Source organism: Streptomyces sp. NPDC104831, assembly GCF_055583025.1.
In genome coordinates, this window is the sequence record NZ_JBVJOT010000020.1 from 1 (window position 1) to 57,671 (window position 57,671).

The 57,671-nt window shown below is 76.3% G+C and carries 37 protein-coding genes (1 of these 37 running past the window's edge); 23 read left to right on the forward strand and 14 right to left on the reverse strand.

The window, feature by feature from the left end:
• From ACZ63H_RS15995 to ACZ63H_RS16010, 4 genes are all read left to right on the forward strand, one after another.
• A partial coding sequence (locus ACZ63H_RS15995; protein WP_469865331.1) for an NAD-dependent epimerase/dehydratase family protein occupies positions 1–916 on the forward strand: 916 nt, incomplete at its 5' end.
• Complete coding sequence (locus ACZ63H_RS16000; protein WP_469865333.1) at positions 913–1,584, forward strand: spherulation-specific family 4 protein; 672 nt, start codon at positions 913–915, stop codon at positions 1,582–1,584. The genes ACZ63H_RS15995 and ACZ63H_RS16000, both read left to right, overlap by 4 nt.
• 37 nt (positions 1,585–1,621) lie before the next feature.
• Positions 1,622–2,275 (forward strand): maltokinase N-terminal cap-like domain-containing protein, encoded by a 654-nt coding sequence (locus tag ACZ63H_RS16005; protein ID WP_469865479.1) that lies wholly within the window; start codon positions 1,622–1,624, stop codon positions 2,273–2,275.
• A 113-nt stretch (positions 2,276–2,388) separates the two neighbouring features.
• Positions 2,389–3,228 carry a lysozyme gene (locus tag ACZ63H_RS16010; RefSeq protein ID WP_469865335.1) on the forward strand — a complete coding sequence of 280 codons (840 nt, stop codon included), beginning with the start codon at positions 2,389–2,391 and terminating at the stop codon, positions 3,226–3,228.
• Positions 3,229–3,238: 10 nt separating this feature from the next.
• Here ACZ63H_RS16010 and ACZ63H_RS16015 read toward each other — a convergent pair whose 3' ends face one another.
• Positions 3,239–3,721 carry a MarR family winged helix-turn-helix transcriptional regulator gene (locus ACZ63H_RS16015; RefSeq protein ID WP_469865337.1) on the reverse strand — a complete coding sequence of 161 codons (483 nt, stop codon included), beginning with the start codon at positions 3,719–3,721 and terminating at the stop codon, positions 3,239–3,241.
• A 57-nt stretch (positions 3,722–3,778) separates the two neighbouring features.
• Between ACZ63H_RS16015 and ACZ63H_RS16020 the strand changes: the two genes are divergently transcribed.
• The 3 genes from ACZ63H_RS16020 to ACZ63H_RS16030 all read left to right on the forward strand — a co-directional run bounded on the left by ACZ63H_RS16020 (position 3,779) and on the right by ACZ63H_RS16030 (position 6,489).
• On the forward strand, positions 3,779–4,606 hold the full coding sequence (locus tag ACZ63H_RS16020) for an alpha/beta fold hydrolase (RefSeq protein WP_469865339.1): 828 nt from the start codon (positions 3,779–3,781) through the stop codon (positions 4,604–4,606).
• A 170-nt stretch (positions 4,607–4,776) separates the two neighbouring features.
• The gene (locus ACZ63H_RS16025) at positions 4,777–5,979 is read left to right on the forward strand and encodes a PP2C family protein-serine/threonine phosphatase (protein ID WP_469865341.1); all 1,203 of its coding nucleotides are present in this window, start codon (positions 4,777–4,779) and stop codon (positions 5,977–5,979) included.
• A gap of 9 nt (positions 5,980–5,988) precedes the next feature.
• On the forward strand, positions 5,989–6,489 hold the full coding sequence (locus tag ACZ63H_RS16030; RefSeq protein WP_469865343.1) for a molybdenum cofactor biosysynthesis protein: 501 nt from the start codon (positions 5,989–5,991) through the stop codon (positions 6,487–6,489).
• A gap of 10 nt (positions 6,490–6,499) precedes the next feature.
• On the opposite strand, the gene ACZ63H_RS16035 is transcribed toward ACZ63H_RS16030, so the two are convergent.
• The 4 genes from ACZ63H_RS16035 to ACZ63H_RS16050 form a co-directional block, all read right to left on the reverse strand.
• The gene (locus ACZ63H_RS16035) at positions 6,500–7,642 is read right to left on the reverse strand and encodes an FUSC family protein (RefSeq protein ID WP_469865345.1); all 1,143 of its coding nucleotides are present in this window, start codon (positions 7,640–7,642) and stop codon (positions 6,500–6,502) included.
• Positions 7,643–7,988: 346 nt separating this feature from the next.
• Positions 7,989–9,161 (reverse strand): AI-2E family transporter, encoded by a 1,173-nt coding sequence (locus ACZ63H_RS16040; protein WP_469865347.1) that lies wholly within the window; start codon positions 9,159–9,161, stop codon positions 7,989–7,991.
• A 234-nt stretch (positions 9,162–9,395) separates the two neighbouring features.
• The gene (locus ACZ63H_RS16045; protein WP_469865348.1) at positions 9,396–9,938 is read right to left on the reverse strand and encodes an ANTAR domain-containing protein; all 543 of its coding nucleotides are present in this window, start codon (positions 9,936–9,938) and stop codon (positions 9,396–9,398) included.
• Positions 9,939–10,100: 162 nt separating this feature from the next.
• A complete protein-coding gene (locus tag ACZ63H_RS16050) occupies positions 10,101–10,535 on the reverse strand; it encodes a DUF2267 domain-containing protein (RefSeq protein WP_469865350.1) in 435 nt (144 codons plus the stop codon).
• A 192-nt stretch (positions 10,536–10,727) separates the two neighbouring features.
• Between ACZ63H_RS16050 and ACZ63H_RS16055 the strand changes: the two genes are divergently transcribed.
• A complete protein-coding gene (locus tag ACZ63H_RS16055) occupies positions 10,728–11,465 on the forward strand; it encodes an MgtC/SapB family protein (RefSeq protein ID WP_469865352.1) in 738 nt (245 codons plus the stop codon).
• An 83-nt stretch (positions 11,466–11,548) separates the two neighbouring features.
• Here ACZ63H_RS16055 and ACZ63H_RS16060 read toward each other — a convergent pair whose 3' ends face one another.
• Complete coding sequence (locus ACZ63H_RS16060; RefSeq protein WP_469865354.1) at positions 11,549–12,040, reverse strand: DUF1360 domain-containing protein; 492 nt, start codon at positions 12,038–12,040, stop codon at positions 11,549–11,551.
• A 157-nt stretch (positions 12,041–12,197) separates the two neighbouring features.
• On the opposite strand from ACZ63H_RS16060, the gene ACZ63H_RS16065 reads away from it, so the two are divergent.
• The 4 genes from ACZ63H_RS16065 to ACZ63H_RS16080 all read left to right on the forward strand — a co-directional run bounded on the left by ACZ63H_RS16065 (position 12,198) and on the right by ACZ63H_RS16080 (position 18,090).
• On the forward strand, positions 12,198–13,454 hold the full coding sequence (locus ACZ63H_RS16065) for an FAD-dependent oxidoreductase (RefSeq protein WP_469865356.1): 1,257 nt from the start codon (positions 12,198–12,200) through the stop codon (positions 13,452–13,454).
• A gap of 194 nt (positions 13,455–13,648) precedes the next feature.
• The gene (locus ACZ63H_RS16070; RefSeq protein WP_469865358.1) at positions 13,649–15,805 is read left to right on the forward strand and encodes a hypothetical protein; all 2,157 of its coding nucleotides are present in this window, start codon (positions 13,649–13,651) and stop codon (positions 15,803–15,805) included.
• 5 nt (positions 15,806–15,810) lie between these two features.
• Positions 15,811–17,433, forward strand: coding sequence for an amino acid ABC transporter substrate-binding protein (locus ACZ63H_RS16075; RefSeq protein ID WP_469865360.1), 1,623 nt, complete (start codon positions 15,811–15,813; stop codon positions 17,431–17,433).
• A 129-nt stretch (positions 17,434–17,562) separates the two neighbouring features.
• Positions 17,563–18,090 (forward strand): hypothetical protein, encoded by a 528-nt coding sequence (locus ACZ63H_RS16080; protein WP_469865362.1) that lies wholly within the window; start codon positions 17,563–17,565, stop codon positions 18,088–18,090.
• A gap of 85 nt (positions 18,091–18,175) precedes the next feature.
• Here ACZ63H_RS16080 and ACZ63H_RS16085 read toward each other — a convergent pair whose 3' ends face one another.
• Positions 18,176–18,589 carry an SRPBCC family protein gene (locus ACZ63H_RS16085; RefSeq protein WP_469865364.1) on the reverse strand — a complete coding sequence of 138 codons (414 nt, stop codon included), beginning with the start codon at positions 18,587–18,589 and terminating at the stop codon, positions 18,176–18,178.
• A gap of 84 nt (positions 18,590–18,673) precedes the next feature.
• Entirely contained in the window at positions 18,674–19,489 is an 816-nt protein-coding gene (locus tag ACZ63H_RS16090) for a serine hydrolase (RefSeq protein WP_469865366.1), read from the reverse strand.
• 195 nt (positions 19,490–19,684) lie between these two features.
• On the opposite strand from ACZ63H_RS16090, the gene ACZ63H_RS16095 reads away from it, so the two are divergent.
• The 4 genes from ACZ63H_RS16095 (at position 19,685) to ACZ63H_RS16110 (ending at position 23,824) form a co-directional block, all read left to right on the forward strand.
• Positions 19,685–20,716 (forward strand): permease, encoded by a 1,032-nt coding sequence (locus ACZ63H_RS16095; RefSeq protein ID WP_469865481.1) that lies wholly within the window; start codon positions 19,685–19,687, stop codon positions 20,714–20,716.
• On the forward strand, positions 20,713–21,465 hold the full coding sequence (locus ACZ63H_RS16100; RefSeq protein WP_469865368.1) for a TIGR03943 family putative permease subunit: 753 nt from the start codon (positions 20,713–20,715) through the stop codon (positions 21,463–21,465). Before ACZ63H_RS16095 ends, ACZ63H_RS16100 begins: the two co-directional genes overlap by 4 nt.
• Before the next feature lie 141 nt (positions 21,466–21,606).
• Entirely contained in the window at positions 21,607–22,209 is a 603-nt protein-coding gene (locus ACZ63H_RS16105; protein WP_469865370.1) for an Rv1733c family protein, read from the forward strand.
• A gap of 526 nt (positions 22,210–22,735) precedes the next feature.
• Positions 22,736–23,824: a YihY/virulence factor BrkB family protein gene (locus tag ACZ63H_RS16110; RefSeq protein WP_469865483.1), complete on the forward strand. Its 1,089-nt coding sequence runs from the start codon at positions 22,736–22,738 to the stop codon at positions 23,822–23,824.
• Positions 23,825–23,852: 28 nt separating this feature from the next.
• Here ACZ63H_RS16110 and ACZ63H_RS16115 read toward each other — a convergent pair whose 3' ends face one another.
• Together ACZ63H_RS16115 and cpt are read right to left on the reverse strand one after the other, a co-directional pair.
• Positions 23,853–24,602 carry an SDR family oxidoreductase gene (locus ACZ63H_RS16115; RefSeq protein ID WP_469865372.1) on the reverse strand — a complete coding sequence of 250 codons (750 nt, stop codon included), beginning with the start codon at positions 24,600–24,602 and terminating at the stop codon, positions 23,853–23,855.
• Positions 24,603–24,682: 80 nt separating this feature from the next.
• Positions 24,683–25,213, reverse strand: coding sequence for a chloramphenicol phosphotransferase CPT (cpt, locus tag ACZ63H_RS16120; protein ID WP_469865374.1), 531 nt, complete (start codon positions 25,211–25,213; stop codon positions 24,683–24,685).
• Positions 25,214–25,393: 180 nt separating this feature from the next.
• On the opposite strand from cpt, the gene ACZ63H_RS16125 reads away from it, so the two are divergent.
• Positions 25,394–26,290: an NAD(P)-dependent oxidoreductase gene (locus ACZ63H_RS16125; protein ID WP_469865376.1), complete on the forward strand. Its 897-nt coding sequence runs from the start codon at positions 25,394–25,396 to the stop codon at positions 26,288–26,290.
• 29 nt (positions 26,291–26,319) lie between these two features.
• Here ACZ63H_RS16125 and ACZ63H_RS16130 read toward each other — a convergent pair whose 3' ends face one another.
• Positions 26,320–27,042 (reverse strand): hypothetical protein, encoded by a 723-nt coding sequence (locus ACZ63H_RS16130; protein ID WP_469865378.1) that lies wholly within the window; start codon positions 27,040–27,042, stop codon positions 26,320–26,322.
• Positions 27,043–27,339: 297 nt separating this feature from the next.
• Here ACZ63H_RS16130 and ACZ63H_RS16135 point away from each other — a divergent pair, with 297 nt between their 5' ends.
• Positions 27,340–28,083, forward strand: a complete 744-nt coding sequence (locus ACZ63H_RS16135) for an FG-GAP repeat domain-containing protein (RefSeq protein ID WP_469865380.1) — start codon at positions 27,340–27,342, stop codon at positions 28,081–28,083.
• Between the two features lie 34 nt (positions 28,084–28,117).
• Here ACZ63H_RS16135 and ACZ63H_RS16140 read toward each other — a convergent pair whose 3' ends face one another.
• Positions 28,118–28,777: a maleylpyruvate isomerase N-terminal domain-containing protein gene (locus ACZ63H_RS16140; protein WP_469865382.1), complete on the reverse strand. Its 660-nt coding sequence runs from the start codon at positions 28,775–28,777 to the stop codon at positions 28,118–28,120.
• 196 nt (positions 28,778–28,973) lie between these two features.
• On the reverse strand, positions 28,974–29,930 hold the full coding sequence (locus ACZ63H_RS16145; RefSeq protein ID WP_469865384.1) for a DMT family transporter: 957 nt from the start codon (positions 29,928–29,930) through the stop codon (positions 28,974–28,976).
• 71 nt (positions 29,931–30,001) lie between these two features.
• Between ACZ63H_RS16145 and ACZ63H_RS16150 the strand changes: the two genes are divergently transcribed.
• Entirely contained in the window at positions 30,002–30,937 is a 936-nt protein-coding gene (locus ACZ63H_RS16150; RefSeq protein ID WP_469865386.1) for a LysR family transcriptional regulator, read from the forward strand.
• Between the two features lie 61 nt (positions 30,938–30,998).
• On the opposite strand, the gene murJ is transcribed toward ACZ63H_RS16150, so the two are convergent.
• On the reverse strand, positions 30,999–32,720 hold the full coding sequence (gene murJ, locus ACZ63H_RS16155; protein WP_469865388.1) for a murein biosynthesis integral membrane protein MurJ: 1,722 nt from the start codon (positions 32,718–32,720) through the stop codon (positions 30,999–31,001).
• A 111-nt stretch (positions 32,721–32,831) separates the two neighbouring features.
• Between murJ and ACZ63H_RS16160 the strand changes: the two genes are divergently transcribed.
• The 4 genes from ACZ63H_RS16160 to ACZ63H_RS16175 all read left to right on the forward strand — a co-directional run.
• Positions 32,832–33,200: a 5-carboxymethyl-2-hydroxymuconate Delta-isomerase gene (locus ACZ63H_RS16160; RefSeq protein WP_469865390.1), complete on the forward strand. Its 369-nt coding sequence runs from the start codon at positions 32,832–32,834 to the stop codon at positions 33,198–33,200.
• A 201-nt stretch (positions 33,201–33,401) separates the two neighbouring features.
• A complete protein-coding gene (locus ACZ63H_RS16165; protein WP_469865391.1) occupies positions 33,402–38,855 on the forward strand; it encodes a type I polyketide synthase in 5,454 nt (1,817 codons plus the stop codon).
• Complete coding sequence (locus ACZ63H_RS16170) at positions 38,852–43,603, forward strand: type I polyketide synthase (RefSeq protein WP_469865393.1); 4,752 nt, start codon at positions 38,852–38,854, stop codon at positions 43,601–43,603. The genes ACZ63H_RS16165 and ACZ63H_RS16170 overlap by 4 nt, the downstream gene beginning before the upstream one ends.
• Positions 43,604–43,670: 67 nt before the next feature.
• A protein-coding gene (locus tag ACZ63H_RS16175; RefSeq protein ID WP_469865395.1) for an SDR family NAD(P)-dependent oxidoreductase crosses the window boundary here: on the forward strand, positions 43,671–57,671 show its 5' portion. It continues 1,473 nt past the right edge of the window; 14,001 of the gene's 15,474 nt are visible here — the first part of the coding sequence; it begins with the start codon at positions 43,671–43,673; its stop codon lies off the right edge, out of view.

The window sequence follows — 57,671 nt, forward strand, 5'->3', positions numbered from 1 at the left end:
GGGTTGGGGGGACAGCGGGCCGGCCTTTTTTTTTGGGGGACAGGGGGCCGGGGTCGGCAGGGGGAAAAGGGGGTGTGCCTCTGGGGGGGAGCGCCAGGTCCTCGCCGCCGGCCGCTCGGCCGGCGCCGCTCTCGCCGCCGATCTCGCCCGGGACCGGCCGGAACGGCTCGCCGAGACCCTGGCGGCGGCGGCCCCCGACGCCGTGGTCAACTGCGCGGGCGCCACCGGCGGCGATCCCGTGACGCTGGCCGAGGTCAACGCCCGCGGTCCCGCCGTGCTCTGCGCGGCCCTGTGCGCGGCGGCCCCCACGGCCCGGCTGGTGCACCTGGGCTCGGCCGCCGAGTACGGGCCGGGCACCCCGGGCGAGAAGGCCGCCGAGTCGTCCCCCGCCCGCCCGGTCACCCCGTACGGCGCGACCAAGCTGGCGGGCACCCTCGCGGTGACCTCCGCCGCCCTGGACGCGGTGGTGCTGCGGATCGGCAACCCCGTCGGCCCGGGAGCGCCCCCCGCGAGCCTGCCCGGCCGGCTGGCCGACCTGCTCCGCCCGGCCGGCCGGGACCCGCAGGCCGTACTGCGCCTCGGGGACCTCTCCGCCCACCGCGACTTCGTCGACGTACGCGACGTGGCCCGGGCGGTCGAGCGCGCCGTCACGGCCCCCGCCCCGCTGCCCCGGGTGCTCAACATCGGCGGCGGCAGGGCCGTACCGGTACGGGAGCTGGCGCACGGCCTGGCCCGGCACGCGGGGTTCCGGGGCCGGCTGGAGGAGGGCACGGGCGGCTCGGCGCGCTCGGCGCGGGTGTCCTGGCAGTGCTCGGACATCACCGCCGCCGCCCGGGCCCTCGGCTGGCGGCCGGAGCACAGCCTGGACGACGCCCTCGCCGCGCTGTGGGCGGCCACCTGGGAGCCGGTGCCGTGAGCCTGCTGGTGCCGCTGTACGTGCACCCGGCCGACGACCCGGGCGCCTGGCACCGGCTGATCGCGGCGGCGGACCGCACCTACGCGGTCGTCCTCAACCCGGCGAGCGGCCCCGGCACCGCCCCCGACCCCGCGTTCACGGCGGCCGCCCGGGCGCTGCGCGCGGCCGGGGCCCGCCTGCTGGGCTACGTCGACACCGACTACGGCGTCCGGGACCGGGCCGACCTCGCCGAGGAGGCGCGCCGGCACCGGGAGTGGTACGCGGCCGACGGCTGCTTCCTGGACCGGGTGACCGCCGGCCCCGACGGCGTGCCCGCCTGCCGCCGGCTGGTGCGGGAGCTGCGGCGGTCGGGCACCGGGACCGTCGTGCTCAACCCGGGCGTGCATCCGGCCCCCGGCTACGTCCGCCTCGCCGACCTCACCGTCACCTTCGAGGGGCACTGGAGCACCTATGTGTCGTCGTTCACCCGGCCGGCCTGGACCGCCCGGCACCCGTCCGAGCGGCTGTGCCACCTGGTCTACGGCGTGCCCGAGACCCTCGTCCCGCTCGCGGTCCGCACCGCGCACGAGCGGGGCGCGGCGGTGTGCGGCCCGGTGACCGGCGAACCGCCCAACCCCTGGGCCGGGTTGACCCCGGCGCTGACCGGCGGGAACGGTGTGCAAGGCTGAGCAGACCAGCATCCGCGCACGGGAGGCAGCGACCGGCATGGCCGTCATCCACCACACCACCATCAAGCCGTCCAAGACCGAACTGCTCACCGACTGGCTGCCCGGGCGCCCGTGGTACCGCGGCGGTCCCGTCCCGGTGCTGGAGAAGGCGGGCGGTTTCCGCCTGGACGACCCCGAGGGCGAGGTCGGCATCGAGTTCATCGTGGTCACCGACACCGCGAGCCCCGGGCGGACGGCGTACCTGACGCCGCTCACCTACCGGGGGGCGCCGCTGGAGGGCGCCGGGCACGCCCTCGTCGGCACCATGGAGCACGGGGTGCTGGGCACGCGCTGGGTCTACGACGGCTGCCACGACCCGGTGCTGGTGGGCCAGGTGCTGGAGCTGATCGGGGGCCGGGCCCAGGCGATGGCCCAGAGCGTCACCGACACCCCCGACCACGAGGTCGGCCGCTCCTGCGCCGTCGCCCCGCCGAGCCTGGACGGGGCCACGCCCGAGCCGGCCGACGACGCCGACGGCACGCACCTGCCCCTGCCGGGCGGCACGGTCCTCCACGTCCACCGCGTCCTCGAACCCGTCACCGGGGAGCAGCCGCTGCCGCGGCCGGACGTCCTCGGCCACGTCGCCTCCGGCTGGCCGGGCCCGGACGAGGGCCGGCTGCGCGCCGTGTTCATGACGCTCCGCGCGGCCTGACCCCCGCGCCGGGGCGACGACGGCCACCCGCACGGGCTACACACCGGCCGCGGACGGCTTCGTTGGGCCCATCCCGGGGTGCGGCGCGCGCCGGCCCCGGGTCAGATGGACTCGTGCGAAGCCCCATATCCCGTCCTCGCGGGCGGTCCCGCCGGTGCCTCACCGGCGTACTGACCGCCCTTGTCCTGCTCCTTCCCGCCTCCCCGGCCGCGTCGGCGGAGCCCGACCCGACCGGGCAGCCGCTCACCCGCGGCAACGCCTACATGGGCATCGGCGTCCTCGCCCACGACGGCGCCTCCGGCACCCCGCCCCCGGCCTCCCGCGCCACCCAGACCGAGGGCGTGGACGTCTCCAGCCACCAGGGCGACGTCGACTGGCGGTCGCTGTGGGACAGCGGCGTCCGGTGGGCGTACACCAAGGCCACCGAGGGGACGTACTACACCAACCCCTACTTCACGCAGCAGTACGACGGCTCCTTCGACGTCGGCATGGTCCGCGGCGCCTACCACTTCGCCACCCCGGACACGGCCGGCGGCGCCGCCCAGGCCGACTACTTCCTCGCGCACGGCGGCGGCTGGTCGGCCGACGGCAAGACCCTCCCGGGCGTCCTCGACATCGAGTGGAACCCGTACGGCGACGCCTGCTACGGCAAGTCGGCGAGCGCCATGGTCGCCTGGATCCGCGACTTCCTGGACCGCTACAAGTCCCGCACCGGCCGGGCGGCGGTCGTCTACACCGCCACCAGCTGGTGGTCGGAGTGCACCGGCGGCTACGCCGGTTTCGGACCGGTCAACCCGCTGTGGGTCGCGCGCTACGCCGCGACGGTGGGGACGCTGCCGGCCGGCTGGTCGTCGTACACCATGTGGCAGTACACCTCCTCGGGCCCGGCGGTCGGCGACCACGACCGCTTCAACGGCTCCCAGGACAGGCTGCGGGAGTTCGCCACCGGCTGACCGCCCGGGCTCAGTCCACGTCCACGTCGTCGAACAGGGCGTGCACCGCGCCGAGCACCCGCAGGCAGGCGTCGACGTCGGCCATGGTCAGGTCGCCGTCGACGCGGCGCAGCAGCTCGTGCTCGCGGGCCCGTACCGCGCCGATCGCGTCCCGGCCCCGCTCGGTGAGCCGGATCAGCGACGACCGGCGGTGCGCGGGGTTGGGCACGCTCTCCACCAGCTCCTGCCGGGCCGCGTCGTTCACCATGCGCTGCACGAACTGCCGGCTGAGCGCCTGGGCCCGGCCCATCTGCGGCACCGTCATCGGGCCCCGGGCGCGCAGCAGATCGAGCACGGCGCGGACGCCGACCGAGAGGCCCTCGGCCGGCGCCGCCTGTTCCACCTTGCGGTGCACCCGCCGGTAGAGCGGGCCGACCAGGTCGAAGACCTCGGTGAGGCGTTCGGCCAGGGCGTCCGGGGAGGGACGGACGGGAGCGGTGCGGGGGTCGTTCATGCCTCCAGGATGACACCTTGGTTGCCAACTCGCGCGAGGAATGACACCTTGGTTGTCATGACTGTCGATCTGGCATCCCTTCCCGTCCGCTTCCTGCCGACCTCCGACGGCCGTCTCGCCTACCGCGAGGCCGGCTCCGGAACGCCCCTCGTCCTGCTGCACGGCGGCTTCACCGACCACCGCATGTGGGAGGCGCAGATCCGGGCCTTCGCGCCGACCCACCGCGTCATCGCCTGGGACGCCCGCGGCCACGGCGCCTCCGACAACGCCACCCGCCCGTTCCGCCAGGCCGACGACCTCGCCGCGCTGCTCCGGGGGCTCGACGCCGCCCCCGCCGTCCTCGTCGGGCTGTCGATGGGCGGGGGCATCGCCACCGACTGCGCGCTGGAGCACCCCGGACTGGTCCGCGCGGTCGCCGTCAGCGGGGTGGGCACCAGCGAGCCCGTCTTCGAGCACCCGTGGGTGCTCGAGGTCATCGCCGGCCAGGAGGCGAGCCTGGCCGCGGGCGACCTGGAGGGCTGGGCCGACGCGTTCGCGCTGTGGGCGGCGGGCCCGGACCGGGACCTGTCCGAGGTCGACCCCGGCGTGGTGCGCCTGGTGCGGGAGATGGGGCTGGCCACGCTGCGCAAGCACACGCCCGGCGAGCCCGACCACAGGATCCCCGTCACCCGCACCTGGGAGCGCGCCCCGGAGATCGAGGTGCCGGTGATCACCATCAACGGCGCCCTGGACTCGCCGGACCACCGCGCCATGACCGCCCGGCTCGCGGGCCTCGTCCGGGACGGCCGCAGCGTCACCGTCCCGGACGCGGCCCACTACCCGAACATGGAGAACCCGGACGCCTTCAACGCCGAACTGGCCGCCTTCCTGGAGAGCCTGCCCTAACCCGCGCCGGCGGGGGAGCGGACCGGGGGCCGGGCGGGTGTGCCCGGTCTCCCGCGGGGGGTACCCGGTGGCCGGGCGGCCTGACCCGGGCGGGCGTACCGGCACTGCGGGGAGCGTGACCCGAGGCGAGACTGCTGGGAAGACGACCGGTGCCGGGTGGTGATGCAGAGGTGACCGCAGAACCGGGCGGGGCGCCGCTGGAGGGCTTCCTCGCCGACCCCGCCACCTGCACCCTGGACATGGCGACCGCCGTCGCCCGCTGTGCCAGGGCGCTGGGCCTCGGGCACGCCGTGATCTACCTCGCCGACATCCAGCAGCGGTACCTCGTGCCGCTCACCGACGTCACCGCGGCCCTGCCCATCGACGCCTCGCTCGCCGGCTGGTGCTACCGCACCCAGTCGCTGCGCGTCGAGGAGTCCGAACGGGACGGGATCACCGCCTGGTTCCCGCTCCTCGACGGAGCCGAACGGCTCGGCGTCCTCGCCGTCCACACCCGGACGCTCACCGCGACCGTCCTGCGCCAGGGCCGGGCGATGGCCGCGCTGCTCGCGATGATGACCTCCTCGAAACGGGCGTACAAGGAGACCTTCGTACGGCGCACGCGCACCCGGGAGATGCACCTGCCCGCCGAGATGCTGCGGGCCTTCCTGCCGCCGCGCACCATCGGCAACCCCCACGTCGTCTCCACGGCCGTCCTCGAACCCGCCTACGACCTCGGCGGCGACGCCTTCGACCACGCGCTGACCACCGAAACCCTGCACGCCGTCGTCCTGGACGCCATGGGGCACAACCTGCTCTCCGGGCTGACCAGCGCGGTCGCCCTGGCCGCCTGCCGCAACGCCCGGCGCAACGACGCCGACCTGCGCACCCTGGTGGACAGCGTGGACGAGGCGCTCACCCAGTGGCTGCCGGACCAGTTCTGCACCGGGATCCTCGCCCGGCTCGACTTCTGCACCGGCAGGCTGGAGTGGTTCAACTGCGGCCATCCCGCGCCGCTGCTGATCCGCGGCCAGCGGCTGATCGCCGACGCGCTGTCCCGCGAGGCCGACCCGCCCATGGGCCTGCGGTCCCTGCTGTCCACACGGGACCGCCAGGTGCACACGGCCCAGCTCCAGCCCGGGGACCGCGTGCTGCTGTACACCGACGGCGTCACCGAGGCGCGGACGGCCGACGGCCGGCTCCTCGGCCTGGAGCGGTTCGCGGACTACGTCATCCGGGCCAGCGCCACCGGCGAGATCGCGCCCGAGACGCTCAGGCGCCTGATCCACTCGCTGCTGGACTCCCAGGACAGCCGGCTCCGGGACGACGCCACGATCGTGATGGTGGAGTGGGAGCCGGGCTCGCCGTCGCCGGGCTCCGGCCCCACCGGTTAGGCTCGGCGCGTGCCGCACGTCGAGATACTCCAGCTGCTGGTCTCCCCGGTGCACCGGCTCGCCGGCCGGCCGGGCGACGGCCTGCCCGAGCTGCCGCCCGGGGAACGGGTGACCCGGGCCGAGGTGCGCGCCGGCCTCGGCATCGTCGGCGACCGGTACTTCAACCGGCCCGCCCACCGCGACGCCTCCCTCACCCTGATGGCCGCCGAGCGGCTGCCGCCGCGCTACCCGGCCGACCTCCTCCTGACCCGGCGCAACGTGCTGCTCGGCGGGGTCGACATCGACGCCCTCATCGGCGCGACGGTCGTCCTGGACTGCGGGCTCGGCCCGGTGGAACTGGAGGTCCGCCGCGCCGCCCGGCCGTGCGCCTGGATGGACACCACCCTCGGACCCGGCGCCCAGCGCGCCCTGCGCGGCGGCGGGGGAGTGCGCTGCCGGCCGCTGACCGACGGCGTCCTCGCCGTGGGCCCCGCCGAGTTCGGGGTACGCCACCCCGCGGGCGGCGCCTGACGACGGGGCCTCAGGTCCCCGAGGCGAGCAGCTGGTCGGTCAGGCGGTGGGCCTGGGCGAGCAGGGCGCCGTAGGTGGCGACCTCGTCGGGGTCGTCCGTCGTGGCGCGGGCCAGGTCCCGGCGCAGCACGGCGAGCGTGCCGCGCAGGTCCGCCACGGCCTCGCGCAGCTCGTCCTCCCGGCCGTCGCCGAACCGGCTGTGGCCGTAGAGCCGCAGCGCGTGGGCGGTCCGGCACAGGAACTGCGCGTACCGCCGGGCGAGCGCGGGGTGCGGGCGGGGCGCCGAGCGGTCCTCGGCGGCGGCCTCCTGCACCGTGCGGGTCACCTCCGCGGTGTACACGGCCGCGTAGTCCAGGACCATCAGCGCGTCCTCGCACCCTTCGCCGGGCGCCGCGGCACCGGTGCGGCGGCGCGGGTTCGCGCGCAGGCTCTCCCGGCTCCACTCCACCGCCGAGCGGGCCTGCTCCACCAGCCGCGGCAGCCGCAGGGCGCGGTCGTGCCAGGCGCCGGCCTCCGCCGCGTCCCAGCGGTCCGCGGCCAGTCCGTCCGCGACGTCCCGCAGGATGCCGTCCGTCTCCGCCACCGCCTCCCCGAGCGCCGCCTCGGTGTCGCGCAGGTACAACGGCGGCCGGACGAGCGCGTTGACCGCGATCCCGACCACCGCGCCGAACGTGGCCTCGGCGAGCCGCGCCGCGGAGGTGGTGACGGCGACCGGCCCGCCCGTCAGGACGAACAGGGCGCCGGTGGCCGCGCAGACACCCTGGCTGCCCAGCCGCCGCCAGTGGCCCAGCAGCATCGCCAGGGGCAGCACCACCGCCATCGCGGCCACCGGGCTGGGCAGCAGCAGTCCGAGCGCCGTGGCCGCCACCGTGCCGACGGCGATCGCCGCGAGCTGCTGCAGCCCGTGCGCGATCGACCGGTACACGGTCGACTCCACCAGCAGCACCGCGACCCACGGCGCGACGAACGCCACGGGCGCCTTCAGCCACCAGCCCGCCACCGCCCAGGCCACCCAGGCGGCCAGCGCGGCCTTCAGCGCCTGCACCGCCAGGTCCCGCTCCCGGCCTGGCCCCGCCCAGGCCCGCCGTGCCGCGCCCGCGGCGGCCGACACATCGCGCCCCAGGGCCTGCCAGATCACTCGTATCCCACGCACACGGGCCCGGGTGCCACCTTCGGGGCGGCTTCATGCGCCGGCGCGCACGACGGCGGCGCCGCCTCCCTGGGACAGGGGAGACGGCGCCGCCCTCCTCACACGCCTCGCGGCGTCAGATCAGCCACCCGAGGAAGTGGGCGAGGCCGGCGAGGATGTCGGTGAGAACGTTCATGTCGTGCTGCTCCTTGCGGTGTATCCGAGTGGGACATGTGTGTGAACTCCGGTCTGCAGCCCGCCCGTTCACACACCACGAGTGTCGTCCCGGCCCGCCGGTCCCGGTGGTCGCACGAGCGACGATCACCTGTTCCAGGGAACAACTGATCCCTTGTTCGCATCGGGCCGCGGGTCACGGCGGCACCGCCCGCAGCGCTTTCAGCACCGCCCACACCACCGACACCAGCGGCACCGCCACCACCGCGCCGATCACCCCCGCCACGATGCTGCCCGCGATGACCGACACGGCCACGACCAGCGGATGCAGCCGCACCGCCCAGCTCATCACCAGCGGATGCAGCACGTGCCCCTCCAACTGGCCGATCACCACGATCAGCACCAGCACCCCGGCCGCCGTCAGCGGCCCCCGACCGGCCAGCGCGACCACCGTCGCCACCCCGAGCGCCACCGGAGAGCCCACCAGCGGCACGAACGCGGCGAAGAACTCCAGCAGCGTCAGCGGCAGCGCCAACGGGACACGCAGCAGCACCAGCACCACGCCCACCAGCACGGCGTTGGTGGCGGCCACGATGATGATGCCGCGCGTGTACCCGGCGAAGCTCCGCCAGGCCGCCCGGCCCGCCCGGTCCCACCCCGCACGCGCACCGCTCGGCAGCAGCCGGTCCCGCGCCCAGGCCCACAGACGCTCCCCGGAGTGCAGGAAGAACACCGACGCGAACAGCGCCAGCGCGGCCCCGGTGACCAGTTCCACCACCCGCCCCAGCTCGCCCAACGCGCTGCTGAGCAGAGCCGACCGGTGTGTGGCCACATAGCCCGCGACCTGCTGCTGGAGCCGGGACAGCGCGCCGGGCCCGAGCCGGAACGGCGGCCGTCGCAGCCACTCCTCGATGCGGTTCACCCCGCCGCGGAACTCGCCCGCCAGCCGGCCCGACTCCTCCGCCACCGCGCTGCCCACCAGCGCCAGCAGACCCAGCAGCAGCACCAGACTCCCCACCAGCGCCACGGCCACGCACAGCGGCCGGGGCAGGAACCGGGCGAGCAGATCGGTCACCGGGCGCAGCACGGACGTCACGACCAGCGCGACGAAGAGCGCGACGGCGATCAGCTGGAAGCTGCCGAGGACGCTGAACACGCCGTAGACGGCGATCCCGACGAGGATCAGCCGCCACGCGTAGGACGCGGCCACCCGCAGCCAGGGCACCGTCCGCTCCGCCGCCCACCCCGCCCCCGCCCAGGGCTCCCGGCGCGGGGCGGGCGGCCGCACCGCGTACGCCGGCCGGCCGCCCGGCACCGCGCGCCGGGTCCGGCCGGGCCGTCCGCCCTTGTGCCGGTGCGCATCGCCCACCACCGCAGCCGCCTCCTCCCCGCCTGACGGCAGGTCACCTGGACAGCACGGTAAGCACACCGGGCACTCCCGGCTCGCCGGGCGCGCGGGTGGCCGTACCCCCGCGCCCGGGCGAGCGGCCGGCCCGGCCCGGGAGCGCGCGGGCACAGGACCTTCACAGCCGGCGCGGAGGGGCCGGGCGGGGATCAGGGCACCCGACGGGGGACGTCGGCAGGGAGGGAGAACCCCCGGTGATCACCGTGTCGGTTCTGCTGTTCCCCGTTCTGGGCCTGATGCTGTTCGGGCTGGACCGGGTCGAGGACCGGTGGGTGCTGCGGCCCTCGGGGGCGCGGCACTCCCGGCACCGCTGGGGGCCGCGGCGGCACGTCCCGCGTCCCCGCTCGCACCGCCTGCGGCGGCGCCGGCGGGCGCGGGCACGCCGTCACCGGGCGGCGCGGGCCGCTCGCCGCGGCGGTAGCGGACGATCGCCTTCCCCAGTTCGATCCGCTCCGGTTCGGGAAGGGCTCCGCCCTGGGCATAGCCGAGCACGTGCTCGGCGACCGTACGCAGCTTGACGTTCGTGCGCTGGGACACGTCCCGCAGCGCCCGCCAGGCCTCCTCCGGGGCGATCCGGCCGAGGACCACGACCGCGCCGATGGCCTGGTCGATCACCGCGTGGGAGGTCACGGCGCGCCGCAGGTGCTGGTTCTCCTCCAGCAGCCGGTCGTGCTCCGATGCCAGGTCGGTCGCCGAGAGCAGGGCCAGCGGCTGGAAGCGGGAGAGGGCGAAGAAGGCCATGGTGCACCTTTTCGAGTGGGGGGCGTCACGGCCTACGCCTGCCCCCGGCGGGCGCGTGCACACGAATCGAATCGGCCTCGCGGGCCGCCGGCGCGCGGGGCCACCCCCACGGGGTGCGCCCTGGTGGGGTGGGCCGGGGCCGGCCGGACCGTCCTTCGTCCGTCAGGCGAACCGGCCCGGGTCCTGGGTCGCGCGGCCCACCGGCAGCAGTTCCCTGATGTCCGCCGGGAGGGCGTGCGCCATCCGCTCGGTCAGTTCCGGGGCGAGCGCGGCGTCCAGCACCTCCAGCACCGCGGCGGCGTCCCGCAATGCCCGGTCCTCGTCGGTGCCGGCCCGGACCGCGACCCGTCCGGTGAAGGTGGTCAGCCCGAACCGCTCGCCCGCGGTGCCGGAGTCCCGTCCGGCCGAGGCGTCGGCCGCCTCCCGCATCTCGGCCGCCAGGTCCGGCGGCAACTGGGCGGCCACGTGCCGGGCGAGCCCGGACGGCAGCCGTTCCGCCAGCGTGCCGACGACCGCGTGCGCGGCCCGCTCGGCCGTACCCCGGTCCGGCAACTGGGCCAGCGCCTGCACCTTGCCGATCATCTCGTCGTGCCGCATGAGACCGGTCCCTTCCGCCCGACGCGCTCGCCGTGCGCCCGTCCGCGCGGGCGCGGCGCCAGGTGCCGGGTACCCCGCGCCGGGCCCGGATCACCGGCCGCGGGGCCCGGTCCCGGTTGCGCAGCCCCCGTGCCGCGGGGTACGTGTCGGCAGCGGGACGACGGCGGGGCAGGCGTGGACGAGGAGGTGCGTATGTCAGGTGCGGGGCTGGTGGCGCCGTTGTGGGACCTGCGCACCGGACAGGGGCCGCGGCAACTGGCCGAGCTGGGGCTGGCCCTGCTGCTGTCGAGCCTGATCGGCTGGGAGCGCGAGGCCCAGCAGAAGAGCGCGGGGCTGCGCACCCACACCCTGGTCGGCATCGCCAGCGCCCTGATGATGGAGGTCTCCCAGCACGGCTTCACCGCGGTGCTCGGCCTGCAGAGCGTGTCCTTCGACCCCTCGCGGGTCGCGGCCCAGGTGGTCTCCGGGATCGGCTTCATCGGCGGCGGGCTGATCTTCGTACGACGGGACAGCGTACGGGGCCTGACCACGGCCGCCACCATCTGGCTGACCTGCGCGGTCGGCATGGCCTGCGGCGGCGGGCTGCCCGTGCTGGCGCTGGCGGTGACGGCCCTGCACTTCCTGGTGGTCCGGGGCTACCCGCTGCTGGCGTCCCGCCTGGTCCCCGGCACGGCCGCCGCCGCGTTCGAGGCGCGCCTGACCTACCGGACCGGCACGGCGCTGCTGCCCCGCCTGCTGCAGACCTGCACCCGGCGCGGCTTCCGCATCGCGCAGGTCAAGGTGGAACGGCTGCCCGGCCGCGCCGACGACGCCGCGCGGGTGCTGCTGCGGCTGGAGGGCACCGGGGACCCCTCCGGGCTGGCGTCGGAGCTGTTCCTCGACGACGGTGTGCTGGACGTGGAGCTGTCCGCCGCGACACAGGAGGAGTGACCGGCGGACGCCCGGGTGGCCCACCTCGTCGGACGCCGGACCCCGCCCGGGCGGGCGCCGGGACGCGCGGTGGCGCGCGCCGCTCAGCCGTCGACCGTGCGCTGGGTGGCCGTCCAGGCGTACTGGAGCCAGTCCGCCACGGTCAGCGCGGCGAAGCCGGAGCCGACCAGCCGGGTGAGCCGCGGCGAGGCGGCGTAGGCACACACCAGGGCGCCGGTGGCCCAGGCCGCGGTGCAGAACGGGCAGGAGACCAGGTCGCCGACGGCCCGCCGGAGCCCGGTGCCCCTCGCCTCGTCCATGACCTCACTGGCCTCGCCCTGGTCCGCGCGGCGGGTGAACGGCGCCCGGAGGAAGCTCGTGATCTTGTCCTTGGTCACCAGCCGCGACGCCTTGTACGCGGCCGTGCCCATCAGCAGCACGTCCCAGGGCGGCACGTTCTCCGGCAGCCGGACCCCCCGGCGCCGGGCCAGCAGCGCGAAGGCCGTGGTGCCGCCCACGAACACGGAGGCCAGGGCGGCGTATCCGCCCAGCGGCGAGTCGTCCCGGTCGTCGTAGCGTGCGGCGTCCGTCGTCATGAGGCCTCCCAGATCCCGCCGGTGTCGTGCGGCCCGTGCCGGGCGCGGGACGAGTGCCCGCCGGGCCGGTGGCGACACATGGCCTTGTGACCGGGGCCCGGACGGGTATATATTCATCAAGTGATGAATAACTGCTCCTGAGAAGGGCAGGACGGCCATGGACTCCAAGACCACCTGCTGTGTCGTCGGCGGCGGCCCCGCGGGCATGGTGCTCGGGCTGCTGCTGGCCCGCGCCGGCATCGCGGTGACGGTGCTGGAGAAACACAACGACTTCCTGCGCGACTTCCGCGGCGACACGGTCCACCCGTCGACCCTGGCGCTCCTGGACGACCTGGGCCTTTCCGAGCGCTTCGCCCGACTGCCGCAGCGCCGGCTGCGCACCGTCCGGCTGCCCGCGGGGACCGGCCGCCCGCCGGTCACGGTCGCCGACCTCTCGCTCCTGCGCGGGCCCTACGACTACGTGGCCATGGTCCCCCAGTGGGACCTGCTGGACCTGCTCGCCGACGAGGCCCGGCGCGAACCCTCCTTCGAGCTGCGGATGAACACCGAGGCGACCGGCTTCCTCGTCGAGTCCGGACGGGTCACCGGGGTGCGCTACCGCACCGCCGACGGCCGCGCCGGCGCACTGCGCGCCACCCTCACCGTGGCCTGCGACGGCCGCGGATCCCTGGCCCGCTCCCGGCCCGAGCTGCGGCTGCGCCGCTTCGCCTGCCCGATGGACGCCTGGTGGTTCCGGCTGCCCCGGCGGGACGGCGACCCCTGCGGCCTCGTCGGCGGCGCCGGCGACGGCTTCCTGACCGCGATGATCGACCGCGGCGACTACTGGCAGTGCGCGGCGCTCATCCCCAAGGGCACCGACGCCGAACGCCGCGCCGCCGGCCTGGACCGCTTCCGGGCCGACTGCACCGCCGCCGCGCCCTGGCTCGCCGACCGCACCCGGGCCCTCGGGTCCTGGGACGACGTCAAGCTGCTCGACGTCCACCTGGACCGCCTGCGCCGCTGGCACCGCCCCGGCCTGCTGTGCATCGGCGACGCGGCGCACGCCATGTCCCCGGTCTTCGGCATCGGCATCAACCTCGCCGTCCAGGACGCCGTCGCCGCCGCCCGCCACCTGACCGGGCCACTGCGGCGGGGGAGGGTGCGGCTGCGCGACGTACGCGCCGTGCAGCGCCGCCGCCGGCCCACCACGCTCGCCACCCAGGCGCTGCAACGCGCCGCCCACGCCCGCGTCATCGCACCGGTCCTGCGCGGCCGCCCGCCGCTGGGCGGCGCCCGCCGCGCCGCGGCCCTGGTCACCGCCGCGCCCTGGCTGCGCCGCCTGCCCGCGTACTTCATCGCCTACGGCGCGCGGCGCGAACGCCCCCCGGCCGAGGCGGTGCGCCACCACCCGCCGGCCACGTCCCAGCCCAACTAACCATTCCCGCACACAGTCTGACGCTCCATCAAATAACTGCCGCAACCCGCCGCCGCCCGCCGGTCCGGCCCGGAACATCGCCGTGCCTCTTTCGCGCAATCACCGTTGTCCGAGCAGGAGGCCCCGTGTTCCACTAATCTCCTTCCGCCACAACGAGCACCCGCTCCCGGGCGGATGAGCATCTAGAGGGATCCGTGCGTGATGATCTGGGGTTCGAAAGACTCCTCGGCGAGGAAGGCTTCTTCGCGCGCCTGCTCGGGCGGTCGCCGTCGGGCGCCGGCCGGGAACCGCTCTACGGCCCCGATCTCCCGGTCGTGCTCCTCACCGGCGGCCCGGGCATGGGCAAGGGGCGCCTGCTGCGCGCGGTACGGGACCGTTTCGCCACCAAGGTGCCGGTGATCTATCTGGACTGCGGCTCACCGGTCCACGCGGACCGGGCCGAGCCCGAGCCGGGTGCCCGCTCGGCCGCCACCGAGGTCCTGGTCGAGGCCGCCCGGCGCCTGTCCACCTGGCAGGGCACGGGCGGCTCCTTCACCTTCCCCCGCCTCTTCGCGGGCCTCGCGATGATCGCCACCGAGGTCGAGGACGGCACCCCCGACGCGGTCGCGGCGGAGGTCGAACGGTACGCCGAGTTACCCCAGAGGCAGCGCTTCCGGGGCCTCGGCACCGGCGACTTCTGGCGCGGCGCCCTCCTCGGAGCCATCCGGAACCTGCTGACCACCCTGTCCGGGCAGGCGCTCGACCCGTACTCGGCCGCCGTGAGCACCGCGCTCGTGGACGCCCTCGTCTCCGGCCTCGCGCCCCGGGGCCGGGCGGAGATGGCCCGGATCTACGGCGCCTACCCCGGCGCGGCCGGCCAGCCCGAGCACGGACTGCGCGACCTCGCCGCCGACTTCAAGGCCGGCGGCGAGGGACGGGAGGTGGCCGAGCGCTTCCTCTTCCAGGCCCTGCGCGAGGATCTGGAGGCCGCCCACACCGGCGCGGTGGGCTGGCTGCGCCGGGTCGGCCGCCCCGCGGTGCTGCTGGACCGCGCCGAGTCACCGCTCGGCGAACAACTGCTGCGGGCCGTGCTCACCGACCGCCGGGCCGGGCAGCGCGACCGGGTGGTGGTCGTCGGCACGGCCCGCCGCGCGGACGGCGGCGCCTTCCTGTACGAGGGCCTGCCCCCAGGGCAGTTGCCGCCCCCGGCGGAGTTCCGGCCGGCCGACGGCCCCCCGCCCGAGTGGTCCCGGCGCACCGGCGCGGCGGGCCGGGCCCCGCTGGCCGACGGCGTCCTGCTGCTGCGGATGCCCCTGCTCACCGGCGACCAGCTGCGCCGGGAGACCGAGCGCAGACAGCGGCGCACCGAACCGGAGGGCGGCACCAACCGCCGCCGAATCGACGCCGCCGTGGCCCGGCTGAGCGGCGGACGCCCGCACACGGTGATCCGGCTGGCCGAGGCCGCCGCCGCCTTCGGCATGGAACCGGACGCCAACGACCGGGCCATCCTCGACGCCCCGCTGGGCCTCGCCGGCGTCGAGCGGCCCGTGGCCGAGGTGCTGCTGCGCGAACTGGTGCTGGACCAGCTCCCGGTGCGGCTGCCGGCCGAGCAGCACGACCAGTGGCTCGACCTGCTCACCCACCTGTCGGTGGCGCACGACACCGAGTGCGCGGACGTCCTGCTCCGCCACCACCAGCGAGGCCGCGTCCACCGTCTGACGGCCCATCATGTCGCCGAGCTGCTCACCGACACCGGCTGGCCCGCCTGCGAACGCCACTTCATCGGGGACTTCGGCCTGCGCCAGCTGCTCGTGCACCGGCTGTACGCGCTGTCCCCCGACGGCGCCGCCTGGTACGCCGACCACCACCTGCTGCGCGACCACTACACCGGACGCGTGGCGGACGAGACGGCGCCGAGCGGTGCCGCCTTCCACTCGGTCACGGCCCACCGGATGAACCACCACCTGGTCTCCGGCGGCGTCGACGACGTGGTCCGCCACCTCGCCGCCACCTTGCCCGGCCGCCCCCGTCAGTGGTGCGCGGAGCTGCTGGAGATCGCCCAGGCGCCGTACCCCGCGGGCGCGGACACCCGCCGGGAGCGCGCCCAGGGCCTGGTCGCGGTGGACGGACCGGCACTGCGCCGCACGGTCGACCAACTGCTGCACGCGGTGTGGCTGTGCGAGGAGCGGACCCGGCCCACCGGGCGGGAGACCGCCCGCACGCTGGCCAAACTGCTGGACCTCCTCTCGATCATGGAGTTCGAGGGCGCCGGGCAACTCGGCCGGACCGCCACCGAGTGGAGCGGCCTCGCGGAGAACGACCAGCCGTTGCTGCGCTGCACCTGCACCGATCAGCTCGGGCGAAGGAGATGACGCGGATGCCCAGGTGGAAGAAGATCCTGTACGCGCTGCTGGTCACGGCGGCCCTCGTGGCGGGGAGCCTGTTCGGCTGGACCTTCCTCCACCGGCCGGACACCTGCGCCGAGGGCGTCGAACGGATCGGCGGCGAGTGCGTCGGCGTCAACGGCGAGGGCTACGACTTCGGCACGGGCGAGATCGCCGGCCTCGCCCGGGCCATCGCGGGGGAGAACGACAAGATCGACGAGGACCCCCATGTGACGGTGGCGATGATGCTGCCGCTCCAGTCCGACAACCCGGCCCTGCGCCGGCAGATACGCAGCGACGTCCAAGGGGCGTACCTGGGGCAGCTCAAGGCCAACGAGGCGGAGGGCGAACCGCCGAAGATCCGGCTGGTGCTGGCCAACCCCGGCCGGGACTACCGGCACCAGGCCAGGGTCGTGGACACCCTGTTGCGCATGGCCGACTCGCCCGGGGACCGGCTGCGCGCCGTCACGGGCATCAACCTCAGCCTGGACGAGACGGAGGAGGCCGTCAGACGGCTGACGAGTCACCACGTGCCCGTGCTCGCCTCCCGCATCACCGGTGACCGCATCGCGAACAGGAACGGCCTGACGGAGACGGTGAAGCCCGAGTTCCCGGGCCTGGCCCGGATCATCCCGACCAACCGGGACGTGGCCCGGGCGCTGGCCGGGGTCAACGGCGCGCGGCGCCGGGACGACAGAAGGACGGTGCTGGTCTACGACACACGCGAGGACAGCTACAACCAGTCGCTGGCGGAGGCCTTCGACGGCATCGAGGAGAACCCCCCGGCCGGCCCCGACGCGCTGCCCTTCACCTCCCCGGCGATCGACGAGGCGGGCAAGACCGGCATCGATTTCGGCGACATCGCCCTCACCCTCTGCAATACCGAGGCCGACACCGTCTACTTCGCGGGGCGCACGCTGCACCTGCGGCTCTTCGCGCTCAAGCTCGCCGGAACGCACTGCGCGAAGCGGCACTACACCATCATCAGCGGCTCGGACGCCGCCTCGCTGCGGCAGCACATGAGCGCGGGGGACTGGGAGGACCTGCGCGGCGAGGGCAGCCGGCCCAGGATCACGGTGCAGTACGCCGCCCCCGCCCATCCCGATGCCTGGGAGACCGAGCTGACCGCCTGGAAGAAGGACTGGGCCGCCGCGCACCACGGCCGCGCGCCCGGCGCGAAGGACCTGCCCCAGTACCTCGTGGAGCCGAAGGAGGCCCTGGACGAGCTGAAGCGTCTGATCGGCACCGTGTGGGGCGAGGGGACGGACCTCGGCTCCACGCCCGACCTGGAGGACTCCCGCACGATGCTCGTGTACGACGGCATGGTCACCATCGGCCTGGCACTGCACCAGGTGCAGAGCGGCTCCGCCGACAAGGTGCCCGGCCTGGAGGACCTGGGCCGGCGCTGGAGGCGGCTGAACTCCGTCCGCCGGGTGGCCGGCACCAGCGGCCTGATCTGCCTGAACGCCGCCGGCAACCCGTACGACAAGCCGATCGCGGTGGTCGAACTGGACCCGGGCGACAAGGGCGAGGGCACGATCAGGTTCGTCGACCTCGGCTGGTCCGCCGGCGGCCGGCCGCAGCCGAAGGACTGCGTCATCCCCAGGACCCCGTGAGCGGCACCCCCGGAGCGGCGTGCGTCACGTCACATATGACCTGGTTCGCACACCCCTGCCGGGAGTGCCGGGCGCCGGGCTACCGTGGCGTGGAGTTTCCCGCCCCCTCGCACCTCGGACGGCCCGGCTGTGCTCACTGACCTGTCCCCCCTGATCGCCGCCACGGCGCGCTGGCTGACGGTCGCCTACCCGCCCAGCGGCGGCGCGCTCGCCGCCGCGCTGTGCGAGGCCCAGGCCCGGCAGGCGGCGACCGTCGCCGCCCGGCTGCGCTACCCCACCGACCTCGACGCCGCACTGGTCGCCCTGGCCGGCCCCGGGGGCGCCGCCCGGCTCGACTGGATCGCCGGCGCCGAACCGGCGGACGGCCACTTCGCCGAGGACCGGGCGTGGCGCACCTGGGTGGACGAGGTCGTCGCCAGCTGGGCCGCCGCGCTGCTGACCGACCCGGAGCTGGCCGCCCTCGCCGTCGCGGCCCTCGACGACGGCCGGCCCGCCGGCCACGGGCCGGCGGAGTACCGCCGGCTGCTCGCGCCCGACGACGGCGACCGCCGCGCCGCCGCCCTGCTGCGCCACCCCGACCTGCTGGCCCCCGTGGCCGGGCTGCACCACGACCAGCTCCTGGACCGCCTCACCCCGGGCCGCCCCCTCGCCGCCTGACCCCGGGGCAGGGCACCGCCGCCCGGGAGTCCGGGGCGGGGCGGACGCCCGTGCCACGGCCCGCGCGCCGGGCCCGGACGGGGCCTCAGCCCGCCGCGTTGTCGGCCCGCATCCGCACCTGTTCCTCCAGGCGCCGCAGGCTGCCGTCCAGGGCGTCGTACACCGCGCGTTCGCCCGGGTCGTGGCCCTCGTCGAAGAAGGACAGGTGGACGGTCACCTCGCTGGCGCCGCTGCCGATGCCCGCCACCTGGAGCCAGCCGGTGTAGCTGCCCTGCTCGCGGGTGCCCCACTCCAGGCGCATCTGGTCCGGCTCGGCCCGCAGCAGGGCGGACATGTCCTGGCCGGAGCGATCGTCGTGCACGGTCGCGGCGGGCGGGTCCTGGACGTGCACGTGCAGCGCGTCCGGGAGCCAGGCGTCGAGCTGGCCGGCATTGGCCGCCTGGTCGAAGACGTGCTCGGGCTGGGCGGGCATCGTGCGGGAACGTTCGTACTCGGACATCGTGACAGCGTCCCTTCCGGTCGCAAGCCGTACCCCGACCGCGTGCCCCTTCCACGGCCGCCGAAAAGTGGCGGAACCGGGGCCTCAGACCGCCGCGCGCGCCGTGCGCTCCACCAGGGACACGCCGTCGCCCATGGACGCGTTCCCGTCGGACAGCACCGCCACGAGATACCGGTGCCCGCCCGCGGACACCTCGCCGACGCTGTTGACGTCCCAGCGGCCCGTGGTGGTCCGCCGGAGCCAGCCGTTCTTCAGCACCGGCCGGGCGTGCGCGCCCCCGGCCGCGGAGACGCCCCAGGCCTGCCCGGGTTCCACCCGGCTCATCAGCGTGCGGACGTAGGCGCGGGACGCGGCGTCGAGTCCGCCGGAGCCCCGGCGCACCGCGCCGCCCGGGCCGAACACGGCCCGCAGCAGCCGCACCTGGTCGCTCGCGGTGGTCCGGGTCAGCCCCCACCTGCCGCCGGGGCCGCCCGTGGTCGAGGTCAGACCCAGCCGCTCGTTGGCCGCCGCCAGTCCGGGGGCGCGGCCGATGCGCCGCCACAGGGCGTCGGCCGCCGCGTTGTCGCTGCGGCGGATCATCGGCTCGGCGAGGTCCCGTTCGGCTTCGCCCAGGGGGCGCCCGGCGTCCTGCGCCCGGAGCAGCAGCGCCGCGAGGATGTCGACCTTGACGATGCTGGCCGTGTCGTACGACCGGTCCTCGCCGCGCACCACGGCGGTGCGGCCGGAGCCGTCCAGGTCGAGGACGGCCGCCGTGGCGTGCGCCGACGTCCTCGGCGTCTTCCCCAAGGGGGCGGTCGCGGCCGCCGCCGGGTGCGGAAGGGCGGCGGTCAGCAGGGTGGCCGCCGAGGCCACGACGGCGCCGGCCGTGGTCCGTGCGGTGCGGGAGAAGCGGGACGACATGGGGCACGAACGTAGACGCCCGGCGCGCCCGGCGACATGGCCGCCGTCACGTTCGGGCCCGGTTCGCGCCGATTGTGAGAAGAGCCACCGATGGGGCGCAATGTGCCGCCCGGACCGTGCCCCCGGCGGCGTGTAGGCGCGGCCGGCCCGGCCGCCTCGCCTATCGTCGGCCCGACACCGACATCCGGAGCGATGATGCAGAAAACGGATGATCCGACGGATGTGGCGGGACCCGTGGCCCCCGTACCCGCCGCCTTGCCCGTGCGCCGGTTCCGGGCGTGGCCGCTCGGCGCCGCCCTCGTGTGCGCCGCCGCCGCGGTGCTGCTGCCGGCCGGCGCCCGGTGGCCGGAGCACCCGGCCGTCCAGGCCTGGCGGACCGTCTCCCTGGCCATCACCGTGCAGGCGCTGCCGTTCCTGCTCCTCGGCACCGCCCTGTCCGGCGCCATCAACGCCTTCGTACCGGCCGGCCTGTTCACCCGGGTGCTGCCGGGACGGGCCGTCCTCGCCGTGCCGGTCGCCGGGGCCGCCGGCGCCGTCCTGCCCGGCTGCGAGTGCGCCTCCGTGCCCGTCGCGAGCAGCCTGATCCGCCGGGGCGTGCCACCGGCCGCGGCCTTCGCCTTCCTGCTCTCCGCGCCCGCCGTCAATCCCGTGGTGCTCACGGCCACCGCCGTCGCCTTCCCCGGCGACCCCGCGATGGTCGCCGCCCGGCTGCTCGCCTCCCTCGCCACGGCCGTCGTGATGGGCTGGCTGTGGCTCTGGCTCGGCAAGGAGGAGTGGCTGCGTCCCCTGCTGCGCCACCGGCACACCGGGCACCGGCACGGCCACAGCCGCTGGAGCGAGTTCCGGCTCGGCTTCCGGCACGACTTCCTGCACGCCGGCGGCTTCCTGGTGCTGGGCGCGATGGCCGCCGCCGCCTTCGACGTCGCCGTGCCGGGCGCCGTCCTGGACGCCTTCGCCGGCTCACCGTGGCTGTCCGTGCCGTTCCTGGCGGGCCTCGCCGTGCTGCTGGCCGTCTGCTCGGAGGCGGACGCGTTCGTCGCGGCCTCCCTCACCGGGTTCTCGCCGACCGCGCGGCTCGCGTTCCTGGTGGTCGGCCCGATGGTCGACCTGAAACTCATCGCGTTGCAGGCCGGCACCTTCGGCCGCGCCTTCGCCTGGCGGTTCTCCACGGCGACCACCGTCGTCGCGGTCGCCGCGAGCGTCCTGATCGGAGGCGCCCTGTGGTGAGACGGCTCGTCCAGAACCTGCTCCTGGCCCTGACCGGGACCGGCCTGCTGCACGCCGCCCTCTTCACCGACCTCTACCTGCGCTACGTCAAGGCCGGACTGCGCCTGCCGCTGATCGCGTCCGGCGCCGTCCTGCTGCTGCTCGGCCTCGCGGCGGCCGCCACCCGCGACCACCGCCACCCCGACGACGGCCACCCCGGCGACGGCCACCGCGACGACGGCCACGGGCACGACCACACCGGCGCCCCCCGCGTCGCCTGGCTGCTGTTCCTCCCCGCGCTGAGCCTGCTGTGCTACGCCCCGCCCGCGCTCGGCGCGTACACCGCGGCCCGCGCGGGCGACGAACCGGTCGCCACGCAACGGGGGTTCGGACCCCTGCCCGCGACCTCGCCCCTGCCGCTGACCCTCACGGACTTCACCAAGCGGGTCCAGCAGGACCGCAGCCTGGCCATCGAGGGCCGCACCGTCCGCCTGACCGGCTTCGTCACCCCGGCCGGGCACGGCGGCGGCTGGTACCTGACCCGGATCGTCTTCTCCTGCTGTGCCGCGGACTCCCGGACGGTCCGGGTGCGCGTGTACGGCCGGCCGGCCCCGCCCGCCGACAGCTGGCTGGCGGTGACCGGGACCTGGCACCCGCGCGGCACCCTGGGCACGCGCACCGCCCGGGCGGCGCTCGACGTCAGGGACGTCCGCCCGATCGCCCCGCCGGTGAACGCCTACACCGACGACCTCCCGCTGACCCCTTCCTGAGCCGGGCTCCCGCGCGGGGCGTACGACCGGCCGGGACGGGTGCAGGATGGTGTCGTGACGCTCGCTCCGAGGCCGGGTCCGGTCGCCGCGCAGGGGCCGCCCCGGTCGCGGGCCGCCGGTGCGCGGAAGGAGGCGGTGACGATGACACGGACACCTCCCACGGCGGTCACCCGGGCGGGGCTGTGGCGCTGGCGGCGCAACCCGCTCAAGCGGCACAGCGATGTCGTCGAGGCCTGGATCGTGCTCGCCGGCTGCCTGCTCGCCCTGGCCGTCGGGGTCGTCGCGGGACTGGCGGCGGCCCACGCCTCCGAGTCGGCGTTCGCCGCGCGGCTGGCCCGCTCGCACCCCGTGTCCGCCGTGCTCACCGACGGCACGGCCCGGACGGCGGCCGCCGACGGCGGCTACGGCGACGGGCGGGTGTGGGCGACCGTGCGCTGGACGGACGCGGACGGGTCGGTCCACACCGACCGGGCCAAGGTCGTTCCCGGTGCCCCCGCCGGCAGCCGGGTCACGGTGTGGACGGACCGGACCGGCCGGATCCTGCCCGCGCCCGTCACCGGCACGGCGGCCGACCTCCAGGCGGCCCTCACCGGCGTCCTCGTCGCCCCGGGGGCCGGCGCGCTGGTCTGGGGCGGGGTCCGGCTGGTCCGGGGCCGGCTCATCCGGCGGCGCCTGGCCGAGTGGGACGAGGAGTGGAGGCGGACGGGCCCCCGCTGGGGGAACCTCAGCGGCGGCGTCGGCTGACCGGAGCGCGGAACCGGGCCGGAGGGCGTACCCGGCCGACGGTACGGACGAGCGCGGCCCCGCCCGGCCCGGTGAGGCGACGGCGTCCCCCGGCCCCCTGCCGCCGCGGTCCGCACGGGCCCGGTGCGCGGACGGCCCCGGCCACCGGGCTGCTCGGCCGGCTTCGCCGGCGGACGCGCTCCCCGCCCGCGCGCGGCGCCCCGCCCGCGCCCCGGCCCCACCGCCCTTCCGGCAGCCACGCCCCGCAAGGCGGACGGCCGGGACCCGCGGGCCGCGACGACCCGGCCGGACCCCGCCTGACCGGCGGCCGAATCCGTCCCGCGCGCGTGAGGGAGCGCCGACTGGTTACCCGGCTCACATGACCAAGCTGCACGTTCCACGGCGGCGTCACCGGCACGCCGCCGACGAGAGCCCGCAGTCCCGGACGCCGGCCCGGGAGGAAACCGGGCCCGCGCCGGAGACGGAGCGACCGGTGCCGGACCGGAACGAGAACCGGACGATGCCCGACCGCGACGAAAGCCGGACGATGCCCGAACGCGACGAGAGCCGGACGGTGGCCGAACGCGACGAGAACCGGGCGGTGGCGGGCCGCCCTGACGAGAGCGCGGAGCCGCGGACGCCCGCGCCGGAGGAGGCCGGGCCCGCCCCGGCGACGGAGCGGGCGGCGCCCGACAGCCCGGCCCGGCTGCCCCGGCGGGCCTGGGGCGCGGTGTTCCGGGGCGCGCTGCGCGAGTTCCGGGACGACCAGCTGACCGACCGGGCCGCGGCGCTCACCTACTACGCCGTGCTGTCCCTGTTCCCGGCCCTGCTGGTGCTGGTGTCCCTGCTGTCCGTCATGGGCCGGTCGGCCACGGACCGGGTGCTGGCCAACGTCCGGAACCTCGCCCCCGGACCGGCCCGGGACATCATCGTCCGGGCCGTGGGACAACTGCAGGACAAGGCCGGTATCGGCTCGGTGATGGCCCTGGTCGGCATCGTGCTGGCGGTGTGGTCGGCGTCCGGCTACGTGGCCGCCTTCATCCGCGCCGCCAACGCCGTCTACGACATGCCCGAGGGCCGGCCGGTGTGGAAGATCCTCCCGGTGCGCGTGGGCGTCACGGTCGTCCTGATGGTGCTGTCCCTGGCCGGCGCGCTCATCGTCGTCTTCACCGGCGGCCTGGCCAAGCGCGCCGGGCAGGCGCTCGGCGTCGGCGACACGGCGCTGACGGCGTGGTCGATCGCGAAGTGGCCGGTGCTCGTCGTGCTCGTCACCCTGATGATCGCGATCCTGTACTGGGCGACGCCCAACGCCAAGGTGCGGGGCCTCAGGTGGATCACCCCGGGCAGCTTCCTCGCCCTGCTGATCTGGATGGTCGCCTCCGCCGGCTTCGCGTTCTACGTCGCCGGCTTCGCCTCGTACAACAAGACCTACGGCGCCATGGCCGGCGTCATCGTCTTCCTGGTCTGGCTGTGGATCACCAACCTGGCCATCCTGCTGGGTCTGGAGTTCGACGCGGAGACCCTGCGGCAGCGGGCCATCGCCGGCGGCCACCCGCCCCACGCGGAACCCTATGTGCGGCCCCGCGACACCCGGAAGTGGGACGAGGAGGACGTGCGCCGCCTGGACCGGTCCTGACGCGCACCTCTGCCCCGTCCCGCCCGGGTCAGGCCGCGTAACCGCCGTCCACCGAGAACTCCGCGCCCGTCACGTAGGCCGCTTCCGGCCCGGCGAGGAACGCCACCATGGACGCCACCTCCTCGGCGGTGCCGAAGCGGCCCAGCGCGGTCATGCCCGCCTGACCGGACGCGTAGGGGCCGTCCGCGGGGTTCATGTCGGTGTCGGTCGGGCCCGGGTGCACGACGTTCGCCGTGATGCCGCGCCCGGCCAGCTCCCGCGCCAGCGCCTTCGTCAGCCCGGTCACGGCCGACTTGCTCATCGCGTACAGCGTGGCCCCGGGGCCCGGCACCCGCGTGGTGACACAACTGCCGACGGTGACGATCCGCCCGCCGGTGCCCATCAGGGCGGCGGCGGACCGGGCCGCCAGGAACAGTCCGCGCACATTGACGGCGAGGACCCGGTCGACGTCGGCGAGGGTCAGGTCCTCCAGCGGTGCCATGACGCCGACGGCCGCGTTGCCCACCAGCACGTCCAGCCCGCCCAGTTCCCGCGCGGCCCGCCGTACCGCGTCCGCCGCCTCCTCGGCGTCCGCGGAGTCGGCGCGCAGCGCCACCGCGCGCCGCCCCAGCGCCTCGATGTCCCGTACGACCGTGCCGGCCGCGTCCTCGTCGTGCACATAGGTCAGGGCCACGTCCGCGCCCTCCCGGGCCAGCCGCCGCGCCGTCGCCGCGCCGATGCCCCGGCTGCCGCCGGTGACCAGGGCCGTCCTGCCGTTCAGGTTCTCTCGTGAGGTCATGCGCCCATCCCACCGCCCGGACGCGGGGGGTACCGGCGGGGAACGGACATCGACCTCCCCGGGCACGTCCTGTCCGCCCGTCACGTCACGTGCGCGGCGATGGCGCGTGCGCACTCCAGGGACTCGGTGCGGGTCGTGTCCACCTCGATGTCGTAGGACACCCCCTCGTGCACCGTCCGGGCCTGGGCCCGGGCCATGCCCGGGACCCGGTCGCCGCGGGCGATCTCCCGGCCCGCGGCGACCCGCGGGTCGCAGTGCACGCCGACCCACAGCACGTCGAGTCCGTCCAGGGCCTTCCGCCACCGCTGCTGGGACTCCGCTCCGCCGAGGAAGACGTCGTCGACGACGATCCTGGCGCCCGCGCGGGCCGTCGCCGCGACGCCCTCCATCCAGGCCTCCTCCAGCGCCCGGAAGCCCGCACCGACCACCACCTCGCCGTCCGCCGCGAACTCGATCCCGCCGTCCGCGTCCCGCAGCCTCGGCGGCAGCGCGTCCACGAACACGTCGATCCCGAACGCCAGCCAGGCATCCGGCAGTACGGCCTGAAGACAGCGCACGATCCCCGACTTGCCCGCGCTGGAACCGCCGTTGAGAACGATCACCCGAGTCATCGGACCACCGTACGCGCCCTGCCGGCAAGGCGGTGCGGGAGCCGGCACCCCGGTCCCGGGTGGCGTGCGGGAACGCGGGCCCGGCTGGTGGAAGATCTGTCCGGGGGCCGCAGCCGTCCCCGCACCCGGGGGCCGTGCCGCCGGCCGCAGGTCCCCCCGACCATCCAGGGAGTTGACGACATGACCGACAAGCTCACCGTGACCGTGCTGGGCACCGGCATCATGGGGGCCGCCATGGCCCGCAACCTCGCGCGTGCCGGGCACACCGTGCGCGTCTGGAACCGTACCCGCGCCAAGGCCGAACCGCTCGCCGCCGACGGCGCGCGGGTCACCGGCACGCCCGCCGAGGCCGTCGAGGGCGCCGACGTCGTCCTGACCATGCTCCACGACGGCCCGGCCGCCCTCGACGTCCTGCGCGAGGCCGCCCCCGCGCTGCGCTCCGGCACCGCCTGGGTGCAGTCGAGCACCGCCGGCACCGAGGCCCTCGGCGAGCTGGCGGCCTTCGCCCGCGCGCACGGCCTGGTGTTCTTCGACGCGCCCGTCCTCGGCACCCGGCAGCCCGCCGAGGCCGGACAGCTCCTCGTCCTCGCCGCGGGGCCGGCCGGACACCGGGCCGCCGTCGCCCCGGTGTTCGACGCGATCGGCAGCCGCACCGTGTGGACCGGCGAGGACGGCGCCGCCGGCACCGCGACCCGGCTGAAGCTGGTCGCCAACAGCTGGGTCGTCGCGGTCACCGCCGCCACCGGCGAGACGCTGGCCCTGGCCAAGGCGCTCGGCGTGGACCCGGGGGACTTCTTCGACGCCATCGACGGTGGCCCGCTCGACATGGGCTACCTGCGCGCCAAGTCCCGGCTCATCCTCGACGACCGGCTGACACCGGCCCAGTTCGCCGTGGCCACCGCCGCCAAGGACGCCCGGCTCATCGTCCGGGCGGGCGAGGAACACGGCGTGCGCCTGGACGTGGCCGCCGCGAGCGCCGAGCGCCTGGAGCGCGCCGCCGCGCAGGGCCACGCCGACGAGGACATGGCCGCCGCCTACTTCGCCAGCTTCGGCGAAACCGAGGGGCCGTCCGCCTGAGCGAGGGCCCCGCCGGGAGGCGTCCGGGCTCACTGGGCGGGTTCGGTGCCCTCCGCGTGCTCGGGCGTCTGCGGAGCCGGCTCGGTGACCACGGTGTAGAAGACGGACGAGCCCTGCTTGGAGCGGTGCGCGCCGTTGCGGGCCACGAGGTTCTCCAGGGTGGTGCGTACGACCTTCGTCTGCACCGCCCGCTCGGGGTACGCCCGGCCCAGTGCCTCCGCGACCTCGGCGGCGGAACGCGGCTCGTTCTGCTCGGTCAGGTACCGGCGGACCAGTTCGACGAGCGTCGGCTGCGCGGGTTCCGCGGGCGCCTTCGCGTCCGCCGGCTTTTCGGCCGCCGTCTTCGGGGCGGCCGTCTTGGCACTGGACGTCTTGGTCGTGGCCGTCTTGGTCGTGGCCGTCTTGGTGGTGGCCGCCTTGGCGGGGGCCGTCTTCGCGGCCGCCGTCTTGGCACTGGCCGTCTTCGCGGTCGCCGGCTTCTTGGCGGACGGCTTCCCGGCCGCCGGCTTCTTCGCGTCCGGGCGCCGCGCGCCGCCGCCCTTCCGGCGCGGAGCGGGTACGACCGCGCCGCCGGCCGACGCGGCGATGCCCAGCGCCTGCTGCATGTTCAGCAGGATGGCGTGGTCGTGCTGGAGAGCGGCCAACCGCTCCTGCAATGCGGCGATCTCGGCGGTGACGCGCTCCTGTTCGTGGACGTTGTTCTCCAGGTCCTGGGTCACCTGGCTGACGTACTGAGAGGCCAATTCGGTCACGGGCCCCGCGGTTTCCGGCATATTTACCTCCGCTTGTGATGCGACACCTGGATGATACGGGTGAGTTAACCCGTTCTCACCCTTCGTGACGACAGACACGGCGGTGGAGTCATGTGTCCGCCTTGTTCGGGTCGCACCGAAGCGGCATCGTGCGGTCAACTTCGTTGTATCGAGCGGAACTTGGTCGACAGGCCGGGATCCGCCGGACGTCGGGGGCGTCCGGCGCCCTTCCCCTGGCACCGGGGGAGACACCCCAACCCCCGTACCCGCGGGGCGCGATGACTACGATGCGTCCTCATGGCGGCGGATCGTGGACACACCGGGACACCCGGGCGGGGGCGTGCCGTCCGCGCGGCCCTCGTCGTGTCCGGTCTGCTGCTCTGCGCCGGATGCGAGGACTCCCTGGGAAAGCCCCCGCCGCGCCCCGCCGGACCGTCCGCCGTCACCGCGTGTCTGACCGGTTCCGGGGACCTGGTCGCCGACGTGGACAACGACGGCCGCCCGGACCGGATCACCGACCCCTCCCGGCGCGGCGCCCGTCTGGCCATCGCCTTCGGCACCGGCTCGCCCCGCGAACGGACCGTCCCGGCGCGGGGACTGGCCGACCGCCCGGGAGGACGGCAGCAGTATGTGCGCGCCGTGGTCGCGGACTTCGACCGGGACGGCTGGAGCGACCTGGTCGTGGTCGCGGGGCGGACCCAGGGCGGCGACGACCCGGTCCCGCCCCGCGTCGCCGAACTGCGGTTCGGGCCCTTCTCCGGCACCGGTCGCAGCCGGCGTGTCGTACGGCTGGACCTCGGCGCCACACAGGACATCGCCGTGGCCGACTACAACCACGACCGCTACCCCGACCTGGCGGCCTACACCTACGCCGGCGACGGGGTGTACGAGTTCCAGGCCCGGCTGGGCGATCCGCGCACCGGGCTCGGGACCGGCACCCGCGCGCACACCACGGACGCCGGCGCCACCGGCTACCACCCGCCGGACCGTCTCCCGCACGCCGGACCGGAGCCCTTCTACCCGAGGTGCCGGACCGGGTGACAGGGCCCGGGGGGAGGGGTTCGGCCGAGGGGGTTCAGCCGAGCACCAGCGGGAGCCTCCCGGCCAGCGGGCCGCCCAGCTGGGCGCGCCGGCCGCCGGTCGGGGCCCGGCGGCCGGTGCCGATCAGCAGCGCGTCCTCGTCGGTCCAGGACGCGGGGAAGGGCGCCCCGGCGATCTCCTCCAGCATCGCGCGGGTCCGGGCGAGGCCCTCGGCGGGCGGCCGGGCCGCGCCGGGCAGGTGCGCGATCAGGTCCAGGTGGTGCAGGGTCCACTCCAGGACGTACGCCGAGAGGTAGTCGCCGGCGGTGAGGACCATGTCCTGCGTGCGCACCCGCAGCCCGGCATCGACCAGCCCCGCCGCGCGTCCGGCGGCCGAGCCGACGTCGTCCAGATGGAACTTCAGCAGCCCCGGCTCCTCGTACGCGGCGGCCAGCCGGACCGTCAGCGCCGCCAGAGGGTCGTCGCCGGCCGGCGGGGTGTCCGAGACGTGCCAGTAGCTCACCGCGTCGTGCGTCGGTTCTCCCGGGTCGGGCGTCACCAGGGTGATCAGCACGTCCTGGGCGTCGATCACCAGATGGCACACCAGGTCCCGGACGAGCCAGCCGGCACAGCCGGACGGCCGTGCGAAGTCCTCGTCGGCGAGCCCGGCGACCGCCGCGCGCAAGGCGGCCCATGAGCGCTGGAAGAGTTCCACGTCCGGCAACCTAGCACCGCGCCGCGGAGCGCTTCGACCGATGTGCGCGGGGGCCGCGGTGCCGGCGTCGCGCGGCAGGGCGGCCCCCGGGTCACCGCGCGCGGCAAGAGGGCCTCCCGCGCGTGCCCCGCCCCGCGGACGCCGGCCGGCCGCTCGATCCGTCGCCGCCTTCCCGACCGTACGGGTCCGGGGCGGCTCAGCGGCGTATGGGCGCCTCGTCGGTGCGCTCGCCCGTGCTCCGCTCGCGGCCGGCGCGCCCGGCGACGGTCCGGGGCCGCGCCGTCGCGGCGGGGCGGCGGCGGTTGATCAGGACGACACCGGCCACGACGACGGCGCCCCCGAGCAGTTCGATCGGGTGCGGGACCTCCCCGAGCCAGACGAAGGACACCAGCAGGGCGACGGGCGGCACCAGGTACAGCGCGGCGGTGGACGCGGAGAGCGGGAGGCGGGCGACGGCGTAGCCCCAGATGACGAAGCCCAGGGCGGACGGCAGCAGTCCGAGGAAGAGGACCGCCAGCAGCGCGTCCATGGGGGCGTGGGACACGGACCGGACCGTCGCGGGCACCAGCGGAAGCGCGAACACCGTGCCGGCGATCATGGCGTACGTGGCCACCTCGAGGCCGGTGTAGCGGGCCAGCAGCGGTTTGGTGGCGAAGTGGTAGACGCCCTGGACGACGGCCGCGGCCAGTACCACCAGGGAGGCGGCGGTGAACCCCGACACCCCCCCGCTCAGGGTGACGACGGCGGTGCCCGCGAGGGCGATGACGCTGCCGACGGCGACGTTGCGGCTGATGTGTTCGGCCAGGAAGGCGCTGCCGAGCAGGACGCTGAAGACGGGGGCGACGGCGATCAGCAGGCTCGCGGTGCCCGCCTCGACGTGGATCTCGCCCCAGTTCAGCAGGACCTGGTACGCGGTCATGCCGGTGAGCCCGCACAGGGCGATCTGCGGCAGGTCCCTCCGCCTGGGCACCCGGACCCCGGCGAACGGCGCCAGGGCGGCCAGCACGACGGCGGCGATGGCCAGCCGCAGCAGCGACAGCGCCGCCAGGCCCAGCCCCGCGACCCCCACCCGGATCGCCGGGAACGCGGACGCCCAGAGCACGACCGTGCCGGCCAGGGCGAGAAAGCTGGAGGAGGCGAAGCGTGTGCGCATTCCTCTACGATGCCGAGAGCGAAACAAGAAGGTCCAGTTAGCTTTCGTTATGTGAAGCGTAAGCTGTGATGATGCTCGATGTTCGCCGGCTCAGGATCCTGCACCATTTGGCCATCCACGGCACTGTCGCGGCGGCGGCCGAGGCCCTGCACCTGACCGCGCCGGCCGTCTCCCAGCAACTGGCCGTCCTCGAACGCGAGGCCGGTCTGCCCGTCGTGGAGAAGCACGGCCGCACCCTCAGGCTGACCAGCGCCGGGGAACTGCTGGTCGCGCACGCGGAGGTGGTCCTCGGGGACCTCGCCGCCGCCGAGTCCGACCTCGTGGCGCTGCGCGGGGGCCGGCGCGGACAGGTCCGGGTGGCCGCGTTCTCCTCGGCCGCCCGCACCCTGTTCCCGGCCGTGTACCGGGCGCTCGCCGAGGAGGACGAGGAGTGGGCGCGCCGGCTCGTCCTCCAGCTCACCGTCCTGGAGCCCGGGGACGCGCTCACGGCCCTGCACAAGCGGGAGACCGACGTGGCCGTCGTCCACGGCTACACCGTGCTGCCGCGCGACTTCCCCCCGGGCAGCGAGCAGGAGGCCCTGATGGAGGACCCGGTGGTGGCCGTGCTGGGCTCCGGCCACGCGGACCGGCTGGGGCTGGCTCCCGGTGAGCCGGTGGACCTCGCCGCCCTCGCCCGGGCGCCCTGGCTGACGCCCGCGCCGGACACCTCCTGCTACGAGATGATCCAGCGCACCTGCGGCGCCGCCGGGTTCGTGCCCGACATCCGGGTGCGCAGCAGCGACTTCGCGGTCCTGACCGAGCTGGTCGCGGCCGGCGCGGGCGTCGCGCTGGCCCCCCGGCTCGCCGTCCCGGACGACGTCGCCGGCGTCAGCCTGCACCCGCTGACCAGGCCGGTCAGCCGGACCGTCTTCACCGTGAGCCGCTCGGGCACCACCCGCCGGCCCGACATACACCTGCTGAACTCCCTGCTGAAGCGGGCGGCGGCCGGCCACACCGGCGGCTCCTGAGCGATGCGCCGCCGGCACGGTCGGGCGGCCCCGTCCCCGACGGCCCGCCCCGCCGGCCGCGTCAGCGCAGGCCGGGCAGGCGCCGCAGCTCCGCGACCCGCATCAGGCGGGCCGCCGCGAGATAGACCACGGCCAGCGTCACCGTGCCCGCGGCCAGGGTGAGCACCGCGGGCCAGGTGCCGCTGCCGAGGAGGCCGGCGCAGACGTGCGCGACCGTCCGGCCGAGGGCCGCGGCGAGCCCCGCGGCGACCAGCAGCTTGGCGTAGGTGCGGCGCAGGGTCCCGTCGTCGAGGCGGCCGCCGACCCGCCGGCGCAGCAGCCGCGCGGTCACCAGGAGCCCCACCGCGTACGACAGCGTGTACGCCCCGGCCATCGCCGTCACCGCCCAGCGCGCGGGCAGCAGCACATGGCACGCGGTGGCGAGGGCGATGTTGACCACGGCGACCCACGCGGCCATGAAGAACGGCGTGCGGGTGTCCTCGAAGGCGTAGAAGCCGCGCAGCAGCAGGTACTGGGCGGAGAACGGGATCAGCCCGGGGCCGAACGCCTGGAGCATGTGCCCGAGCGGCCGGGCCGAGTCCGCGTCGGCGGCGCCGTGGGCGAACAGCAGCACCGCCAGCAGCGGGCCGAGGGCGACGAAGAAGAGGGCGGCGGGCACGATGACGGCGCCGCTGACCCGCAGGGAGCGCGACAGGTCCGCCCGCAGGTCGGCGACCCGCCCTTCGGCGGCGGCCCGGCTCATGCGCGGCAGCAGCGCGGTCACCAGCGACACGGTGACGATGGACTGCGGCAGCATCCAGATCGTCTGCGCGTAGGTGTACGCCGAGTAGCCCGCGCCCGCGTCCGGCAGCTCCTGGTCGGCGGCGTTGGCGTAGTTGGTGACCACGGCCAGGGCCACCTGGTTCGCCAGGACGTACAGCAGGGTCCACTTGGCCGCGTGGACGCTGGAGCCCAGGCCCGTGCCCCGCCAGTCGAAGCGTGGCCGGAAACGGAATCCCGCCGCCCGGGCGAACGGGATCAGGGCGAGGGCCTGCACGGCGATGCCCGCGGTGGTGCCGATGCCCAGCAGCCGGACCTGGCCGGCCGTGATGTCCTCGACCCGGTCGGGGGCCGCCATCAGGCCCAGGTAGGCGCCGAACATGGCGACCAGGACGACGTTGTTCAGCACCGGCGTCCACATCGCCGCACCGAACTTCTCGCGGGCGTTGAGGACTTGGCCGTAGATGCCGGTCAGGCCGTAGAAGAAGATCTGCGGCAGCAGATAGCGGGCGAAGGTCACCGTCAGCCGGTAGGCCTCGTGGTTGCCGGGGGTGTCGCGCATGTAGACGCCGACGATCTGCGGCGCCGCCCACACCGCCAGCGCCGTCCCGGCGCCGAGGACGCACACCACGAGGGTCACCAGCCGCTGCTCGTAGGCGCGGCCCTGGTCGGGGTGGGTGGCGCGGGCGCGCACCAGCTGCGGGACGAGGACGGCGTTGAGGGCACCGCCGATCAGGAGCGTGTACAGACTGGTCGGCACCGTGTTGGCCGTGTTGTAGGTGCTCGCCAGCAGGCTCGTGCCGAGCGCGGCCGCCTGGAGCACCGTGCGTATGAGCCCCGTGGCCCGGGACACCACGGTGCCCGCCGCCATCAGCAGCGAGGCGCGGGCCGGCCCGCCCTGTGCCGGTCTCTTCCTGCGCCGGCCCCTGCGGCGGTCCGCCCGGCCTCCGGGGGCGGCGTGCCGGCCCCGGGCCCGGTGCTGCGCCGGCACCGCCCGTGGCCTCGTCTTCGCGTCCTCGATCATGCGCACAACCTATGTGAGCGGGTGTCGGGGCCGGGGCGGGCGTCGGGGGCCGGCCGCCGTGGGGGAAAATAGTTGCCTTGAGAAACTAGGAAGTGTGATGAAAGGTCCCGCATGCCGCACCTCACCATCGACTACTCCTCCCACCTGGCCGGAGTCCTCGACGCGAGCGTCCTCGTGAAGGAGCTGCATCCGCTGGTCCTGGAGGAATCCGGCTCGGCGGGCGTGTGCAAGACGCTGGTCCGGCCCGTGGAGACGTACGTCGGGGACCTGTCGAGCGGGGAGAGCGGCTTCGTGCACGTCGAGGTGGGTCTCCTCGCCGGCCGCCCCGAGCACCAGCGGGCCCGCCTGTCCGAGAGCGTGCTCGCCCTGCTCGACGGACACCTGCGGACGGCCGGCGTGCGCGCGGCGGTGGTCTCCGTGGAGGTCAGGGAACTGGCCGGCAGCTACCGGCTCGCGTCCGTCGACCCGGCCGGCGGGTGACCCGGCCCCGGCCCCGCGGTGCCGTCGCCGCGAGGGGGGACCCCTTAGCCGCCGAGGGGGCCCCTGGGGGCCGTAGGGGTGTCTTGCGTCACCGCCCCCTGCCTAGCCTCCCACCAGCGGAGGGGAAGCGGACCGGCGACCGTCCGGAGGCGATCCGCACGGCCCAGGCCCTCACTTCGATCCCGATCGGATGGCGCGCTGGTGAACAACGAAGAGCAACTGCTCGACTATCTCAGGCGGACGACGGCGGACCTGCGGGAGGCGCGGCGGCGGCTGCGCGAGAACGAGCTACGCGCCCACGGCCCGGTCGCCGTCATCGGCATCGGCTGCCGCTACCCGGGCGGCGTCACCACCCCCGAGGATCTGTGGGACCTCGTCGCGACCGGCACGGACGCGGTGACGGACTTCCCCGCCGACCGCGGCTGGGACGTGGACGCCCTGTACGACCCCGACCCGGCACGGCCCGGCAAGACCTACGCCCGCACCGGCGGGTTCCTGCACGACGCCGCCGACTTCGACCCCGGCTTCTTCGGCATCAGCCCCCGCGAGGCCCTCGCCATGGACCCCCAGCAGCGGCTGCTGCTGGAGACCTCCCACGAGGCCTTCGAGCGGGCCGGCATCGTCCCCGCCGCCCTGCGCGGCAGCCGCACCGGCGTGTTCGCCGGCGTCATGTACAACGACTACGCCACCCGCCTCGGCTCCGTGCCCGACGACCTCGGCGGCTACCTGGCCAACGGCAGCGCCGCCAGCATCGCCTCCGGCCGCGTCGCCTACACCTTCGGGCTCGAAGGGCCCGTCGTCACCGTCGACACCGCCTGCTCGTCGTCCCTGGTCGCCCTGCACTGGGCGGTACGGGCGCTGCAGTCCGACGAGTGCTCGCTCGCACTGGCCGGCGGGGTCACCGTGATGTCCACCCCGGAGACCTTCGTCGACTTCAGCCGGCAGCGCGGGCTCGCCCCGGACGGCCGCTGCAAGGCGTTCGCCGCCGCGGCCGACGGCACCGGCTGGGGCGAGGGCACGGGCATGCTGCTGCTGGAGAGGCTCGCCGACGCCCGCCGCAACGGCCACCCGGTGCTCGCCGTGATCCGGGGCAGCGCGGTCAACTCCGACGGCGCCAGCAGCCGGCTGACCGCGCCCAACGGCCCCTCCCAGCAGCGGGTCATCCGGCAGGCCCTGGCCGGCGCCGGGCTCACCCCCGCCGACGTCGACGTGGTCGAGGCGCACGGCACCGGCACCTCCCTCGGCGACCCCATCGAGGCGCAGGCGCTGCTCGCCGCCTACGGCCGGGACCGGACCGAGCCGCTGCTGCTGGGCTCGGTGAAGTCCAACCTCGGGCACACCCAGGCCGCCGCCGGCGTCGCGGGCGTCATCAAGATGGTGCTGGCCATGCGGCACGGCGAGGTCCCGCCCACCCTCCACGTCGACGCGCCCACCGACCAGGTCGACTGGAGCGCGGGAGCCGTCGAACTGGCCCTGGAACGGCGCCCGTGGCCCGACACCGGGCGGCCCCGCCGCGCCGCCGTCTCCTCCTTCGGCATCAGCGGCACCAACGCCCACGTCGTCCTGGAACAGGCACCCGCCGACCCGGCCGAGGACGCACCCGGCCCGCCCGCCCGGGAGGACGGCTGCGTCCCCTGGATCGTCTCCGGCCGCACCCCCGGGGCCCTCACCGCGCAGATCGCCCGGCTGCGCGAGCACCTCGACACCCACCCCGGTGCCCGCCCGGCCGACCTCGCGCTGTCGCTGGCCACCACCCGCGCCCGCCACGAGCACCTGGCCGTCGCCGTCGGCCGGGACACCGCGGAACTGCTCGCCGCCCTCGCCACCGCCACCCCGCTCACCCGGACCGGCGGCAGGACCGCGTTCCTGTTCACCGGGCAGGGGGCTCAGCGCACCGGCATGGGCCGCGCCCTGCACCGGGCCTTCCCGGCGTACGCCGAAGCCTTCGACGCGGTGTGCGCCCTCGCCGACCCGGGCCTGGAACGGCCGCTCGCCGAGGTGATCGACGGCGACGCCGCCCTGCTCACCCGCACCGACTACGCGCAGCTCGCCCTCTTCGCCACCGAGGTGGCCCTCTACCGGCTCCTGGAGTCCTGGGGCATGACCCCCGACTACGTGGCCGGCCACTCCGTCGGCGAGATCGCCGCCGCCCACGCCGCCGGGGTGCTGTCCCTGCCCGACGCCGTGAAGCTCGTCCTCGCCCGCGGCACCCTGATGGCGGCCCTGCCCGGGGGCGGCGCCATGGCCGCGCTGCGCGCCACCGAGGAGGAGATCATCCCCCACCTGGACGCACGGGTCGGCCTCGCCGCCGTCAACGGCCCGCGCTCGGTGGTGATCTCCGGCGCCGAGGACGCCGTCGACGCCCTCGCCGCCCGCTTCGGCACCGGAAAGCGGCTCGCCGTCTCGCACGCCTTCCACTCGCCGCTGATGGAGCCGATGCTCGCCGGCTTCGCCGAGGCCGCCGCCGCGTGCTCCTACGCCGCCCCCCGCATCCCCCTCGTGTCCACGCTCACCGGCGCCCTCGCCGACCCCGCGCACCTGACCACCCCCGGCTACTGGGTGGACCACGTCCGGCGCACCGTCCGCTTCGCCCCCGCCATGGCCACCCTGCGCGAACTGGGTGTCCGGACGTTCCTCGAAGTCGGCCCGGACGCCGCCCTGACCGCGCTCGCCGCCGACTGCGTGCCCGCGGACAGCGTGACCGTCGCCGCACTGCGCCGGGCCGGCGACGAGGAACGCGACCTGGTCGCGGCCGTGGCCCGGCTGCACGCGGCCGGCACCGACGTCGAGTGGGCGGCCTTCTTCGCCCCGCACCACGCCCGGCCCACCGCCCTGCCCACCTACGCCTTCCAGCGCGAACGCCTCTGGCTGGACGCCGGCACCGGCGGCAGCGGCGACGCCGGCGGCCTGGGCCAGCACGCCACCGGCCATCCCCTGCTCAGCGCCGCGGCCGACCTGCCCGACACCCAGGGAGCGGTCCTCACCGGCCGGCTCTCCCGCGCCACCCACCCCTGGCTCGCCGACCACGCCGTGCACGGCACCGTACTGCTGCCCGGCACCGCCTTCGTGGAGATGGCCCTCCAGGCCGCGCGGCACACCGGCTGCGACAGCGTCGGCGAACTCACCCTGCACGCCCCGCTGATCCTGCCCGAGCACGGCGCCCTCGCCGTCCAGGCCGCCGTCGGCACCGACCGGGACGGACAGCGCGAGCTGACCATCTGGTCGCGCCGCGCCGACAGCCCCGACGCGCCCTGGACCCGGCACGCCGCGGGCGTCCTCACCCGGCCGGCCGCCCAGGACACGGACCCGGCGGGGCTGACCGACTGGCCGCCGCAGGACGCCGAACCGGTCGGCCTGGACGGCCTCTACCCCGCCCTCGCCCGCACCGGCTACGGCTACGGCGAGGTCTTCCAGGGCCTGCGCGCCATGTGGCGGCGCGGCGACGAGCTGTTCGCCGAGGCGGCCCTGCCCGACGGCGCCCGCGCCACCGCCGCCGCCTACGGGGTGCACCCGGCGCTGCTGGACGCCGCCCTGCACGTCAACCTGCTGGACCTGCCCGGCGGCCAGGCGGTCCTGCCGTTCGCCTGGGACGGCGTCACCCTGCACGCGGCGGGCACCGACACCCTGCGCCTGCGCCTCGCGCCGTCCGGTCCCGACACCGTCGCCCTCACCCTGGCCGACGCCGCCGGCGCGCCCGTCGCCACCGTCCGCGGCCTGGTGGCCCGCCCCGTCTCGGCCGAGCAGCTCGCCGCGGACGGCGACGACCCGCTGTACCGGGTGGACCTCGTCCCGGCGCCCGCCCGGACGGCCCCGGCCCTGCCCGCGATGGCCGTGTGCGGCCTCGGAAACGACGGCACCGGCCCGGGCGGCACCGGTTCGGACCCCGTGTCCGACGCCCTGGCCGCCGGCCCCACCGGCGCCGACGTCCCCCACCACCCCGGGCTCGCCGCCCTCACCGCCGCCGGTCCCGTCCCCGGCCTGGTCCTGCTGGCCGTACCGCCCGCCCCCGACGCCGTACCCGACCTGCCCGCCCTGGTGCGCGCACGGGTGCACGCGGTCCTGGACGTGCTGCGCGCCTGGCCCGCCGACGAGCGGTACGACGGGCGGCGGCTCGCCGTGCTGCTGCGCGCCGGCGACCTCGCCCACGCGGCCCTGTCCGGACTGGTCCGCGCGGCCCAGGCCGAGCACCCCGGGCGGTTCCTGCTGGTCGACAGCGACGGCAGCGCCGGCCCCCAGGCGGCCCTCGCCACCGCGCTCGCCGCCGGGGAACCGGAGGTCGCGGTGCGGGACGGCGAGGTACGGCTGCCCCGGCTGGCCCGCGCCAAGCCCGGCGGCCCGCCCGCCTGGGACCCGGACGGCACCGTCCTGATCACCGGCGGCACCGGCGGCCTCGGCGCCCTGATCGCCCGCCACCTGGTCACCGCGCACGGCGTACGGCACCTGCTGCTGGCCGGCCGGCGCGGCCCGGACGCCCCCGGCGCCGGCGCACTCGCCGACGCCCTGCGCGAGTCGGGCGCCGAGGTGACCGTCGCCCGGTGCGACGCCGCCGACCGGGACCGGCTCGCCGCGCTGCTGGCCGCACACGACGTACGGGCCGTGGTGCACGCCGCCGGCGTCGTCGACAACGGCGTGCTGGCCGGCCTGGACGCGGACCGGGTGGACCGGGTGCTGCGGCCCAAGGTGGACGCCGCCTGGAACCTGCACGAACTGACCCGCGACAAGGACCTGTCGGCGTTCGTGCTGCTGTCCTCCACCGCCGGTCTGCTCGTCGGCGGCGGCCAGGCCAACTACGCCGCCGCCAACACCTTCCTCGACGGCCTCGCCGCCCACCGCCGCTCGCTCGGCCTGCCCGCCGTCTCCCTCGCCTACGGCCTGTGGTCCGGCACCGACGGCATGGGCTCCGGCATCGACGCCGCCGACCTGGAACGGCTGCGCCGGCTCGGCCTGCCGCCGCTGACCCCGGCACAGGGGCTGCGCGCCCTGGACGCGGGCCCCGGCGGCGAGGACGCCGTCCTGGTGCCCGTACGCCTGGACAGCGCCGCGGTGCGGGCCCGGACCGACGGCGTACCCGCGCTGCTGCGCGGCCTGGTCCGGCCCGCCCGGCGGTCCGGCGCCGAAGCCGGCACCCCGGCCGGCGGCTGGCGCGAGCGGCTGGCACCGCTGGCCGACGCCGACCGCGACCGCGCCCTGCTGGAGCTGGTCCGCACCCACGTCGCCGCCGTGCTCGGACACCCCTCGCCCGAGGCGGTGGAGGCGGAGCGCGCCTTCCAGGAGATGGGCTTCGACTCGCTCGCCGCCGTGGAACTGCGCAACCTCCTCGCGGGCGCCACCGGCCTGACCCTGCCCGCCACCCTCGTCTTCGACCAGCCCACCCCGACCACCCTCGCCGCCCACCTCAAGACCGCGCTGGTGCCCGGACCCGCCGACCGGGCCCGGTCCGCGCTGGCCGAGCTGGACCGCCTCGAGGCCGCGCTGCACGCCCTGCCCGACGAGGACGGCAGCCACGCCCGCGTCACCGCCCGCCTCGAAGCGCTGCTGCGCGACTGGCAGGACACCCACGGACGGCACCCCGCGCCCGCGGCGCCCGAGGACTTCGGCGACGCCAGCGACGACGAACTCTTCGCCAGGATCGACAACGAACTGGGAGCCCTGTGATGGAAGACTCGGCCACGGCCGGCAAGCTCCGCGACTACCTCAAGCGGGCCACGACCGAGCTGGAGCGCAGCCGCCGCCGCGTGCGGGAGCTGGAGGACCGCGAGCGCGAGCCCGTCGCCATCATCGGCATGGGCTGCCGCTACCCGGGCGGTGTGCGCACCCCCGAGGACCTGTGGCGGATCGTCGACGAGGGCATCGACGTCGTCACCGAGTTCCCCGCCGACCGCGGCTGGGACACCGAGGCGATCTACGATCCCGAGCCCGGCGCCCCCGGCAAGACCTACGTCCGCCACGGCGGCTTCCTGCACGACGCCGCCGAGTGCGACCCCGCCTTCTTCGGCATCAGCCCCAAGGACGCCCCCGGCACCGACCCGCAGCAGCGGCTGCTGCTGGAGGTCACCTGGGAGGCCTTCGAACGGGCCGGCATCGACCCCACCACCGTCAAGGGCACCCCGACGGGTGTCTTCGTCGGCCTGATGCACCACGACTACATCGGCGGCACCATCTCCGGCAGCATCGTCTCCGGCCGCATCGCCTACACCCTCGGCCTGGAGGGTCCCGCGGTCACCATGGACACCGCCTGCTCCTCCTCCCTGGTGGCCCTGCACCAGGCGATCCAGTCGCTGCGCAAGGGCGAGTGCTCCCTGGCGCTGGCGGGCGGCGCCGCCGTCATGGCCAGCCCCGAGATGTTCATCGAGTTCAGCGAGCGCCGCGCACTGTCCCCCGACGGCCGCTGCCACTCCTTCTCCGACGACGCCGCCGGCGCCGCCTGGGCCGAGGGCGCCGGCATGCTGCTGGTGGAGCGGCTGTCCGACGCGCTGCGCAACGGCCACGAGGTGCTGGCCGTCGTGCGCGGCTCGGCCGTCAACCAGGACGGCGCGTCCAACGGCCTGACCGCGCCCAGCGGCCCGGCCCAGATCCGCGTCATCCGGCAGGCCCTCGCCGACGCCCGGCTCGCCCCGCACCACGTCGACGCGGTCGAGGCGCACGGCACCGGCACCACCCTCGGCGACCCCATCGAGGCCCAGGCCGTCATCGCCGCCTACGGCCAGGACCGGCCGGAGAACCGGCCGGTGTGGCTCGGCTCCCTCAAGTCCAACATGGGCCATCCGCAGGCCGCGGCCGGGGTCGGCGCCATCATCAAGATGGTCATGGCGATGCGCCACGGCACCCTGCCCCGCACCCTGCACGTCGAGCGGCCCTCCACCGCCGTCGACTGGAGCGCCGGAGACGTCCGGCTGCTCACCGAGGCACGCCCCTGGGACACCCCCGACGGCCGCCCGCGCCGCGCCGGCGTGTCCTCCTTCGGGATCTCCGGCACCAACGCCCACACCATCCTGGAGGAGGCGCCCCCCGCCGCGACGGACCAGGCCGCGCCCGAGCGCGCCGCGCTGCCCGTCATCCCCTGGGTGCTGTCCGGCAAGGGCCCCGACGCCGTCCGCCGGCAGGCCGAGCGGCTGCTCGCCGCGGCCGGCGGCCTCGACCCCTACGACGTCGGGTACTCGCTGGCCACCACCCGGACCGTGTTCCCCCACCGGGCCGCCGTGACCGGCCGGGACCGGGACGAACTGCTGGCCGGCCTGCGCGCCGTCGCCGACGGCGGCCGGCCCGCCGAGGCGGCCCCCGAGCCCGGCCGCCTCGCCGTGCTGTTCTCCGGACAGGGCTCCCAGCGGCCCGGCATGGGCCGCGCCCTGTACGCCGCGTTCCCGGTGTTCGCCGCCGCCCTCGACGAGCTCTGCGCCGCGTTCGACACCCACCTGGACCGGCCGCTGCGCGAGGTGATGTGGGACGAGGACACCGACCCCGCCCCCCTGCACCGGACGGTCTACACCCAGGCGGCCCTGTTCGCCTTCGAAACCGCCCTGTACCGGCTGCTGGAACACTGGGGCATCCGCCCGGACCTGCTCGCCGGGCACTCCGTCGGCGAGGTCGTCGCCGCGCACGTCGCCGGCGTCCTGGACCTGAAGGACGCCGTCGCCCTGGTCGCCGCCCGCGGCCGGCTCATGCAGGACCTGCCCGCCGGCGGCGCGATGGTGTCCCTGCTCGCCACCGAGGCCGAGGTCACCGCGCTGCTCACCGACGGCGTCGACATCGCCGCCGTCAACGGCCCGCGCGCGGTGGTGGTCTCCGGCGACGAGGACGCCGTACTCGCCGTCGCCGCCCGGGTGGAGAAGTCCACCCGGCTGAAGGTCTCGCACGCCTTCCACTCCCACCGCATGGAACCCATGCTGGAGGCGTTCGGCGAGGTACTGGCGCAACTGACCTTCCGCGAGCCCGCCGTGCCGGTCGTCTCCAACGTCACCGGCCGCCTGGCCGACCGGCTCGCCTCGCCCGAGTACTGGGTCCGGCACGTCCGGGAGGCCGTCCGCTTCCACGACGGGGTCACCACCCTGGCCGCCGAGGGCGCCACCCGCTTCCTGGAGGTCGGCCCCGACGCGGTGCTCAGCAACCTGGCCCAGGACGCGGTGCCGGTCGTCATCGGCACCCAGCGCCGCGACCGCGAGGAGGACGCCGCCCTCCTCGACGCCGTCTGCCGGCTGCACCTGACCGGCACCGGCCCCGACTGGACGGCGGTGTTCGCCGGGGGCCGCAAGGTCACCCTGCCCACCTACCCCTTCCGCCGCGACCGGCACTGGGAGGACGCCCCCATCCTCCAGGCCGAGCGGTCGGCGACGGCCCGCGCGGGCGACGCCGCCGACCCGCTCTGGGACCTCGTCCGCGACCGGGACGTCACCGCCGTGGCCGCCACCCTCGGCGTCGCCGACCGAAGTTCCGTCGCCGCCGTCGTACCGGCCCTGGCCGCCTGGCACGAGCGGCGGCAGGCCGACGCGGCGGCCGACGGCTGGCGCTACCGCGTCGCCTGGGAGCCGCTGGCCCCCGCCGCCACCCCGGCGCGCGGCCGGCACTGGCTCGCCGTCGTGCCCGCCGCCGGCGACCCCTGGACCACCGCCGTCCTGACCGGGCTCGCCGGACAGGGCCTCACCCTCGACACCCGCACCGTGCCCGCGACGGCCGGCCGCGCCGAACTCGCCGCGCTGCTCGCCGGGGCGGACGGCGTCGACGGGGTGCTGTCCCTGCTGGCACCCGCCACCGCGCCGGCCGTCACCGCCGCCCTCGTCCAGGCCCTCGGCGACGCGCGGGTCACCGCGCCGCTGTGGTGCGTCACCCGCGACGCCGTCGCCCACGGCCCGGCCGACGCCGTCACCGGCCTCGACCAGGCCCCCGTGTGGGGCCTCGGCCGGGTCGCCGCCCTGGAACACCCCGAGCGCTGGGGCGGACTGGCCGACCTGCCCGCCGAGCCCGGCCCGCAGACCCTCGCCCGGCTGGCCGCCCTGCTCCGCGACGGCGGCGACGAGGACCAGGTCGTCCTGCGCGAGACCGGCGCCTACGGCCGGCGCCTGGAGCCCGCCCCCGCCCGCGCCGGCGCGCCCTTCAAGCCCTCCGGCACCGTGCTGGTCACCGGCGCCACCGGTGCCGTCGGCCGGGCCGTCGCCCGCTGGCTCGCCGCCGAGGGCGCCGACCACCTGCTGCTGACCTCCCGCCGGGGCCCCGACGCGCCGGGCGCCGCCGACCTGGTGCGCGAACTCACCGACGCCGGCACCCGGGTGACCCTCACCGCCTGCGACGCAGCCGACCGCCGGGCGCTGGCCGCCCTGCTGGACTCCGTACCGGCCGAACACCCCCTCACCGCCGTGCTGCACCTGGCCGGCGTCCTCGACGACGGCGTCCTGGACGCCCTCACCCCCGAACGGTTCGCCCGCGTCCTCGCCGCCAAGGCCGACGCCGCCCGCCACCTGCACGAACTCACCGCGGACCGGGACCTGTCGGCATTCGTGCTGTTCTCCTCCCTGACCGCCACCGTCGGCGGCGCCGGCCAGGCCAACTACGCCGCCGCCAACGCCTACCTCGACGCCCTCGCCGTACACCGCCGCTCGCTCGGGCTGCCCGCCACCTCGGTCGCCTGGGGACCCTGGGGCGGCGACGGCATGGCCGCCCACGGCACCGTGCGCTCCGCCGCCCGCGCCATGGGCATGTCCCTCCTCGACCCGGGCCGCGCCCTCACCGCACTGCACCGCGCGCTGGCCGGCGGGGACACCACCGTCACCGTCGCCGACGTCGACTGGACGGTGTTCGCGCCCGCCTTCACCGCGACCCGGCCCAGCCCCCTGCTGTCCACGCTGCCCGGGGCCCGCCCCGGCACCGGCGGACCCGAACAGGCGGGTGCCGCCGACGGCTTCGCCGAGCGGCTCGCCGGCCTCACCGGCGGCGAACGCGAGCGCGCCCTGCGGGAGCTGGTGTGCGGCCAGGCCGCCGCCGTCCTCGGCTACGGCGGCGCCGACGCGGTCGAGCCGACCACCGCCTTCCGCGACCTCGGCTTCGACTCCCTCACCTCCGTCGACCTGCGCAACCGGATCAGCGCCGCCGCCGGGGTGCCGCTGCCGGCCACGCTCATCTTCGACTACGCCACGCCCGCCGCCCTCGCCCAGCACCTGGGCACCGAACTCGCGGGCTCCGCCACCTCCTCCCTGGACTCGGTCCTCGCCGACCTCGACCGGATCGCCGCCCGGCTCGGCGGCCTGAGCGCCGAGGACATCGAAGAGGGCGGGATCACCGGCCGCCTGCGGTCGCTGCTCGGCGACCTGGACACGGCCCTCGGCCGGGAGGAGGCCGGCGTCGCCGGACGGCTGGAGGACGCCAGCGCCGACGACGTCTTCGCCTTCATCGACAACGAACTCGGCTCGGCCTGAGGCGACCCTCCCACGACACCCCGGCCGCACCGCGGTCCACCTCTTCGCACAGGAGTGGCGACACCCGATGACCAACGACGAAAAGCTGCTCTCCTACCTCAAGCGGGTCTCCGCCGACCTGGCCCAGACCCGCCGGCGGCTGCGCGAGGTGGAGGCCCAGGACCGGGAACCCATCGCCATCGTCGGGATGAGCTGCCGCTTCCCCGGCGGTGTGACCACCCCGGAGGAGTTCTGGCGGCTCGTCCACGACGGCACCGACGCCATCGGCGACTTCCCCGACGACCGCGGCTGGGACGTCGACGCGCTGTACGACCCCGACCCGGACGCCACCGGCAAGAGCTACGTCACCCGCGGCGGGTTCCTCACCGACGCGGCCGGCTTCGAACCGGACTTCTTCGGCATCAGCCCCCGCGAGGCGCTGGCGATGGACCCCCAGCAGCGGCTGCTGCTGGAGGTGTCGTGGGAGGCCCTGGAACGCGCCCGGATCGCCCCCGACGCGGCGCACGGCACCCGCGTCGGCGTGTTCGCCGGCACCAACGGCCAGGACTACAAGGACCTGCTGGCCCGGATGCCCGACGACAGCGAGGCCGCGCTCGGCACCGGCGTGCTGGCCGCCGTCATCTCCGGCCGCATCTCCTACACCCTCGGCCTGGAGGGGCCGGCCGTCACCATCGACACCGCCTGCTCCTCGGCGCTCGTCGCGGTGCACCTCGCCGTCCAGGCCCTGCGCAACAAGGAGTGCACCCTCGCCCTGGCGGGCGGCGCCACCGTGATGTCCACGCCGGGCAACTTCATCGCCTTCAGCCGGCAGCGCGGCCTCGCCGCCGACGGCCGCTGCAAGTCCTTCGCGGACGCAGCCGACGGCACCGGCTGGAGCGAGGGCGCCGGCATGCTGGTGCTGGAACGGCTCTCCGACGCCCGCCGCAACGGCCACGAGGTGCTGGCCGTCGTCCGCGGCTCGGCCGTCAACCAGGACGGCGCCTCCAACGGCCTGACCGCCCCCAACGGCCCCTCCCAGCAGCGCGTCATCCGCGCCGCGCTGGCCTCCGCCGGGCTCGGCCCGGCCGACGTGGACCTGCTGGAGGCGCACGGCACCGGCACCACCCTCGGTGACCCCATCGAGGCGCAGGCGCTGCTCGCCACCTACGGCCAGGGCCGCGAACAGCCGCTGTGGCTCGGCTCGGTGAAGTCCAACATCGGGCACACCCAGGCCGCCGCCGGCGTCGCCGGCATCATCAAGGCGGTCATGGCGATGCGGCACCGGGTCCTGCCGAGGACGCTGCACGCCGAGCAGCCCTCCACCAAGGTCGACTGGGCGCAGGGCGACATCCGGCTGCTGACCGGGAATCGGCCCTGGACCGACCCCGGCCGGCCGCGCCGGGCCGCCGTCTCCTCCTTCGGCGCCAGCGGCACCAACGCCCACACCATCCTGGAGGAGGCCCCCGCCGAGGAAGCCGGCCGGGAGGGAGAGGAGGAGCCGCGTACGGCACCGCCGCTGGTGCCCTGGGTGGTCTCGGGCCGCACCGAACGCGCCCTGCGCGAGCAGGCCGCCCGCCTCGCCGCCGCCGTCGGCGAGGCGGACCCGGTGGACGTGGCGCACTCCCTGGCCGCCACCCGCACCGCGCACCCGTACCGGGCCGTCGTCCTCGGCGCCGGCCGCGACGAACTGCTGGCCGCCCTGACCGGCGTCGCCGAGGGCGGCCGGGGCGCCGCCGCCGGCCGGGTCCGCAAGGGCCAGACCGCCTTCCTGTTCACCGGCCAGGGCGCCCAGCGCGCCGGCATGGGCCGGGAACTGCACGCCCGCTTCCCGGTGTTCGCCCGCGCCTTCGACGAGATCTGCGCGCTGACCGGCGACGACGACCTGCGCGACCTCGTCCTCGGCGACGACCCCGAGCCGCTGCGCCGCACCGCCCGCACCCAGACCGCGCTGTTCGCCTACGAGGTCGCCCTGTACCGGCTGCTGGAGTCCTGGGGAGTCACCCCCGACTACCTGGCCGGGCACTCCGTCGGCGAGATCGCCGCCGCCCACGTGGCGGGCGTCCTGGACCTGAAGGACGCGACCACGCTGGTGGCCGCGCGCGGCCGGCTGATGCAGGCGCTGCCCGAGGGCGGCGCGATGATCGCCGTACGCGCCACCGAGGAGGAGGTCCGGCCGCACCTCACCGCGCGGATCGGCATCGCCGCCGTGAACGGCCCCCGCTCCGTGGTGATCTCCGGCGACGCCGCCGAGGCCGAGGCGGTGGCCGCCCGCTTCGGCAAGAGCCGCCGGCTCGCGGTCTCGCACGCCTTCCACTCGCCCCTGATGGAACCGATGCTGGCCGCCTTCCGGACGGTCGTGGAGTCCCTGACCTTCCACCGGGCCACCGTCCCCGTCGTCTCCAACGTCACCGGCGCCCTCGCCACCCAGGACATCGCCTCCCCCGACTACTGGGTGCGGCACGTGCGCGAGGCGGTCCGCTTCCACGACGGGATCCGCGCCCTCGCCGCCGCGGGCGTCACCCGCTACCTCGAAGTCGGCCCGGACGCCGTGCTGACCGCCATGGCCCGCGACTGCCTGACCACCGACGACACCTCCGCCGGCACCGACGCCGACGCCGTCCTGGCCGCCGCCGCCCGCCGGGACCGCGACGAGACCGAGACCCTCCTCACCGCCGTCGCCCGGCTGTACACCTGCGGCGCCCCGGTGGACTGGACCGCGCTGTTCACCGGCGCCCGCACCGTCGACCTGCCCACCACCGCCTTCCAGCGCGAACGGTTCTGGCCCGAGACGACCGCGACCGCCGGCGACGTCGGCTCCGTGGGACTCGACTCCGCCGACCACCCGCTGCTCGGCGCCGCCACCGTCCTCGCCGACACCGACGGCGCCGTCCTCACCGGCCGGCTGTCGGCGCGCACCCACCCCTGGCTCGCCGACCACGTCGTCGGCGGCCGGATCGTCGTCCCCGGCACCGCCATGGTCGAACTCGCCGTCCGCGCCGGCGACCAGGTCGGCTGCGCCCATCTGGACGAACTCGCCCTGGAGACGCCGCTGGCGCTGCCCGTGGACGACGGGGTACGGGTCCAGGTCGCCGTCGGGGCGCCCGACGCCGCCGGCGCCCGTACGGTGCACGTGTACGCCCGCGCCGAGGGCCTGCCCGCCGACGCCCCGTGGACCGCGCACGCCTCCGGCCTGCTCACCGCCGGCCCCGCCGCCCCGGGCACCCGCCTGGACGACTGGCCCCCCGAGGACGCCGAAGCGCTCGACATCAGCGGCCTGTACGAGCGGCACGCCGCCGCGGGGCTGGAGTACGGGCCCGTCTTCCGGGCGCTGACGGCCGCCTGGCGGCGCGACGGGGACCTGTTCGCCGAGGTACGGCTGCCCGAGCGGCCCGCCGCCGACGCGCCCCGCTTCGGCCTGCACCCGGCCGCGTTCGACGCCGCCCTGCACTCCCTCGCCCTGCTCGGCGACGGATCCGCCGACGACACCGCCCGGCTGCCGTTCGCGTTCGCGGGCGTCACCCTGCACGCCACCGGCGCCTCCGTGCTGCGCGCCCGGCTCACGCCCGCCGGCGACCACGCCTTCGCCGTCGACCTGGCCGACGCCGGCGGCGCCCCCGTCGCCACGGTCGCCTCGCTGACCTCCCGCCCGCTCACCCACCTCACCGCCCCCGACCCCGCCGCGGACGCCCTGTTCACCCTCGACTGGCAGCCGCTGCCCCTGGACACCGACGCCCCCGACCCCGGCCACCGGGTGCTGCACAGCACCCCGGGATCCACGCCCGACGCCGTCCGCCAGGCCCTGCACACCGCGCTCGCCGCCCTCCAGGACGACGACCCCCGCCCGCTGGCCGTGGTCACCCGGGGCGCGGTGAGCGTCGCCGGCGAGGACGTGCCCGACCTGGCCGGCGCCGCCGTATGGGGCCTGGTGCGGTCCGCGCAGTCCGAGCACCCCGACCGGTTCACCCTGCTCGACCTCGAACCCGGCGCGGACGCCACCGCCGTCCTGCCCGGTGCCCTCGCCACCGGCGAACCCCAGCTCGCCGTGCGCGAGGGCACCGCCAGCGCCGCCCGCCTGACCCGCGCCGAACTCCCCGCCGACGCCCCCGGCCTCACCTTCGATCCCGAGGGCACCGTCCTGCTGACCGGCGCCACCGGCGGCCTCGGCCGGGTCCTCGCCCGCCATCTGGTCACCGCGCACGGCGTGCGGCACCTCGCGCTGCTCAGCCGCTCCGGCACCGCCGACGACCTGGTCGCCGACCTGGCCGCCCGCGGCGCCACCGCGACCGTCCACGCCTGCGACACCGCCGACCGGGACCGCCTCGCCGCCGTCCTGGCCGGCATCGCGGCCGACCGCCCGCTCACCGCGGTCGTGCACGCCGCCGGCGTCCTGGACGACGGCGTGGTCTTCGCCCTCACCCCCGAACGCGTCGACACCGTCCTCGCCCCGAAGGCCATCGGCGCCCTCCACCTGCACGAACTGATCGACGAGCGCACCGGGCTGGTGCTGTTCTCCTCCGTCGCCGGCACCGTCGGCGCCCCCGGCCAGGGCAACTACGCCGCCGCCAACGCCCTCCTGGACGCCCTGGCCGCGCACCGGCACGCCCAGGGCGCCCCCGCCCTGTCGCTGGCCTGGGGCCCCTGGGCACCCACCGGCGGCATGACCGGCACCCTCGACGAGGCGGACCGCGCCCGGATGAGCCGGGGAGGCATGACCGCCCTGTCCGCCGAGGAGGGCACCGCCCTGTTCGACCGGGCGCTCGGGGCCGGCCGCCCCGCCCTGGCACCGGTACGGCTCTCCCTCCCCGCCCTGCGCGCCCAGGGATCCGGCCTCGCGCCCGTCTTCCGGGCCCTGGCGGGCCGCCCGGTGCGCCGGGAGGCCGCCGCCGAGGGCACCGGCGCCGGCTTCGCCGAGCGGCTGGCCGCCCTGAACGCCGAAGAGCGCGCCGAGGCGCTGCTGCACACGGTCCGCGCCCACGTCGCCGCCGTCCTCGGGCACGCCGACCCGGACGGCGTGGAGACCGACCGGGCCTTCAAGGACCTCGGCTTCGACTCGCTCGCCGCCATCGAACTGCGCAACTCCCTCTCCGCCGAACTGGGCCGGCGGCTGAGCGCCACCCTGGTCTTCGACCACCCCTCGCCCGAAGCGCTCGCCACCCACCTCGGCACCCTGGTGGGCGACGCACCGGCCGCGGCCCGCGGCACCCGGCGCGCCCGCACGGCCCGCGCCGACGAGCCGCTGGCGATCGTCGGCCTGGCCTGCCGCTACCCGGGCGACGTGCGCACCCCGGAGGACCTGTGGCGGCTGGTCGCGGGCGGCACCGACGCCATCACCGCCTTCCCCGCCGACCGCGGCTGGGACGTGGACCGGATCGTCGACCCCACCCGGCGGCGCCCCGACACCTCCTACGTCGGCGAGGGCGGGTTCCTGCACGACGCGGGCGACTTCGACGCCGCCTTCTTCGGCATCAGCCCCAAGGAGGCCCTCGTCATGGACCCCCAGCAGCGGCTGCTGCTGGAGACGTCCTGGGCGGCGCTGGAGGACGCCGGCATCGACCCGCACACCCTCAAGGGCAGCCGCACCGGCGTGTTCGCCGGCGTGCAGTACCACGACTACTTCGGCAGCTTCGGCTCCGGCAGCATCATCTCCGGCCGCGTCGCCTACACCCTCGGACTGGAGGGCCCCTCCCTCTCCGTCGACACCGCCTGCTCCTCCTCCCTGGTGGCGCTGCACCTGGCCGCCCAGTCCCTGCGGCAGGGCGAATCCGGCCTCGCGCTGGTCGGCGGTGTCGCCGTCATGGCCACCCCGGAGACGTTCGTCGAGTTCAGCCGGCAGGGCGCGCTCGCCCCCGACGCCCGCACCCGCGCCTTCGCCGACGCGGCGGGCGGCACCGTGTGGGGCGAGGGCGTCGGCGTGCTCGTCGTGGAACGCCTCTCCGACGCCCGCCGCAACGGCCACCGGGTCCTCGCCCTCGTCCGGGGCACCGCCGTCAACCAGGACGGCGCCTCCAACGGCCTCACCGCCCCCAACGGCCCCGCCCAGGAACGCGTCATCCGCGAGGCCCTGGACAACGCCCGCCTCACCACCGCCGACGTGGACGTGGTGGAGGCGCACGGCACGGGGACGACGCTGGGCGACCCGATCGAGGCGCAGGCGCTGCTGGCCACCTACGGCCAGGACCGCGAGGAGCCGCTGTGGCTGGGCTCGGTCAAGTCGAACATCGGGCACACCCAGGCCGCGGCCGGGGTCGCCGGGATCATCAAGATGGTCATGGCGATGCGCCACGGCGTGCTGCCCAGGACCCTGCACGTGGACCAGCCCTCCACGAAGGTCGACTGGGAGGCGGGCAACGTACGGCTGCTGACCGAGGAACGCCCGTGGCCGGCCGCGGACCGGCCGCGCCGGGCCGGGGTGTCCTCCTTCGGCATCAGCGGCACCAACGCCCACGTCATCCTCGAACAGGCCCCGCCCGCCCCCGCCGAGCCCGCACACCCCGCGCCCCAGGGGCTCGCCGTGCCCTGGCTGCTCAGCGCCCGGACGCCCGCCGCGCTCGCCGGGCAGGCCGCCGCCCTCCTCGGCCACCTCGACACCCACCCCGGCCTCGACCCGTCCGACATCGGCTGGTCGCTCGCCACCACACGCGCGCGCTTCGCCCACCGCGCCTCGATCACCGGGTCCGACCCGGCCGAACTGCGCGGCGCCCTCGCGGCGCTGGCCGACGGCTCCACCGCCCGCGCCCTCGTCCAGGGCACCGCCGCCGGCCGCGCCCGGCCCGTGTTCGTCTTCCCCGGGCAGGGCTCCCAGTGGTCCGGCATGGCCACCCGGCTCCTCGACGAGTCCCCGGTGTTCGCCGCCCGCATGGCCGAGTGCGCCGCCGCCCTGGCCCCCTACACCGACTGGGACTTCGCCACCGAGCTGCGCGGCGACCTGGACCGCGTGGACGTCGTCCAGCCGTTGCTGTGGGCCGTGATGGTGTCCCTCGCGCACACCTGGAGCGCCTACGGCGTCACCCCGGCCGCCGTCATCGGCCACTCCCAGGGCGAGATCGCCGCCGCCTGCGCGACCGGCGCGCTCTCCCTCACCGACGGCGCCCGCGTCGTCGCCCTGCGCTCCCAGGCCATCGCCGAACTGCTGTCCGGCTCCGGCGGCATGATGTCGGTCGGCGAGGGCGCCGACGCGGTCCGCGCCCGGCTCGCCGCCTTCGCCGGCCGGCTGTCGGTCGCCGCCGTCAACGGCGCCGCCTCCACGGTGGTCTCCGGCGACCCCGACGCCCTCGACGAACTCCTCGCCCTGCTGCGCGCGGAGAAGGTCCGGGCCAAGCGCCTGCCCGTGGACTACGCCTCGCACAGCGCCCACGTGGAGACCCTGCGCGCCCGCCTCGCCGAGGACCTCGACGGCATCGAGCCGCGCGCCACCCGGGTGCCGTTCTACTCCACCGTCACCGGCGGCCTCCTCGACACCACCGGGCTCGGCGCCGACTACTGGTACACCAACCTGCGCGGAACCGTGCTGTTCGAACAGGCGGTACGGGCCGCCGTCGCCGCCGGGCACCAGCTGTTCATCGAGGCCAGCCCGCACCCGGTGCTCACCGTCGGCATCCAGGAGACCGACGACGCGGTGGCCGCCGTAGGGTCCCTGCGCCGTGACGAGGGCGGCCGGGACCGGCTGCTGACCGCGCTGGGCGAGGCGTTCACGCACGGCGCCGGCGTCGACTGGGCTGCCGTCGCCGAGGGCCGCCGGCCCCGCCGGGTGCCGCTGCCCGGCTACGCCTTCCAGCGCGAGCGGTACTGGCTCGACAGCACCGGCGGCGGCGCCGACGTCACCTCCGCCGGACTCGCCCCGACCGACCACGCCCTGCTCGGCGCCGCGATGGTCCGCGCCGACGCCGAGGGCGCCGTGCTCACCGGCCGGCTGTCCGCCGCCACCCAGCCGTGGCTCGCGGACCACCGGGTGGGCGGCCGGCTGCTCTTCCCCGGCACAGGGCACCTGGAACTCGCGCTGCGCGCCGGCGACCAGGTCGGCTGCGGCGACATCGCCGAACTCACCCTGCACGCGCCGCTGATCCTGCCCGACCACGGCGCCGTACAGCTCCAGGTCACCGTCGGCCCGCCCGAGGACGGCACCCGGCCGGTCGGCATCTGGTCGCGGCCCGAGAGCCCGGACGAGGAACTGCCGTGGACCCGGCACGCCGACGGCCTGCTCGCCCCCACCGGCACCCTGCCCGCCCCGGCGGACCCGCTCACCGACTGGCCCCCACGCGACGCCGAACCCGTCCCGCTCGACGGCCTGTACGACGACCTGGCCGGCCTCGGCCTCGGCTACGGGCCCCTGTTCCAGGGCCTGCGCGCCGCCTGGCGTGCCGCCGACGGCCTGTACGCGGAGGTCGCCACCGACGCCGTGCCCGACGGGTTCGGGCTGCACCCCGCGCTGTCCGACGCCGCCCTGCACACCGTCGGCCTCACCGACGCGGCCGGCGAGGAGGCCCTGCTGCCGTTCGCCTGGTCCGGGGTGCGGCTGCACGCCACCGGCGCGACCGCGCTGCGCGTCCGCGTCCGGCCCACCGGCGAGGGCACCGTCTCCCTCGCGCTCGCCGATCCCGCGGGCGCCCCCGTTGCCACCGTCGACGCGCTCACCCTGCGGCCCCTGCGCACCGAGGCGCTGGCCGCCGCGGCCCGAGGGCCCCGCGCGGGCGCCCTGTACCGGGTCGACTGGGTCCCGGCCGCGCCGGTCACGGCGACGGCCGGCCGGGTGGAGGTGGTGCGCGCCCCGGCCGGGGTGAGCGCTGCCGACGCCCGGGCGGCCGTCAGCACGGTCCTGGACGAGCTGCGCGCCGGGCTGGCCGACGACCGCCCCGCCGACACCCCCCTCCTCGTCGTCACCGGTACCGACCCGGCGGGCGCCGCCGTCGGCGGCCTGGTCCGCTCGGCCCAGTCGGAGAACCCCGGCCGCATCGTCCTGGTCGAGTCCGACACGCCCCCGGCCCCCGAACGCCTCCCCGAGGCGGCGGCCCTGGGCGAACCCCACGTGGCGTTCCACGAGGGCGAGTGGAGGGTGCCCCGGCTGGTCCGCGTCACCACCGAAGCGCCGCCCGCCGGCCCGGCGGGCCCGGCCGAGCCGGCTACCGCCCCCGCACCGCTGCCCGTGCAGGCCGCCACCGAAGACGCCGCCGCCCCGGAGGCCGGACTCGGCGCCGGCACCGTCCTGCTCACCGGTGCCACCGGAGCGCTCGGGCGGATCGTGGCCCGGCATCTGGTCGCCGAGCGGGGGGTGCGCAGCCTGCTGCTGGTGAGCCGGAGCGGGGGTGCCGGCGATCTGGTCGGCGAACTCGCCGCACTGGGTGCCGAGGTGACCAGTGCCGCCTGCGACGTGGCCGACCGCGCGGCGCTCGCCGCCGTACTGGACGCCGTACCCGCCGACCGGCCGGTGACCGCCGTGATCCACGCGGCCGGTGTCCTCGCCGACGGCGTGCTCTCCTCGCTCACCCCGGAGCGGCTCGGCACCGTGTTCCGGCCCAAGGCGGACGCCGCCTGGAACCTGCACGAACTCACCGCGGACCGGGACCTGTCGGCGTTCGTGCTGTTCTCCTCCTCCGCCGCCACGCTCGGCTCGCCCGGCCAGGCCAACTACGCCGCCGCCAACGCCTACCTCGACGCCCTCGCCGTACACCGCCGCTCGCTCGGGCTGCCCGCGCACTCCCTGGCCTGGGGCCTGTGGGCGCAGGCCGGCGGCATGACCGGCGCCCTCGGCGAGAGCGACCTCGGCCGGATCGCCCGCGGCGGCGTCGCCCCGCTGGCCACCGAGGAGGGCGTCGCCCTGTTCGACGCCGCCCTCCGCGGCACCGACCCGGCCGTGCTGCCGGTGCGGCTGGACCTGGCCGCGCTGCGCGCCCAGGACGCCGACCCGGCGCCGCTGTTCCGCGCCCTGGTGCCGGTACGCCGGGCCGGTGCGGCCGGCGTGCGGACCGCGGCCGGTGCCGACGCGCTGCGCGACCGGCTCGCGGGGCTGCCGGCGGCCGGACGCGAACCGTTCCTCACCGACCTCGTGCGCGGCCACGTCGCCACCATCCTCGGCTACCGCTCCGCGGAGGACGTCGGCAGCACCCTGGCCTTCCGGGAACTCGGCTTCGACTCCCTGGCCGCCGTCGAACTGCGCAACCGGCTCACCACGGCAACCGGCCTGAAACTGCCCGCCACCCTCGTCTTCGACCACCCCACACCGGCCGGCCTCGCCCGCCACCTGCTCGGCGAACTCACCGGCGCCCTCGCCACGGCACCCGCCCGCACCGCCTCCCGCGGCGCCGCCGACGACGAACCGATCGCCGTCATCGGCATGGCCTGCCGCTTCCCCGGCGGCATCGCCTCCCCGGAGGACCTGTGGCGGCTGGTCGCCGAAGGCCGGGACGCCGTCGGCGAGTTCCCCACCGACCGGGGCTGGGACCTCGACCGCCTCTACGACCCCACCCTGGACCGCCCCGGCACCAGCTACACCCGGCACGGCGCCTTCCTGTACGACGCCGCCGGCTTCGACCCCGCGTTCTTCGCCATGGACGACGAGGAGGCCCAGGTCACCGACCCCCAGCAGCGACTGCTGCTGGAGACCTCCTGGGAGGCGCTGGAGCGGGCCTCCATCGACCCGGCGACCCTGCGCGGCTCCGACACGGGCGTGTTCGCGGGCGTCATGTACCACGACTACTTCGGCAGCTACGGCTCCGGCAGCGTGGTCTCCGGCCGCGTCGCCTACACCCTCGGCCTGGAGGGGCCGACGCTCAGCGTCGACACCGCCTGCTCCTCCTCGCTGGTCGCGCTGCACCTGGCCGCCCAGGCGCTGCGGCAGGGCGACTGCTCGCTGGCGCTGGCCGGGGGAGTGACCGTCATGGCCACCCCGGGCACCTTCGTGGAGTTCAGCCGGCACCGGGGCCTGTCCCGGGACGGCCGCTGCAAGCCGTTCGCGGACGCCGCCGACGGCACCGGCTTCGGCGAGGGCGCCGGCGTGCTGCTGCTGGAGCGGCTCTCCGACGCCCGCCGCCACGGCCGCCGCGTCCTCGCCGTGCTGCGCGGCACCGCCGTCAACCAGGACGGCGCCTCCAACGGCATCAGCGCCCCCAACGGGCCCGCCCAGCAGCGCGTCATCCGCCGCGCCCTCGAAGCGGCCGGGGTCGCCGCGGCCGAGGTCGACGTGGTCGAGGCGCACGGCACCGGCACCACCCTCGGCGACCCCATCGAGGCGCAGGCGCTGATCGCCACCTACGGCGCCGAGCACTCGGGCGACCGCCCGCTGTGGCTCGGCTCGGTCAAGTCCAACCTGGGCCACACCCAGGCCGCCGCCGGTGTCGCCGGCGTCATCAAGATGGTCGAGGCGCTGCGCCACGAGACCCTGCCCGCCAGCCTGGGCGTGGACCGGCCCACCCGGCACGTGGAGTGGGAGGGGAGCAACGTCCGGCTGCTCACCGAGAACCGCCCCTGGCCGGACCCGGGCCGTCCGCGCCGCGCGGGCGTCTCCTCCTTCGGCATCTCCGGCACCAACGCCCATGTCATCATCGAGGCCCCGCCCGCAGGGGAACCCGCCGAGGAGCCCGCCGCCCCGGCCGTCGGCACCGTGCCGTGGCTGCTGTCCGGGCACACCCCCGACGCCCTGCGCGCCCAGGCCGCCCGGCTGCTGGACCACCTGTCCGCCGCCCCGGACACCGACCCGTACCGGCTCGCGGGCGCCCTCGCCCACGCCCGTACCCGGCTCGGCCACCGGGCCGCCGTCCTCGGCCGCACCCGGGACGAACTGACCGCGGGGCTGCGGGCCGTGGCCGAGGGCCGCACCCCCGGGGCCGGGGCGCTCGGCACCGCCGCCGACGGCCGGCTCGCCTTCCTCTTCTCCGGCCAGGGCTCGCAGCTGCCCGGCATGGGCACCCGCCTCGCGGCGGACTTCCCGGCCTTCGCCGCCGCCTTCGACGAGGTCCGCGCCCACCTCGACCCGCTGCTGGACCGGCCGCTCGCCGACGTCCTGGACTCCGCCGAGCTGCTGGAGCGCACCGAGTACACCCAGCCCGCGCTGTTCGCCGTCCAGGTCGCCCTGTACCGGCTGCTGGAGTCCTTCGGCGTGCGGCCCGACCTGCTCGCCGGGCACTCCGTCGGCGAGTTCGCCGCCGCCCACGTCGCGGGCGTGCTCGGGCTGAAGGACGCCTGCGCCCTGGTCGCCGCCCGGGGCCGGCTGATGCAGGCGCTGCCCGAGGGCGGCGCGATGATCGCCGTACAGGCCACCGAGGACGAGGTCGCGCCGCTGCTCGGCGACGGCGTGGACATCGCCGCCGTCAACGGCCCCGCCTCCCTCGTCGTCTCCGGGCCCGCCGGACCGGCCCGCGCGCTGGCCGCCCGCTTCGCGCGCACCAGGGAACTGGCCGTCAGCCACGCCTTCCACTCGTCCCTGATGGAACCGGTGCTGGCCCCGTTCCGCGAGGTCGCCGCCTCCGTGTCGTACGGGACCGCGCGCATCCCGCTGGTGTCCACCCTCACCGGCGCCCCGGCCGCCCCCGACGAGCTGTCCGGCCCCGACTACTGGGTGCGGCACGCCCGCGAGGCCGTCCGCTTCGCCGACGCCGTCACCGCCCTGCACGACGCGGGCGTGCGGCACTTCGCCGAGGTCGGCCCCGGCAGCGCGCTGACCGCCGCGGCCGGTGCGTGCCTGCCCGAGCAGGCGGCCGTCGTACCGCTGCTGCGCAAGGACCGGGAGGAGAGCGAGGCGCTGCTCGCCGGGCTCGCGGCCCTGCACGTGCGCGGCACCGCCGTCGACTGGACGGCGCTGCTGCCCCACCGCGACGGCGGCGACCTGCCCACCTACCCCTTCCAGCGCGCCCGCTACTGGATGACCGGCGACCCGGGCCCGGCGCGTCCGGCCGACGGGCATCCGCTGCTCGGCACCGCCGTCGAACTCGCCGGCGCCGACTCCGTCCTGTACACCGGGCACCTCTCCCTGGCCGACCAGCCGTGGCTGGGCGACCACCGGGTGGGCGGGGTGCCGCTGCTGCCCGGCACCGCCTTCCTGGAGATGGCCCTCGCCGCCGGGGCCCGCACCGGCTGCGCCACGGTCGAGGACCTGACCGTCACCGAACCGCTGCCGCTGCCCGAGGACGGCGCCGTCCGCCTCCAGTGCACGGCCGGCGAACCCGACGCCACCGGTGCCCGCGCCTTCCGCGTGTACGCCGCCCGGACCGACGGCGACCCCTGGACCACCCACGCCACCGGAGTGCTGCGCCCCGCCGGGGAGCGGCCCGCCCCGGGCCCGGCCGCCTGGCCGCCGCCCGGCGCCGAACCGGTCGCCCTGGACGGCGTCTACGAGCGGCTGGCCGAGCTGGGCGCCGAGTACGGGCCCCGTTTCCAGGGCCTCAGGGCCGCCTGGCGGTGCGGCGACGAGGTGTACGCCGAGGTCGCCGTACCCGGCACCACCGCCGAGTTCGGCCTGCATCCGGCGCTGTTCGACGCCGCCCTGCACGCCCTCGCCCTGCGCGCGGGAGCCGAGGAGCGCATGACCCTGCCGTTCGCCTGGGGCGGCGTGGAGCTGCACGCGCCGGGCGCGACCGCCCTGCGGGTGCGCATCGCCCCGGCCGGCACCGGCGCGGTGCGGATCGAGGCCGCCGACGCCGCCGGCCGTCCGGTGGCGCGGGTGGCGTCGCTGGCGCTGCGGGAGGTGGATCCGCAGCGGATCGCGGCGGCCGCCGCGGGCGGCCACGACGACCTGTTCGCCCTGGACTGGGTGCCCGCCGCCGCGCCCGCCGCCCCGCAGGCCGGGCGGTGGACCGTCCTCGGCCCCGGCCGCGAGGAACTGGCCGCCGCCCTGGCGGGCGAGGTCGCCGAGGTCACCGTCGCCGCCGGCCCGGCCGAGGCCGCCGCCCAGGCCCCCTCCACCCTGGTCCTCCTGCACCCCGCGGGGGAGGGCGCCGACGCGGTCCGCGCCGGTCTGCACCGCCTGCTCGCCGAGGTGCGCGACTGGCTGGCCGACCCCCGGTCCGCCGACTCCACCCTGGTGGTGGCGACCCACGGCGCGACGGGCCCGGGGGACGTCACCGACCCCGGCGCGGGCGCCGCGTGGGGCCTGCTCCGCTCC

Coding starts and splice junctions, on each gene's coding strand:
- cpt (WP_469865374.1), bottom strand. CDS start 25,213: ATGACTCGGGTGATCGTTCTCAACGGCGGTTCCAGCGCGGGCAAGTCG.
- ACZ63H_RS16095 (WP_469865481.1), top strand. CDS start 19,685: ATGCAGAAAACGGATGATCCGACGGATGTGGCGGGACCCGTGGCCCCC.
- ACZ63H_RS16060 (WP_469865354.1), bottom strand. CDS start 12,040: ATGACGACGGACGCCGCACGCTACGACGACCGGGACGACTCGCCGCTG.
- ACZ63H_RS16075 (WP_469865360.1), top strand. CDS start 15,811: ATGCCCAGGTGGAAGAAGATCCTGTACGCGCTGCTGGTCACGGCGGCC.
- ACZ63H_RS16085 (WP_469865364.1), bottom strand. CDS start 18,589: ATGTCCGAGTACGAACGTTCCCGCACGATGCCCGCCCAGCCCGAGCAC.
- ACZ63H_RS16050 (WP_469865350.1), bottom strand. CDS start 10,535: ATGCGGCACGACGAGATGATCGGCAAGGTGCAGGCGCTGGCCCAGTTG.
- ACZ63H_RS16125 (WP_469865376.1), top strand. CDS start 25,394: ATGACCGACAAGCTCACCGTGACCGTGCTGGGCACCGGCATCATGGGG.
- murJ (WP_469865388.1), bottom strand. CDS start 32,720: ATGATCGAGGACGCGAAGACGAGGCCACGGGCGGTGCCGGCGCAGCAC.
- ACZ63H_RS16015 (WP_469865337.1), bottom strand. CDS start 3,721: ATGAACGACCCCCGCACCGCTCCCGTCCGTCCCTCCCCGGACGCCCTG.
- ACZ63H_RS16135 (WP_469865380.1), top strand. CDS start 27,340: ATGGCGGCGGATCGTGGACACACCGGGACACCCGGGCGGGGGCGTGCC.
- ACZ63H_RS16110 (WP_469865483.1), top strand. CDS start 22,736: ATGCCCGAACGCGACGAGAGCCGGACGGTGGCCGAACGCGACGAGAAC.
- ACZ63H_RS16145 (WP_469865384.1), bottom strand. CDS start 29,930: ATGCGCACACGCTTCGCCTCCTCCAGCTTTCTCGCCCTGGCCGGCACG.
- ACZ63H_RS16055 (WP_469865352.1), top strand. CDS start 10,728: ATGTCAGGTGCGGGGCTGGTGGCGCCGTTGTGGGACCTGCGCACCGGA.
- ACZ63H_RS16115 (WP_469865372.1), bottom strand. CDS start 24,602: ATGACCTCACGAGAGAACCTGAACGGCAGGACGGCCCTGGTCACCGGC.
- ACZ63H_RS16090 (WP_469865366.1), bottom strand. CDS start 19,489: ATGTCGTCCCGCTTCTCCCGCACCGCACGGACCACGGCCGGCGCCGTC.
- ACZ63H_RS16020 (WP_469865339.1), top strand. CDS start 3,779: ATGACTGTCGATCTGGCATCCCTTCCCGTCCGCTTCCTGCCGACCTCC.
- ACZ63H_RS16005 (WP_469865479.1), top strand. CDS start 1,622: ATGGCCGTCATCCACCACACCACCATCAAGCCGTCCAAGACCGAACTG.
- ACZ63H_RS16160 (WP_469865390.1), top strand. CDS start 32,832: ATGCCGCACCTCACCATCGACTACTCCTCCCACCTGGCCGGAGTCCTC.
- ACZ63H_RS16065 (WP_469865356.1), top strand. CDS start 12,198: ATGGACTCCAAGACCACCTGCTGTGTCGTCGGCGGCGGCCCCGCGGGC.
- ACZ63H_RS16150 (WP_469865386.1), top strand. CDS start 30,002: ATGCTCGATGTTCGCCGGCTCAGGATCCTGCACCATTTGGCCATCCAC.
- ACZ63H_RS16045 (WP_469865348.1), bottom strand. CDS start 9,938: ATGGCCTTCTTCGCCCTCTCCCGCTTCCAGCCGCTGGCCCTGCTCTCG.
- ACZ63H_RS16105 (WP_469865370.1), top strand. CDS start 21,607: ATGACACGGACACCTCCCACGGCGGTCACCCGGGCGGGGCTGTGGCGC.